49 protein-coding genes (2 of these 49 running past the window's edge) are annotated in these 57175 nt (G+C 61.0%); 30 read left to right on the top strand and 19 right to left on the bottom strand.

The features are described 5' to 3' along the window. The 7 genes in view from ACFQDI_RS09990 to ACFQDI_RS09960 are tightly spaced (at most 53 nt apart) and all read left to right on the top strand, a layout consistent with a single transcriptional unit that may run on beyond the window. A protein-coding gene (locus ACFQDI_RS09990) for a hypothetical protein (protein WP_377166019.1) crosses the window boundary here: on the top strand, positions 1-48 show its final stretch. 1296 nt of this gene lie to the left of the window's left edge; the window shows 48 of its 1344 coding nt (coding positions 1297-1344); its start codon lies beyond the left edge, outside the window; it ends in the stop codon at positions 46-48. A gap of 19 nt (positions 49-67) precedes the next feature. Then, on the top strand, positions 68-526 hold the full coding sequence (locus tag ACFQDI_RS09985) for a NanQ anomerase/TabA/YiaL family protein (protein WP_377166017.1): 459 nt from the start codon (positions 68-70) through the stop codon (positions 524-526). A 53-nt stretch (positions 527-579) separates the two neighbouring features. Then, positions 580-3192: a PSD1 and planctomycete cytochrome C domain-containing protein gene (locus ACFQDI_RS09980; protein WP_377166016.1), complete on the top strand. Its 2613-nt coding sequence runs from the start codon at positions 580-582 to the stop codon at positions 3190-3192. After that, a complete protein-coding gene (locus ACFQDI_RS09975; RefSeq protein WP_377166014.1) occupies positions 3192-4643 on the top strand; it encodes a DUF1501 domain-containing protein in 1452 nt (483 codons plus the stop codon). Before ACFQDI_RS09980 ends, ACFQDI_RS09975 begins: the two co-directional genes overlap by 1 nt. A gap of 23 nt (positions 4644-4666) precedes the next feature. Beyond that, positions 4667-5926 (top strand): MFS transporter, encoded by a 1260-nt coding sequence (locus ACFQDI_RS09970; RefSeq protein ID WP_377166012.1) that lies wholly within the window; start codon positions 4667-4669, stop codon positions 5924-5926. Beyond that, on the top strand, positions 5923-7179 hold the full coding sequence (locus ACFQDI_RS09965) for a hypothetical protein (RefSeq protein WP_377166010.1): 1257 nt from the start codon (positions 5923-5925) through the stop codon (positions 7177-7179). The genes ACFQDI_RS09970 and ACFQDI_RS09965 overlap by 4 nt, the downstream gene beginning before the upstream one ends. 48 nt (positions 7180-7227) lie before the next feature. Continuing rightward, positions 7228-8607: a PP2C family protein-serine/threonine phosphatase gene (locus tag ACFQDI_RS09960; RefSeq protein ID WP_377166008.1), complete on the top strand. Its 1380-nt coding sequence runs from the start codon at positions 7228-7230 to the stop codon at positions 8605-8607. Here ACFQDI_RS09960 and ACFQDI_RS09955 read toward each other — a convergent pair. The 5 genes from ACFQDI_RS09955 to ACFQDI_RS09935 are packed head-to-tail and all read right to left on the bottom strand — an operon-like array spanning position 8576 to position 14291. After that, complete coding sequence (locus ACFQDI_RS09955; protein WP_377166006.1) at positions 8576-9331, bottom strand: anti-sigma factor antagonist; 756 nt, start codon at positions 9329-9331, stop codon at positions 8576-8578. The two genes, ACFQDI_RS09960 and ACFQDI_RS09955, sit on opposite strands and share 32 nt — an antisense overlap. Positions 9332-9338: 7 nt before the next feature. Further along, positions 9339-10151 carry an ABC transporter ATP-binding protein gene (locus ACFQDI_RS09950; RefSeq protein ID WP_377166004.1) on the bottom strand — a complete coding sequence of 271 codons (813 nt, stop codon included), beginning with the start codon at positions 10149-10151 and terminating at the stop codon, positions 9339-9341. Between the two features lie 6 nt (positions 10152-10157). Continuing rightward, positions 10158-11087: an ABC transporter permease gene (locus ACFQDI_RS09945; RefSeq protein WP_377166002.1), complete on the bottom strand. Its 930-nt coding sequence runs from the start codon at positions 11085-11087 to the stop codon at positions 10158-10160. Positions 11088-11090: 3 nt separating this feature from the next. Beyond that, the gene (locus ACFQDI_RS09940; RefSeq protein ID WP_377166000.1) at positions 11091-12302 is read right to left on the bottom strand and encodes an STAS domain-containing protein; all 1212 of its coding nucleotides are present in this window, start codon (positions 12300-12302) and stop codon (positions 11091-11093) included. A gap of 3 nt (positions 12303-12305) precedes the next feature. After that, positions 12306-14291, bottom strand: a complete 1986-nt coding sequence (locus ACFQDI_RS09935; RefSeq protein WP_377165998.1) for an ABC transporter substrate-binding protein — start codon at positions 14289-14291, stop codon at positions 12306-12308. Positions 14292-14416: 125 nt separating this feature from the next. Here ACFQDI_RS09935 and ACFQDI_RS09930 point away from each other — a divergent pair, with 125 nt between their 5' ends. Together ACFQDI_RS09930 and ACFQDI_RS09925 are read left to right on the top strand one after the other, a co-directional pair. Further along, positions 14417-15586 (top strand): TolB-like translocation protein, encoded by a 1170-nt coding sequence (locus tag ACFQDI_RS09930; protein WP_377165996.1) that lies wholly within the window; start codon positions 14417-14419, stop codon positions 15584-15586. 29 nt (positions 15587-15615) lie between these two features. Further along, positions 15616-16701, top strand: coding sequence for a sialidase family protein (locus ACFQDI_RS09925; protein ID WP_377165994.1), 1086 nt, complete (start codon positions 15616-15618; stop codon positions 16699-16701). Between the two features lies 1 nt (position 16702). On the opposite strand, the gene ACFQDI_RS09920 is transcribed toward ACFQDI_RS09925, so the two are convergent. Next, the gene (locus ACFQDI_RS09920; protein ID WP_377165992.1) at positions 16703-17431 is read right to left on the bottom strand and encodes a hypothetical protein; all 729 of its coding nucleotides are present in this window, start codon (positions 17429-17431) and stop codon (positions 16703-16705) included. A gap of 233 nt (positions 17432-17664) precedes the next feature. Between ACFQDI_RS09920 and ACFQDI_RS09915 the strand changes: the two genes are divergently transcribed. The 5 genes from ACFQDI_RS09915 (at position 17665) to ACFQDI_RS09895 (ending at position 23483) form a co-directional block, all read left to right on the top strand. Next, the gene (locus tag ACFQDI_RS09915; protein ID WP_377165990.1) at positions 17665-18045 is read left to right on the top strand and encodes a BlaI/MecI/CopY family transcriptional regulator; all 381 of its coding nucleotides are present in this window, start codon (positions 17665-17667) and stop codon (positions 18043-18045) included. Between the two features lie 17 nt (positions 18046-18062). Continuing rightward, positions 18063-19004 (top strand): M56 family metallopeptidase, encoded by a 942-nt coding sequence (locus tag ACFQDI_RS09910; protein WP_377165988.1) that lies wholly within the window; start codon positions 18063-18065, stop codon positions 19002-19004. Positions 19005-19048: 44 nt separating this feature from the next. Continuing rightward, the gene (locus ACFQDI_RS09905; RefSeq protein WP_377165986.1) at positions 19049-20440 is read left to right on the top strand and encodes a sulfatase family protein; all 1392 of its coding nucleotides are present in this window, start codon (positions 19049-19051) and stop codon (positions 20438-20440) included. A gap of 248 nt (positions 20441-20688) precedes the next feature. Then, positions 20689-22767, top strand: a complete 2079-nt coding sequence (locus ACFQDI_RS09900; protein ID WP_377165984.1) for an autotransporter domain-containing protein — start codon at positions 20689-20691, stop codon at positions 22765-22767. Between the two features lie 77 nt (positions 22768-22844). Continuing rightward, positions 22845-23483, top strand: a complete 639-nt coding sequence (locus ACFQDI_RS09895) for a TVP38/TMEM64 family protein (protein WP_377165982.1) — start codon at positions 22845-22847, stop codon at positions 23481-23483. On the opposite strand, the gene ACFQDI_RS09890 is transcribed toward ACFQDI_RS09895, so the two are convergent. From ACFQDI_RS09890 to ACFQDI_RS09875, 4 genes are all read right to left on the bottom strand, one after another. Then, on the bottom strand, positions 23480-25993 hold the full coding sequence (locus tag ACFQDI_RS09890) for a glycosyltransferase (RefSeq protein ID WP_377165980.1): 2514 nt from the start codon (positions 25991-25993) through the stop codon (positions 23480-23482). The genes ACFQDI_RS09895 and ACFQDI_RS09890 overlap by 4 nt on opposite strands. Positions 25994-26063: 70 nt before the next feature. After that, positions 26064-26405 (bottom strand): hypothetical protein, encoded by a 342-nt coding sequence (locus tag ACFQDI_RS09885; protein ID WP_377165978.1) that lies wholly within the window; start codon positions 26403-26405, stop codon positions 26064-26066. 7 nt (positions 26406-26412) lie between these two features. Then, positions 26413-26997, bottom strand: coding sequence for a helix-turn-helix domain-containing protein (locus ACFQDI_RS09880; protein WP_377165976.1), 585 nt, complete (start codon positions 26995-26997; stop codon positions 26413-26415). 188 nt (positions 26998-27185) lie between these two features. Beyond that, complete coding sequence (locus ACFQDI_RS09875; RefSeq protein ID WP_377165974.1) at positions 27186-29519, bottom strand: hypothetical protein; 2334 nt, start codon at positions 29517-29519, stop codon at positions 27186-27188. Between the two features lie 89 nt (positions 29520-29608). On the opposite strand from ACFQDI_RS09875, the gene ACFQDI_RS09870 reads away from it, so the two are divergent. Both ACFQDI_RS09870 and ACFQDI_RS09865 read left to right on the top strand, forming a co-directional pair. Next, on the top strand, positions 29609-30481 hold the full coding sequence (locus ACFQDI_RS09870; RefSeq protein WP_377165972.1) for a helix-turn-helix domain-containing protein: 873 nt from the start codon (positions 29609-29611) through the stop codon (positions 30479-30481). A gap of 102 nt (positions 30482-30583) precedes the next feature. Further along, positions 30584-31573, top strand: coding sequence for a glycosyltransferase (locus tag ACFQDI_RS09865; protein WP_377165970.1), 990 nt, complete (start codon positions 30584-30586; stop codon positions 31571-31573). A gap of 20 nt (positions 31574-31593) precedes the next feature. On the opposite strand, the gene ACFQDI_RS09860 is transcribed toward ACFQDI_RS09865, so the two are convergent. Further along, on the bottom strand, positions 31594-33258 hold the full coding sequence (locus ACFQDI_RS09860; protein WP_377165968.1) for a sulfatase-like hydrolase/transferase: 1665 nt from the start codon (positions 33256-33258) through the stop codon (positions 31594-31596). Between the two features lie 83 nt (positions 33259-33341). Continuing rightward, complete coding sequence (locus tag ACFQDI_RS09855) at positions 33342-33665, bottom strand: ArsR/SmtB family transcription factor (protein ID WP_184341237.1); 324 nt, start codon at positions 33663-33665, stop codon at positions 33342-33344. A gap of 116 nt (positions 33666-33781) precedes the next feature. Here ACFQDI_RS09855 and ACFQDI_RS09850 point away from each other — a divergent pair, with 116 nt between their 5' ends. Continuing rightward, on the top strand, positions 33782-34990 hold the full coding sequence (locus ACFQDI_RS09850; protein WP_377165965.1) for a GTP-binding protein: 1209 nt from the start codon (positions 33782-33784) through the stop codon (positions 34988-34990). Positions 34991-35006: 16 nt separating this feature from the next. On the opposite strand, the gene ACFQDI_RS09845 is transcribed toward ACFQDI_RS09850, so the two are convergent. After that, complete coding sequence (locus tag ACFQDI_RS09845) at positions 35007-35558, bottom strand: tetratricopeptide repeat protein (RefSeq protein WP_377165963.1); 552 nt, start codon at positions 35556-35558, stop codon at positions 35007-35009. A 171-nt stretch (positions 35559-35729) separates the two neighbouring features. Between ACFQDI_RS09845 and ACFQDI_RS09840 the strand changes: the two genes are divergently transcribed. From ACFQDI_RS09840 to ACFQDI_RS09825, 4 genes are all read left to right on the top strand, one after another. Continuing rightward, entirely contained in the window at positions 35730-36368 is a 639-nt protein-coding gene (locus ACFQDI_RS09840; RefSeq protein WP_377165961.1) for a hypothetical protein, read from the top strand. 103 nt (positions 36369-36471) lie between these two features. Beyond that, positions 36472-37422 carry an inorganic phosphate transporter gene (locus tag ACFQDI_RS09835; RefSeq protein WP_377165959.1) on the top strand — a complete coding sequence of 317 codons (951 nt, stop codon included), beginning with the start codon at positions 36472-36474 and terminating at the stop codon, positions 37420-37422. Positions 37423-37453: 31 nt separating this feature from the next. Further along, positions 37454-38137: a hypothetical protein gene (locus ACFQDI_RS09830; protein ID WP_377165957.1), complete on the top strand. Its 684-nt coding sequence runs from the start codon at positions 37454-37456 to the stop codon at positions 38135-38137. A gap of 21 nt (positions 38138-38158) precedes the next feature. Further along, complete coding sequence (locus ACFQDI_RS09825; RefSeq protein WP_377165955.1) at positions 38159-39085, top strand: sulfurtransferase; 927 nt, start codon at positions 38159-38161, stop codon at positions 39083-39085. A gap of 54 nt (positions 39086-39139) precedes the next feature. Here ACFQDI_RS09825 and ACFQDI_RS09820 read toward each other — a convergent pair whose 3' ends face one another. The 3 genes from ACFQDI_RS09820 to ACFQDI_RS09810 all read right to left on the bottom strand — a co-directional run bounded on the left by ACFQDI_RS09820 (position 39140) and on the right by ACFQDI_RS09810 (position 42454). Next, positions 39140-39610 (bottom strand): molybdopterin-dependent oxidoreductase, encoded by a 471-nt coding sequence (locus tag ACFQDI_RS09820; RefSeq protein WP_377165953.1) that lies wholly within the window; start codon positions 39608-39610, stop codon positions 39140-39142. A 13-nt stretch (positions 39611-39623) separates the two neighbouring features. Further along, positions 39624-41618: a TonB-dependent receptor plug domain-containing protein gene (locus ACFQDI_RS09815; RefSeq protein ID WP_377165951.1), complete on the bottom strand. Its 1995-nt coding sequence runs from the start codon at positions 41616-41618 to the stop codon at positions 39624-39626. A 137-nt stretch (positions 41619-41755) separates the two neighbouring features. Then, on the bottom strand, positions 41756-42454 hold the full coding sequence (locus ACFQDI_RS09810; RefSeq protein WP_377165949.1) for a type 1 glutamine amidotransferase: 699 nt from the start codon (positions 42452-42454) through the stop codon (positions 41756-41758). 129 nt (positions 42455-42583) lie between these two features. Here ACFQDI_RS09810 and ACFQDI_RS09805 point away from each other — a divergent pair, with 129 nt between their 5' ends. Next, positions 42584-43645 carry a substrate-binding domain-containing protein gene (locus ACFQDI_RS09805; protein WP_377165947.1) on the top strand — a complete coding sequence of 354 codons (1062 nt, stop codon included), beginning with the start codon at positions 42584-42586 and terminating at the stop codon, positions 43643-43645. Here ACFQDI_RS09805 and ACFQDI_RS09800 read toward each other — a convergent pair. Beyond that, positions 43635-44567, bottom strand: coding sequence for a hypothetical protein (locus ACFQDI_RS09800; protein ID WP_377165945.1), 933 nt, complete (start codon positions 44565-44567; stop codon positions 43635-43637). The genes ACFQDI_RS09805 and ACFQDI_RS09800 overlap by 11 nt on opposite strands. A 204-nt stretch (positions 44568-44771) precedes the next feature. Here ACFQDI_RS09800 and ACFQDI_RS09795 point away from each other — a divergent pair, with 204 nt between their 5' ends. From ACFQDI_RS09795 to ACFQDI_RS09785, 3 genes are all read left to right on the top strand, one after another. Next, positions 44772-45119: a P-II family nitrogen regulator gene (locus tag ACFQDI_RS09795; RefSeq protein ID WP_294404234.1), complete on the top strand. Its 348-nt coding sequence runs from the start codon at positions 44772-44774 to the stop codon at positions 45117-45119. 187 nt (positions 45120-45306) lie between these two features. Continuing rightward, a complete protein-coding gene (locus tag ACFQDI_RS09790) occupies positions 45307-45936 on the top strand; it encodes a DUF47 domain-containing protein (protein WP_377165942.1) in 630 nt (209 codons plus the stop codon). Between the two features lie 13 nt (positions 45937-45949). Further along, on the top strand, positions 45950-47062 hold the full coding sequence (locus tag ACFQDI_RS09785; RefSeq protein WP_377165940.1) for an inorganic phosphate transporter: 1113 nt from the start codon (positions 45950-45952) through the stop codon (positions 47060-47062). 140 nt (positions 47063-47202) lie between these two features. Here the strand turns inward: ACFQDI_RS09785 and ACFQDI_RS09780 are convergent, their stop codons facing one another. Further along, positions 47203-48030 carry a transposase gene (locus ACFQDI_RS09780; protein ID WP_377165938.1) on the bottom strand — a complete coding sequence of 276 codons (828 nt, stop codon included), beginning with the start codon at positions 48028-48030 and terminating at the stop codon, positions 47203-47205. Between the two features lie 68 nt (positions 48031-48098). On the opposite strand from ACFQDI_RS09780, the gene ACFQDI_RS09775 reads away from it, so the two are divergent. Next, a complete protein-coding gene (locus tag ACFQDI_RS09775) occupies positions 48099-48833 on the top strand; it encodes a class I SAM-dependent methyltransferase (RefSeq protein ID WP_377165936.1) in 735 nt (244 codons plus the stop codon). Positions 48834-49070: 237 nt separating this feature from the next. Beyond that, positions 49071-49508 carry a hypothetical protein gene (locus ACFQDI_RS09770; RefSeq protein ID WP_377165934.1) on the top strand — a complete coding sequence of 146 codons (438 nt, stop codon included), beginning with the start codon at positions 49071-49073 and terminating at the stop codon, positions 49506-49508. A gap of 45 nt (positions 49509-49553) precedes the next feature. Here ACFQDI_RS09770 and bioA read toward each other — a convergent pair whose 3' ends face one another. Further along, positions 49554-50816 carry an adenosylmethionine--8-amino-7-oxononanoate transaminase gene (bioA, locus tag ACFQDI_RS09765; RefSeq protein WP_377165932.1) on the bottom strand — a complete coding sequence of 421 codons (1263 nt, stop codon included), beginning with the start codon at positions 50814-50816 and terminating at the stop codon, positions 49554-49556. A gap of 121 nt (positions 50817-50937) precedes the next feature. On the opposite strand from bioA, the gene ACFQDI_RS09760 reads away from it, so the two are divergent. The 3 genes from ACFQDI_RS09760 to ACFQDI_RS09750 form a co-directional block, all read left to right on the top strand. Further along, positions 50938-51699, top strand: coding sequence for an RNA polymerase sigma factor (locus ACFQDI_RS09760; protein ID WP_377165930.1), 762 nt, complete (start codon positions 50938-50940; stop codon positions 51697-51699). Positions 51700-51719: 20 nt separating this feature from the next. Continuing rightward, positions 51720-54296: a serine/threonine-protein kinase gene (locus tag ACFQDI_RS09755; RefSeq protein ID WP_377165928.1), complete on the top strand. Its 2577-nt coding sequence runs from the start codon at positions 51720-51722 to the stop codon at positions 54294-54296. 162 nt (positions 54297-54458) lie between these two features. Beyond that, positions 54459-57175: the 5' portion of a hypothetical protein gene (locus ACFQDI_RS09750; RefSeq protein ID WP_377165926.1), read on the top strand. 1645 nt of this gene lie beyond the right edge of the window; the window shows 2717 of its 4362 coding nt (coding positions 1-2717); its start codon is at positions 54459-54461; its stop codon lies off the right edge, out of view.

Here is a 57175-nt window from a genome sequence, read left to right as displayed (position 1 = left end):
GAAAAGGTGATGCGGGAGACGATTGTCGAGTTGCTCCGCGCAAAGTGACTCGGTATTTATCGGCCTCATGATCCTCGACACCCTCGACAACTCCGCCCGCTATGAGTCTCTGAATTCGCGTTTTGCGAAGGCCTTTGCCTATCTCCGCACGGTGGATGGCACGCAGCCGCTGGGGCGGTTTGACATCGACGGGGACCACTGTTTTGCGCTGGTGCAGACCTATGAGACCAAGACGCTGGACAAGGCGAAGTTTGAGGCGCACCGGAAGTACATCGACATCCAGTTCATCCACAGCGGGCGCGAGACCATCCTCTGGGCCCCGCTGGCGGCGATGAAGGAGGAGACGATGGCCTACAATGAGGAAAAGGAGGCTGCGCTGTGGAAGCTCATTCCTGATGTGACTCCGCTGCACATGAGCGGCGGCCATTTTGCCATCCTTTACCCACAGGACGCGCACGCCCCCTGCATCGAGTGGGAAAAGCCGGAGCAGGTGTTCAAAGTGGTGATCAAAGTGGCGGTGGAGTAAATCGCGGGCAAAAACGGGCTTCCTGAGGGCGTAGGTAAACCATTACCCCCTCAATGAAGCTGCCGTCTGCCGTTTTCCTCTGCTCGCTCGCCGTCACCGCCCGTGGCGCTGAGCGCCTGCTCACGTTTGAAAAAGACGTGCGTCCCATCGTCAAGGCGCACTGCACCCACTGCCATGGCGAGGAGGAGAAACCCGAAGGCGGCGTGGACCTGCGCCTGCGCCGCTTCATGGATCAGAAGCTGGATGGCGGCAGCCAGGTCGTCGTGGCGGGGCATCCGGAGCAGAGCGAGCTGGTGCGCCTGATCAAAAACGGCGAGATGCCCAAGAAAGGCAAGCAGCTCTCCGAGGCTGAGCTGGCGATTATTGAGCAATGGATCGCGCAGGGCGCTAAGACGGCGAAGCCGGAGCCGCTGGCGCTTGCGCCGGGGCCGATCATTTCAGACGATGACCGTGAATACTGGGCCTTTCAGCCGGTGAAGCGCCCCGCCGTGCCCAAGGACGTGGACAACCGCAAGGTGCGCACGCCGGTGGACGCCTTCCTGCTCAAGTCGATGACCAAGCAGGGCCTCAGCTTTGCGCCTGAGGCCGACCGCCGCACGCTGATCCGCCGTGTGACGCTGGACCTCACCGGCCTGCTGCCCACGCCGCAGGAGGTGGAGGCCTTTGTGAATGACAAATCCCCGCTGGCCTATGAGCAGCTGGTGGAGCGGCTGCTGGCCTCCAAAAACTACGGCGAGCGCTGGGCGCGCCACTGGCTGGACGTGGTGGGCTACGCCGACTCGAACGGCTACTCCGAGGCCGACTCGGTGCGCCCGCAGGCCTGGCGCTACCGCGACTACGTCATTCGGGCCATGAATGCGGACAAGCCCTGGGATGAATTCATCCAGGAGCAGCTGGCCGGAGATGAACTGGCAGGCGCCACGCATGCGGATTACCAGCAGGCCGTGCTGGACCCGCACCGCACCGACCAGCTCATCGCCACCGCTTTCCTGCGCATGGCGCCGGATGGCACGGGAGACGCGCCAGATGATGCCAAGCTGGCGAAGAACCAGGTCATTGCGGAACAGATGAAAGTCATGACCTCGTCGCTCATGGGCCTCACGGTTGCATGCGCCCAGTGCCACGATCACCGCTATGACCCCATCACCCAGGTGGACTACTACCGCCTGCGCGCCGTGCTGGATCCCGCCTACAACTGGGAGTCGTGGCGTGCGCCAGCGCAGCGCCTGTATTCGCTGTATTCCCCTCAGGAGCGCGCCAAGGCCGCCGAGATCGAGGTGAAGGCCAAGGAGATCGAGGCTGAAGCGCGCGCGATGAGCAAAAAATTCCTCGATGAGATCTTTGAGGTCGAGATCAAGAAGGTGCCCGAGGCCGAGCAGGCCGCCTTCCGCGTGGCCCGTGACACGCCTGTGGCCAAGCAGACGCCGGAGCAGAAGGCGCTGATCAAAAAATATCCCTCCGCGCTGGCCACCTATTCGCTGGATCTCTACGACAAGAAGAAGCAGGACATCGTGGATGCCAAGATGGCCGAGGCCAAAAAGCTGCGTGAGACGAAACCTGCGGAAGGCTTTGTGATGGCGCTGACGGAAGTGAAGGGGCAGGTGCCGGCGACCAAGCTTTTCAACCGTGGTGATCATGATCAGCCCAAGCAGGCGCTGACTCCGGGAGAGCTCAGCATCCTCGCCAGTCCGCAGATCGAGCCCTTCAAGCCGGTGCCTGTGAGCAGCGGCTCCAGCGGCCGACGGCTGGCCTACGCGCAGTGGCTCACCAGCGGCAAGCACCCGCTCACGGCACGTGTGCTGGTGAATCGTTTCTGGATGAACCACATGGGGCGCGGCATCGTGAACACACCGGGAGATTTTGGCCGCCAGGGCGAGCTGCCCACACATCCTGAACTGCTCGACTATCTGGCGGATGAGTTTGTGAAAAGCGGCTGGAAGCTCAAGCCTCTGCATCGCCTCATTCTCCTGAGCAGCGCGTATCGCCAGTCTTCGGTCAATCAGGCCTCGCTGCACGGCGATCTCGAAAACAGGTTCTACGCGCGTTTCAAGCTGCGCCGTCTCGATGCTGAGACGCTGCGGGACTCCATGCTGGCCGTCACCGGCACGCTGGTGCAGTCCAGCTATGGCCCGCCCAGCGGCATCGGCCGCGATGCCCAGGGTCGCGTCGTCACCGGCATCGACAAGAGCACCATCACCGTGAACAAGGTTGATCCCGGCGGTTCGGATGATTTCCGCCGCTCCATCTACGTGCAGGTGCGGCGCAGCAAGCCCGTCACCGTGCTCGACACCTTTGATGCGCCGATCATGACGCCCAACTGCGAGGTGCGTGCGCAGACCACCGTGGCCCCGCAGTCCCTGCTGCTCATGAATGACACCTTTGTGCTCGACAGCTCCCGCCGTCTGGCGGACCTCCTGCAGACCGAGGCTCCCGGCAACCGCGTGGAGCAGATCAAGCGCGTGTGGGAGCTGCTCTTTGGCAAGCCCGCTACGCAGTCCGATGTGGCCCGTGGCATTGCTTATCTGGATGAGCAGACCAAGGCGCTCACGCAGTATCATCACGACATCCAGCATCCGAAAGGTGTCGTGCCCAATCCGCCGCAGGAGGCCATGGCCAGCTTCTGCCAGATCCTTTGCAGCTCAAACCGCTTTCTCTACGTCGAATAATGAACCGCCCCCAGCTCTGCTCCCGCCGTCACTTCCTGCATGCCAATGGCTACAGCCTTGGTACGCTGGCGCTCGCCTCGCTGCTTGAGAAGGAAGGTCTGCTCGCCGCCCCTGTGAAGCCCGAGAGCGTCACGGGAGAGACGCGCTACGACCTCAAGCCGAAGAAGCCGCACTTTGAGCCGACGGCGAAGGCGATGATCTCGCTCTTCATGATGGGCGGGCCTTCACAGATGGATCTCTTTGATCCCAAGCCCATGCTCACCAAGTATCACGGGCAAAAGTTTCCCGGAGAGATCAAGTATGACAACCTCGCGCAAGCATCGGCGAAGTGCTTTGGCTCGCCGTGGAAGTTTGCCAAGCACGGCCAGTGCGGCATGGAGATCAGCGAGCTGCTGCCAAACCTGAGCAAAGTGGTGGATGAGATCACGCTCATCCGCTCGATGACCTCCGGTGTGAGCAATCATGCGCAGGGTCTCTATGCCATGAATGCGGGCCGCATCACCGCGGGCCGCCCTGCGCTGGGCTCCTGGCTCACCTACGGTCTGGGCAGCGAGACGGATGAACTGCCCTCCTACATGGTGCTGTCTCACCCCAACGGCCTGCCCACTTTTAGCGGCGAGCATTTCACCAATGGCTGGCTGCCCTCCCTGTTTCAGGGCACGCTGGTACGCGCCACAGAGCCGCGCATTTTGAATCTCGATCCGCCAGCATCGCTCGCCGGTGCGCCGCAGCAGCGTCAGCTGGACCTGCTCAAGGCCTTTAACGAAGATCATCTGGCCCTGCATCCGGGCGAGCTGGATCTGCAGGCGCGCATCTCCAGCTATGAACTTGCGGCGAAAATGCAGGTCGCTGCGAAAGAGGCGCTCGATATTTCCAAGGAGCCCGAGTACGTCCGGAAACTCTATGGGGTGGACAATCCGATCACCAAGGATTACGCCACGCGCTGCATCATCGCCCGCCGTCTGGTGGAGCGTGGCGTGCGTTATGTGCAGGTGCTCAATGCCGGTCAGTCCTGGGACCAGCATGGCTCGCTCATCACGGCGCTGCCGAAAAACTGCGAGGCCACCGACCAGCCCAGCGCGGCGCTGATTATCGATCTCAAACAGCGTGGCCTGCTGGACACCACCGTTGTCCACTGGGGCGGCGAGATGGGACGCCTGCCCGTGCTGCAAAACGACGCCGGGCGTGAGAAGTGGGGACGCGACCACAACACCTATGGCTTCAGCATGTGGATGGCCGGCGGCGGCTTCAAGAAAGGCTACGTGCACGGCGAGACTGATGAATTTGGCCACAAGGCCATCATTGATGAAGTGAAGCACTACGACTATCACGCCACGCTGCTGAAGACCTTTGGCCTGGACCACACCAAGCTCACCTACAAGCGCAACGGCCTCGCCGCCTCGCTCACGGACAACCAGGGTGCGAAGGTGGTGGATCAGCTGCTGGCCTAGTCTTTTACTTCTCATCATCCAGCATGACCGCCGCCGCCTCGAATCCATTGCATCGTTCGGCGGCGTGGAAGTGGACCATCTGCGGACTGCTGTTGCTTGCCTCGGCGATCAATTACATGGACCGCCAGACGCTGGCGAATGCGGCGGTGCGCATCAAACAGGAGTTTCATTTGTCGCGTGAACAGTATGGTCACATCGAGGCCGTCTTCGCCTACGCCTTTGCGGCGGGGTCCATCGTCTTTGGCTGGCTGGCGGATCGTTTCTCCGTGCGCTGGCTTTACGCCATCGTGCTGACGATGTGGTCGCTGGCCGGACTGGCCACGGGTTTTGTGCACAATGAACAGGAGCTTGTCTGGTGTCGCATGGCGCTCGGCTTTTTCGAAGCCGGTCACTGGCCCTGCGGCATCCGCACCACACGGGCGCTGCTGGACGCGCGTGAGCGCTCTTTTGGCAACAGCGTGCTGCAAAGCGGCACCTCGGTGGGGGCCATCATCACGCCGCTGATCATGGGGGTTCTTATGACGTCCGAGCTCAGCAGCTGGCGCACAGCGTTCCAGGTTGTCGGCATCACAGGATTTGGCTGGCTGGTGCTGTGGTTTGCGCTGGTGCGCAGTGCGGATCTGCCCGCGCCTGGGCGTGAAGAGAAGTCAGCGCAAGCAGAAGGTGCGGGTCTTTGGAGCCCGGTCTTTATCCGGCGCATGATCATTGTCTTTGTGGTCATCGCCTGCATCAACACCACCTGGCAGATCCTGCGCGCCTGGCTGCCCCAAATACTTCAGGAGGGGAATGGTTATTCGGAGGCGGAGACGCTGTGGTTTACCTCGGCGTGGTATCTTGCCACGGATGTTGGCTGCATAGGTGCGGGGGCTCTCGCAGTCTGGCTGGGGAGGGGGCGGATGTCCGTGCATGCCGCACGGGTCCTGGTCTTTGCCGTCTGCGGGCTGCTGTGCGCCACCTGCGCGCTGACTCCCTGGCTGGCGCATGGCTGGGGGCTGCTGGTGGTCTTTATGCTCGCGGGAGCCGGGGCGCTGGGGGTATTTCCTTTGTATCACGCCTTCACGCAGGATCTCTCAGGTCGCCATCAGGGCAAGATCACCGGCATTGCAGGAGTCGTCGCGTGGGTGCTGCCGGCGCAGGCGCAGCAGTTCTTCGGGAAGCTCGCGGATCGCACGCAGTCGTTTGATCAGGGGCTGATGCTGGCCTCCTGCCTGCCGCTCATCGCGGTGCTGCCGCTGTGGCTGTTTTGGGAAAGCAAATCCGACCGTCACACATCCTCCTCATGAGCACCCTATCCTGGACCCGTCGTTCCTTTCTCATGGCAGGCGCTGCAGCAGCGGCCACTGCCCATGCTGCTCCAGCAAGTGGCCGAAAAAAGATCGCGCTGATTGCCACGGTGATGTTCAAGAACTCGCACGCGATGCATTTCGTGGACCGCCTTGCCATGGGCTATGTCTGGGCCGGACAGTGGCTGCCGCCGCGCACGGATCTCGTCTCGCTCTACGTCGCACAATTCCCTGAGACTGACCTCGCGCGGGGCCGCTCGGAGCGCTATCACATCCCCATCTATTCCAGCATCGCCGATGCGCTGACGCTCGGCACCGGCAAGCTGGCTGTGGATGGAGTCGTCCTCATCGGTGAGCACGGTGACTACCCTGAAAACGAAAAGGGGCAGACGCTTTACCCGCGCTACGAGTTCTTCAAAGAGATCGTCAAAGTCTTTGAGGCCAGCGGTCGAAGCGTACCGGTCTTTAACGACAAGCATCTCTCCACTGAGTGGAGCAAATGCACCGAGATGGTGGCCGATGCGAAACGGCTCGGCTTTCCCTTCCTTGCGGGCTCTTCCTTGCCTGTCACACGCCGTCTGCCTGCAGTGGACATCCCGTGGGGGACGCCGCTGTCTGAGAGCGTGGCCGTCGGCTACGGCGGCATCGAAAAATACGACTATCACGGACTCGAAACCGCGCAGTGCATGTCCGAGCGACGCCGTGGTGGCGAGGCGGGAGTGAAAAGCGTGCTGGCCCTGCGCGGAGAAAAAATGTGGGAGCATGCGGCCACGCGCAAGAACACGCAGCGCCTGCTCGCCGCCGCGCTCTCCCGCAGCCACACCTGGCCGGTGGAGGGGTATCCGCTGGAGCCCGTCAGCTTCGGCTGGGCGCGCAAGGTTTTCCCGGATGCCTTTGCCTACTTCATCGAGCATCGCGACGGCTTCCATACGACGCTCTTCATGCTGCCGGTGCGTGACTTCAACTACGCCGGACTCAACAGCGAAACCGGGCAAATTACCTCCTGCCAGATGTTTCTGCCCATGCCGGGCTCCAGCTCGACCACGGCGGACTTCTTCAATCCGCTCATTCATCACATCGAGGACATGATTTTGGAGAATCGTGCGCCTTATCCCGTGGAGCGAACGCTGCTGACCTCAGGGGTGCTGATTGCTGCGGTGGAGTCTCTCTATCGCAAAGGCGAGGTCATCCAGACTCCGGAGCTGGATGTCAAATACACCGTGCCCAAGGAGTCGCTCTACTGGCGTGAATAGACCTGCATCCCAGTTGCAGCGGGGCCGGTGGCGTGAGAAAACAAGGGTGTGACTCCCGCCCTGTCTCCCACACTTGCCGCATCTTTGGCTGCGTTTGCGCCCGATGCCTCGGGGCAGAGTGTCTGGATGGAGTTCATGGACACTCTATCGCTAGCGCCTGGAGAGGTGCTGTTTCGCAAGGGCGATACTGCTGATGCGATGTTTCTCATCGAGTCAGGCACGCTGGCGGTGGTGCTGGAGGTGGAGGGTGCGGGGCGTGCCGAGCTGAGGCGACTGGGGCCGGGGCAGTTTTTGGGAGAGATGGCGCTGTATCGTTCCGAGCCGCGCACGGCCTCGGTGGAGGCAGTCAGTGCGGTCAAGCTGTGGCGCCTGACTGCGGCCCGGCTGCGAGAGGCGGAGAGGCTGCATCCGCAACTAGCGGTGGCGCTGCACCGGCATGTGGCCTCGCTCATCTCCGAGCGTGTGGTCTTCAGCAACATGGAGCTGAAGCAGCCGCTGGCCCGTCTCGCGCATGCACTGCGCGGTCTGGCCACCAGCGATTTTTCTTCCACGGGCTGGGACCGTGCAGGGGTGGTCAAAGAAGCGAGGAGGAGTGATGAGGTCGGGGCGGTGGCGCAGGCGATGGAGTTTCTGGCGGATCGACTGCAAGAGCACATCACCGCGCTGCAGCAGCAGACCGCCGCACGTGAGGCCATCGAGAGCGAGCTGCGCATTGCGGGTGAAATTCAGTCCAGTCTGCTGCCGCCGCCGCTCACCACCGCTGAACAGCAGCGTGTGGATTTTGCCTCTTTCATCAAACCGGCACGCGAGGCTGGCGGTGATCTTTATGATGGCTTCTTCCTGCCGGACGGACGTTTCTTCACACTCGTGGGCGATGTGTCAGGGAAGGGGGTGCCTGCCGCTGTCTTCATGGCCCTGGCGGCGATGGCGGTGCGCACTCTCGCGCGCGAGTTGCGCGATCCCGGAGAGCTGCTGGCGCATGTGAACCGACTGCTTTGCGAGCGCAATGAGACGATGCAGTTTGTCACAGCGTGCGCGGTGTTTTTTGATCCGGCCACCGGAGCGCTCTCCTGGGCCAATGCGGGGCACCCGCTCGCGGCTGTCATTTCAGATACGGGCAGCCTCGTCTGGCTGGATGGACCGCGTGCTGCGCCGCTGGGGGTGTTTGAAGAGACCGCGTATGCCACGCAGCACCACACCCTGGCGCCGCGTGAGACGCTGCTGGTGTACTCAGACGGCGTTTCGGAGGCGCAGGATCCGAAGGATGTGCTTTTTGGCAGCGCAGGCATCCAGCAGTGTCTTGCTGGAGGTGCTGTGTCTGGCAGTGCGCAGATCGTGCAGAGTGTCGTCTCGGCGGTGCTCACGCATCAGGCCGAGGCTCCGCAGGCGGATGACATCACGCTCGTGGCACTACGCCGAGTGCTGTGAGCAGTCCGGAGATGTGGAAGACCTCGTAAACGGCGGGCGTGAGATGCGTGAAACGTGCCTCTCCGCCGCCTGCCTTGAGCTTCTTGGCGGCGATGATGAAAACGCGCAGCCCTGCGCTGCTCACGTATTCAAGGCCGGACAGATCAAACGTGAGCGTCCGCACGCCTGAGGTGATCAGTGCGCTGACCTGCCGCTCCAGATCAGGACTGGAGAGACCATCCAGACGGCCGGTGAGAGTCAGGGTGGCGGATGCGGCCAGCCTGGAGGCCGCGATGCTCATGCTGGCAGCCGCGCCTGCGGCACGTCCCAGCTGGCGCTCGACGGTGAAGACATTGTGCCCCTCACGGCGCTCGTAGAGGCAGACATCCATCAGCTTTCTCACCAGATGCACACCCAGGCCGCCCACAGGTCGTGCTTCCAGAGGCAGGCTGGTGTTGACCTCGGGTCTGGCCAGTGGGTTGTAGGCTGTGGCTTCGTCCGTCACGGAGGCACGTATGCGGTCTGCTGCAATTGCTTCGATCTGCACGCTCAGTGTGCGCGTGGCGTCTCCCTGATAACCGTGGGTGATCACGTTGGTGACGATCTCTTCCAGCGCCAGATGCAGCGCGGAGACATCCGCCGCGCCGATGCTCATGCGGGTGCTGAAGTCATCGATCATCTGCATCACCCGCGCCAGCTCGGCGAGATTTGCGGCGATGGTGAGGCTCTGTGATTTCGCAGACACAGCGGTATCAAATGTAGAGCTCGTTGAGCATGGCGGCGGCGCTTTCATCCAGCAGCTCGCGACGGCGCACTTCATCAAAGCGGTCCAGCAGGTCTTCGGGGCGCAGGCGTTTCTTTTCGGCGCCACGGATGTCATGCAGCACCTGGCCGCGGTGCATCATGATGATGCGATCGCCCAGGCTCACGGCCTGCTGCATCGAGTGCGTGACCATCAGCGTGGTCAGCTTGTCGCGCTGGATCACCTCATCACTGAGCTGGATGACCTGGTCCGCGCTTTTGGGGTCGAGCGCTGCGGTGTGCTCATCCAGCAGCAGCAGTTCGGGCTTCAGCCAGGTGGCCATCAGCAGGGTCAGCGCCTGACGCTGGCCGCCAGAGAGGGAGCCGATGGCGTTGTCCAATCTATCTTCCAAACCCATCTTCAGTGTGGCGATGCGCTCGCGCAGCGGCTGCATGAGAGTGGGGGCCAGGGCCCAGCCCAGACCACGCGACTGCCCGCGCCTGCAGGCCAGCGCAAAGTTTTCTGCGATGGACATTGTGGGGGCGGTGCCGCTGAAGGGATTTTGAAACACGCGGCCGATCAGCCGGGCACGCTTATGCTCCGGCCATTTTGTGACGTCATGCCCCGCGAGCTCGATCCTGCCTTCATCGACAAAGAAGGAACCCGCCACTGCGTTGAGCAGCGTGGATTTGCCCGAGCCGTTCATACCGAGCACGATCACAAACGATCCGGGCTCGATGGTCAGATCCACACCCCGCAACGCGCTGACTTCATTGACCGTGCCGGGGTGGAAAGTTTTGCGGATGCCGGAAAGCGCGAGCATGGCGGGTCAGGTGGCGGAGGTGGGCCTGCGTTTGCAGCGTTCGATGAAGCCGGGCAGCACGAGCGCTGCAAAAACAAACAGCGCGGTGATGAGCTTGAGGTCGTTCGGATTCAAACCCCAGCGCAGCGCGATGGCGACGAGCAGGCGGAACAGCACCGAGCCCATGATCGCGCCGATGATGTTCATGCCGAGGCTGCGTGTGCCTGTCAGCGCCTCGCCGATGATCACGCTGGCCAGCCCCCACACCACCATGCCGATGCCCATCTGCGCGTCTGCAAAGCCCTGGTACTGCGCCAGCAGCGCGCCGGAGAGGGCCACAAAGCCGTTCGAGAGCGCCAGGCCGAGGATGATGTTGCCCTCCACATTGGCACCCAGCGCGCGGATCATCTGGGCGTTGTCGCCCGTGGCACGCATGGCGGTGCCGATCTGCGTGCGGAAGAAGGCGAACATCGCAGCCCCTGCGGCCGAGCTGAAAACGAGCGCCAGGAACAGCACCGCAGCATCTGCCGCAGCCACCGGCCAGCCCAGGATGTGGATGGTTTTCCCACCAGCGAGCCATTCGCCCAGCCTCTCGCCGTAGCTGGCCAGCGTGGTGGCCTGCATCAGCGGCACATTGCTGCGGCCCATGATGTGCAGGTTCACGGAATACAGCGCCGTCATCACCAGAATGCCGGAGAGCAGCGAGTTGATTTTAAACTTGGTGTGCAGCACGCCCGTGACAGCGCCCGCTGCCGCGCCGCCCAGTGCTCCCGCTGCGGTGGCCAACACCGGGTTCACGCCTTTCACAAGCAGCACCGCCGTAATGGACGCGCCGAGTGTGATGGAGCCGTCCGTGGTGATGTCCGGCATCGAGAAAATGCGGAACGACACCAGAACCCCCAGCGCCAGAAGCGCCAGGATGAGGCCGATGATCAATGCGCCAATGAGAAGGGTCATGCTCTAGGTGATGATGGGTGCGATCCAGACTGCGCCACGGTAGAACTCGCTCTCGCCCGCGCCGTTGAATCCGCGTGGATCGGAGATCAGGTGCAGAACGCTCTGAAGAGCCTGCCCGTCGAAGAGGCTCGTGACGGCGGGTTGAAGATCAATGAGGCCTTTGCGCAGCGGCCGGTAAGGAAACACGGCGGCGTGGATGTGCCCCAGCAGCTCGGTGCCGCGCGCCAGTGGGCGCAGCAGGGCATCGATGGCGGAGCCTGGTTTTGAGATCACGCCGACCATGAGCGAGGTGCTGTCGCGGAATGAGCGCTCGCTGGTGAAGGAGAGCCAGTCGCGGATCTGCGGAAATCCGAAGCGCTCATTTGCAGCACCTGCGTCAGATGCCGGAGACTGACGCAAAGAGGCGCCGACTAGGCCCGCCGTCTCTGTCACCGCCACGACCACCGCCGCACTAGCACCACTGGATTCGAGCGCTGTCTGCATCAGCTCCGTCAGGCCGATGCGCCGGTCTTCGTCGTTGGCTTCAAAGCGCAGCAGGGAACTGAAGGAACCCTGAGCGGACAGGCCGAGCACGAGCTGTCCCTCTGGAACGAGAGCACCTTCACTCAGCATGAAGTCAGGGCGGCTGGAGCCGTCCGCAGGCTGGAAGGCCGCCACACCTGCCACCGCCAGCAGTTCGCCACAGCGTGCGGCGTTTTCGGCGAAGCTGCCGCCCAGTGCGCCCATGCCCAGAGCTACCGTGGCTGAATCAAATCGTCTTGTGGCAGGGTGTGTGTCTGTGCAGCCACGGGCCAGCGTGGCGACCTCGCCCACGGTCTCGATTTTCATGCCGCCACCACCGAGCGGGAAGAGCTCATACGCCGCGCTTGAGGAGGCCAGTTTTTTACCGGCATCCTCGGTGGCTGCTGCGGCGGTCTCCGAGGTGATGAGCATCTGCAAGCCGGAAAGTTCCAGCACGGAGCGCACCGCCTCAGACGGGCGGATGACGCCAAAGAGGCCATTGATGGCGCGGAGCTGCTTGTGGCAGGCCAGAAGCACGCGGATGCCTGCGGAGCTGATGTAGCTGACCGCGCTCATGTCCAGATGCAGGCGGTGCTCGCCGTCGCGCACGGTGGCGGAGAGCGCGGATTCCACGTGGTTGCACCAGTTGGCATCCAGCCGCCCCGCGAGGCGCAGAATGATGAGATCACCGGATGTTTGGCGGGAGATTTCCATGGGTTACTGGTTCACTTTGTCAGCCTGCTTGAGCAGTTCCGGTGGCAGGGTCATGCCCACGGCGGCGGCATTGGCGGGGCTGGCGCTGAAAAACACACGCGGCGGGAGAATGAAGGGTATTTTGGACACATCCTCGCCGCGGATCACGCGCTCGATCATTTCCACGGTGACCTCGCCGGTGTTGTAGTAATCGCGGCCCATGGCAATCGCCGCGCCCAGCGGGACGGTGGTGCTGTTCAGGCTGATGAGCGGCTTCTGTGTTTGACGTGCGGCCTTGGTGATCGCGTTGAATCCGGTGCTGCTCAGGTTGTCGGAGATCTGCACCACCGCATCGATGGGTCGCGACACGAGCGAGAGCGCCGCATCGGCGAGGTCGCTGGAAGTGTTCACCGCCACGCATTCCAGCGTGAGGCCGTGGTCTTTGCAGAGCTTTTCAAAGGACTCCTTCAGATCGACGGAGTTTGCCTCGGCCGGACAGAAAAGGGTGCCGAGTCTTTTGTACTGCGGGAAGTTTTTCAGGATCATTGCCATGGCCTCCTCCACAGGAGCCAGCACGGAGACACCGGTGATGTTGGGAAGGTGGTCTGTGTAGCTTTTTCCTGCGCCTGCGACGATGGGATTGGCGATCAGCGAGAACACCACGGGTGTTTGCTTCACCTTTTGCACGGCTGTTTGCAGGGAGGGTGTCGAGAGCGGGACGATGATGTCCGCATTCTCTGTCAGCACCGCATCAAAGATGCCGCTCAGGGAGGCGATGTCTCCCTGCGCACAGCGGTAGCTGAGGGTGTAGTCCTTGCCCTCCACGAGCTTGCTGCGCTTCCACGCGGCCTTCATCCCGGAGGAGGTGTCTTCGGAGGGGCCGGACTCGATGTAGTTCACGATGGCAATCTTCCACTTCTTGCCGGTGGGATTCGGCACTTCTGCGGCTGCTGCCACATGCTCCACGCCGTTTGCATCGATGGCGATCTTTGCGCGCTTCTGCATTTCCTCGGGGATCTTCCAAGTGTCTTTCAGCCCTGCGGTTGCCTGCACATTCACCGTCAGCATTTCAGGCATCACATTGACGATCGGCACGCTGCCCGGCTTGCGGCCATTGAGCACTTCACCCGCGAGGCTGCCTGCGAGACGGCCCACTTCCAGATAGTCCGCGCCGAGATCAAACAGCGCGCCCTTTTTCACATTTGGGGGAATGACGGTAAAGGAAGGCACGCCGCCTTTTTTTGCGGTGGCGATCAGGCTCTCCGCTGCGGTCATCACCGTCACATCACCGCCCATCCACATGGCCTCCGCACCGCGTGCGACCAGCGCCGCCGCCGCCTCGGCCACGCCGGAGGAGTTGTCCACGGTGGATTCCATCAGCTCAATGCCCACATCTTTGCAAACCACACGCGCCAGCTTCACCTGCGCCTCGGAGTTGGCCTCCGCCGCATTCCACACGACGCCCACTTTTTTCAGGGCGGGGTTCATCTCGCGTGCGGCCTTAAACGCCTGCGCGATTGGCTGCATGGTGCCAAAGCCCGCGAGGTGCGCCGGGTGCTCCAGCGGATTCGTTTTGCTCACACCCACGCCTGCCACCGAGGGATCTGAGACCAGCGCAAACACATGCGGCGTGCCGCCTGCCTTGTTTGCGTTTGCCACCGCCTGCAGAGACACGGTGCTGATCGTCATCAGCAGATCATAGCCGCCACCGGCCATCTCTTTGGCGATGGTCTGGGAGACGGCATTGTCACCCTCGGCATTGTAGAGCTTGAGCTCCAGGTTTTTGTCCTGTTCCCAGCCCTGCTCCTTCAGGCCTCTGATCATCCCCTCGCGTCCCTGGTCCAGGATGGCCTGAGAGGCATGCTGCAGCAGCGCCACGCGCATGGTCCGGCCGGGCTTGGGTGCCGCCGTGCTTTTCACGCGTGACCCGAGGTCGGACAGCAGCAGCACGCTGGCGGCGGCCATGATCAGAAAGATGCCCAGCAGGAGGCGACGGAGAGTGTGAACCATCGGCCGCTATCAAGAGCAGGAAGCAGACGCAGTTCAACGCGATTTCCCTAAATCGGGTGTGCCGCCGTCCAGATTTTCTGAGCGGGGAGTGGCAAGTCTCCCGCCAGTCACGTCGTTCCACGCGTATGCCGTCTTTTCGCATCGCCATCCTTTGTTTGTTCTCCTGCCGTTTAGTCGCCGCCGCCGATCCCGTCGCGGCGTGGTCCAAGGACGTTGTCATCAAGCCGGTGTGCGCCGTGGAAGGCCGCCATACCACGCACAGTTACTACCTCACGAATCCCGAAAGTCCGGATGGCAGGCATGTGCTGTTTTTCACTTCGACCACTCTCAAGGGACAGCTGGGGGAGGTGCGCATGATCGAGCGTGCCACGGGCAAGGAGACGGTGCTGGCTGACAACATCCACACCGAGGACGCCCACCGTGTGGCCTGCCAGCAGTGGCTTTCCGGCGGCAAGCGCGTGGCGTTTCACGAAGTGATCGACAAAAAGTGGCGCGTGGTCGTGGTCGATGTGGAGACGTTGAAGAAAACAGTCGTTGCGGAAGATCATCAGGTAGGTTTTGGCAGGCCGGAAGGAAACCTGCTGCCCATGTATGGATGCCATTGGAATCCGGGGCCGTATCGAGATCTTGAGGTGTGGGATGCTGCCACCGGCAAGACCACCACGATGGCGAAGATCAGCGAGGTGGAGGCCAAGCATGGTGAGTGGCTGCAGAAGGAGTTTGCGGGCAAGCCCTGCTCCATCTTTTTTCCCGTGCTCAGTCCGGATCTGAAGAAGGCCTTTTTTAAAGTCGCTGCGGGCAACGGTGGAGACGACTACATGTCCAGCAGGGCAAGCCATCGCCAGGGCACGGTGGTCTATGACACTGAAAAAGGCGCGTGTGTCTGGCAGCGCAACCAGTGGGGCCACCCTGCCTGGACGCCGGACTCGCAGCACATTTTTGAAGCAGGCAACATCAGCTTCGACATCGCTGACAATCCGGCGCGATTCACCCGCCTGAAGGATGTGCCGAACCTCAGTGGCACTCATCCGTCTGTAAGTCCGGATGGCATGCTCATGGTCACCGATGGGATGAGCCGCAACGCGGGTGGCAAGGGTGATGAGTGGGGCGTCATGGTCGCCGACATGCGCGGGGGCAAGTGGGTGCTGCTGCACAGCTTTGCTCAAAACGGAGGGGCCAAATCCTGGCGTCGCAACCACCCTCATCCGATCTTCAGCGCAGATGGGAAACGTATCTACTACAATGTCAGCGACGGAGCCTTCACGCGGCTGATGGTGGCCGAGCGTCCGCAATGAACACCGCATTTGCGGCGTTTGAGGGAGGCATGAAACTTATCTTCACCGCCGCATGCCTGTTCACGTTTGCGTTTGCTTCCTCTGCTGCCGAGGAGGCGGAGCCTGCGGGTCTGCACCGAGTGGTGGCCGTCGAAAACGTCTGCGCCTGGCCAAACCTCACGCTGATGCCGGATGGCAGCCTCATCGCCATCCTTTTCAATCAGCCCGGACATGGCACGATGCAGGGAGATGTGGACTGCTATGCCAGTGGGGATGGTTTGAAATGGGAGAAGCGAAGCACTGTGACTCGTCATGAGCCGGACACGATCCGCATGAACCATGCGGCAGGGCTGGCGAAGAACGGAGACCTGCTCGTGCTCTGCTCCGGCTGGACGAATGTGAAGCAGCCCAGCAGGCCCAAGCAGGCCGCGTTTCGTGATGCCGTGCTGCGCAGCTGGATCATGCGCTCCAAAGACGGTGGCCGCACCTGGAGCAAGAGTGATGTCTTTCCTGCCTCCGAATCTGACGAATGGACCGAGCACATCCCCTTTGGCGACATCTGGACGGCGCAAGATGGCACACTGAGGACGTCATGCTATCAGGGCCAGATGGCAGATCCGGCGAAATCATCCAAGACCAAGGGCTGGCGTTCCTGGTGCTTTCGCAGCGATGATGATGGGGTGACGTGGAAGCCGCAGTCCATCATCGGGCCCACCCACAATGAAACCGACATCTTCCCGCTCGGTGGCAAAAGCTGGCTGGCCGCCGCCCGCACCATGCAGATGGAGCTCTTCCGCAGCGATGACGATGGTGCCACCTGGGGCCAGCCTCTGAAAGTCACGGAACGCAACGAGATCAACGGCCACCTCACCCGACTCGGCGACAAACGCCTTTTGCTGAGCTATGGAGTGCGCATTGCCGGGCGTCACGGAGTCTGCGCCAAATTCAGCAGCGATGAGGGCAAAACCTGGAGCGCTCCCATCCGTCTCGCGCGCAGCGAGGTGAGCGACTGTGGCTATCCTTCCAGCGTGCAGCTTGCGAATGGGAAGATCGTCACGGCTTACTACTCCAAAGCCGCACCCGAATGTGGTCATTACCACATGGGCGTGGCGGTTTGGGAGGCTCCTACACCGTGAGTCAGCGCGCGCCTGGGAAAGCGTTGGCGCCTTCGCGTGCCTGCTGCTCCTTCAGCAGCTCGGCTTTGACCCGTGCCTCGTCTTCTTCAAAAACTGCCAGCCCGATCACGCCCACGTTGCTGGCGCCACCACTGGCTGCGGCTTTGGCGCGGGCCACGCTGCCAAAGACGAATGAGCGAACGGTCGTGCTGTCTTTGCGGAAGCCGTCCACATTGTACGTTGCTTTGGGTTCCAGCACAAAGCCATGCTGGTTCGGACTCGCTGCCTTCCCCGTCAGGACGTTCAGGCCGTCCACACTCAGCACGACTTCGATGCGTTTTTTGGTCCTGTTCTCCAGCCTCACCACATAGTGGTCGCCGTTTTCGCCGATGACGATGCGTTTGTCGTTGACCTCGTAGTGAGGATAAGCGCTGCCATAGTGAAGCAGACCTGCCTTCAGCCGCTCCCCGGCCGTTGAAAAGAGGCCGCTGTGCTTGTTCATGCTTCCCCCCAGGACTTCCACCATGGTCTTTGCTCCCGTCTCGTCATTGTAGTGAAAGGAATCCACTGCGTCGGGTGTGTCCGACTTGCGGATCAGGCGCGTGGTTTCCAAAGCCGAGTAGCGCTCCTGGCCTGCGGAGGTGCCGAGGCCGGGCCGTTCCTGGATGCGAGCTGCAGCATGATCGGAATGGTAGGACCCGTACCCGGACTTATGCACCGGTGCTGGGGGCGGGGGCGGAGGGGCGGGCATTTCCGAAGCACACGAAGCCATCATGACGACGGCCATTGACACAGAGCAGCTAACAAACAGACGGCGGAGTTGGGCTGGGTTCATAAATGCAGAAATATCAGCATTTGAATTTCTGGCAAGACTAAATGCTGAAAAATATGCATTTCGGTGAACTGTGATTTTTTGATGGCTGCCAGCGGCTATACTCCTCAATACCCGCTTGCCATTCTGCTTAAATGCAGCATTTTCAGCACATGGCGGCCAAAGATGACCAACTCTCCAAACGCGAGCGGCAGGCGATGGACATCGTCTATCGGCTGGGCAAGGCCACGGCAGAGGAGATTCAAGAGGAGATGCCGGACCAGCCTTCCTATTCTGCTGTGCGCGCCCTTCTGAGCATCTTGGTGGACAAGAAGCTGCTCAAGCACACCCGCGAGTCGCGCCGGTATGTGTATGAGCCTGCCATCTCGCGTGAAAAGGCGCGTGATACGGCGCTGCGGAAGCTCATGCGCACGTTTTTTGACGGCTCTCCCGGCAAGCTGATGGCCTCGCTGCTGGATGCGAAAGACCGCAAGCTGCCGCCGGAGGAAGTCGCCGCGATCCGGAAACTGCTGGACGAGCAGTCGCGTTCCTGATCCAATTCCCATACGTTATGACTGCCTGCTGGATCGCCATCGCACTCAAAGCCACTTTGTGGGCTGGTTTGATGAGCGTGGCGGCGCTGGTGGTGCCGTCGCAGCATCCGCAGGTGAGGCGTGGTTTTGCCCTGCTGGGCATGTGGGGGCTGTGGGTGCTGCCGTGGCTGCCGCTGCCATGGTCAGATCTTCCGGCCATGGCCTTCACTGTTGCAGGAGGAAGCAGCACGGAGCCGGGCAGGCTGTGGCTGGTTCTCAAGACAGTCTGGGTCATGGGCAGTGTGATTTTTTTGCTGCGTGTGCTGAGCGACATCACAGGCATCGAGAGACTGGTGAGGCAGGCCCAAAAGTCCGCGCTGAGCGCAGATGGCATCTTTGAGGTGAGGTTCACTGAGGATGTCGCAGGTCCTTGCATGACGGGCTGGCTGCGGCCCTGCGTGCTTCTGCCTGTGGCCGCAGCCTCATGGCCTGAGGGGGCGCTGAACGCCGCCTTGCGTCATGAATGCCAGCATGCGCGGCAGATGGACGGGCTGCACCGATTCTGCGCCGCATTGGTGCGTGCATGTTTCTGGTGGAATCCTGCCATGCATGCGCTGTGCAGCATCTACGAGGCGGAATCCGAAGTCTGCTGCGACGAAGCGGCCACGAAGGCATGCAGCCGCCAGGAGTATGGCGAGATGCTGCTGGCCCATGCCACGCAGATGCCGATGCCGTCCTTTGCCCTGCCGTTTGCCCGGAGCTCCGGGCTGCGCGCCCGCATGCAGCGCTTGCTTGCCACGCGCCGGGGCTCACGCTGGCTGCTTTCCGCCCGCTGGCTTGTGGCATTGGCGCTATTCATCGGTGCGGCCGTGCTGGTGGCGTCCGTGCACGTGATTCCGTCCGTGGGAGCTCAGAAAATCGCGCTCAAAAGCGAGGCCCGGCTCCGTTTGAATGCAGATCCATTTCCATGGGCGCCGTAGTCAGAATGGCTTTGGCGGCATCGTTTTTTGCCATCCGCTTTTCCATGAAAATACTCTGCCTCCTTTTGCTGTGGTCCGTCAGCGCCATCGCGGCGAAGCCGAACATCATCGTCATTTTTGTCGACAACTTTGGGAACGGCGATCTGGGCTGCTTCGGTTCGAAGCTGCATCGCACGCCGAATGTGGACCGGCTGGCGGCGGAGGGGATGAAGTTCACGAGCTTCTATGTGGCGAGCGGGGTCTGCACGCCGAGTCGCGCGGCTTTGATGACGGGCTGCTACCCGCGCCGAGTAGGCATGCATGTCAGCGACACCGGAGGTGCGGTGCTGCAGCCGGTGGCGCGCAAGGGGCTCAACCCAAGCGAGGTCACGATGGCGGAGGTTTTGAAAAGCGCGGGCTATGCCACGATGTGCATCGGCAAATGGCACCTCGGGGATCAGCTGGCGTTTCTGCCGACGAAGCAGGGGTTTGATGACTTTTTCGGGATTCCCTACAGCGATGACATGACGAAGGATAAAAAGCCGGACGTGTGGCCGGAGCTGCCCCTGATGCGCGGAGAGAAGGTGATCGAGGCGCCTGCAGACCGTGATCACCTGGTGAAACGCTGCACGGAGGAGGCGGTGCGCTTCATCGAACAGCACAAGGCGGAGCCTTTCTTTCTCTACCTGCCGCACACGATGCCGGGATCAACCGCACATCCCTTTTCGAGCGAAAACTTTCGCGGCAAGAGTGCGAACGGTGAGTATGGCGACTCGGTGGAGGAGCTCGACTGGAGCACGGGGGAGATCATGGCGGCGCTGGAGCGGCTGAAACTGGCGGACAACACGCTGATCGTGTGGACTTCCGACAACGGAGCGGTGAAACGCACGCCGCCGCAGGGCAGCAATGCGCCCTATCGAGGCCATGGCTACGACACTTCTGAGGGGGCCATGCGCATGCCCTGTGTGATGCGCTGGCCGGGCAGGATAGCTGCCGCAACGGTGAATGACGCTCTGTGCTCGACGATGGACCTGCTGCCGACCTTTGCCCGCCTCGCCGGTGCCGGGCTGCCGCCGCAAAAGATAGATGGGCATGACATGACTGCGATGCTTGCGGATGCCGGAAACAAGGCATCGCCATGGGATGACGACGGCTTCTTTTATTACCGAATGGAGCAGCTGCAGGCGGTGCGAGCGGGAGACTGGAAGCTTTATCTGCCGCTCACAGGCAAGGCGAAAGGCATGGGCGGAAAGCAGGAGCCCACCAAGCTGGCCCTGTTTGACGTGAGGCACGACGTCAGTGAAACGCATGAAGTGTCTGCGGAGCATCCTGAGGTGGTGGCCCGGCTGACCGCCCTGGCAGGAAAGGCGCGTGATGATCTTGGTGATGCCAAGAGCCCTGGCGCGGGGCAGCGTGAGGCTGGCATGGTGGAGAATGCTGTGCCTCTCATGCGCTGAGGCTTGCTACCTGCAGAATTTCGGCGACTGGCTGTTTCGTTGTGTGAAACTGCGCAAAAACATGATTTTTTCAGTTGTGTGATTTTTGTTCTGTGATTTGGATGGGAAGCTTAAAGACGTTGATCTGCTAAATTGTTGATAATCGTGTATCCAATAGGCTAGATAATTGCTTATAGAATAAAGCAAAAGCTTATTGAGACAGATGTCGTTTGTTTAAGTGTATCGGCTCAAAAAACGCAAGAACTCCCATGAACTGTTTCCGTACCATTGCCTTAATCACCTTTGTTTCCGGCGCTGCGCTGCTGCGTGCCGACGCCCCTGAGGAGATACCCAGCCTGCAGCCGCTTGATTTTTCCCCTGTGAACATCAGCGGTGATGGCTCGGTGGTGATTGGCACGTCTTTCCGACGCGGCTCCGGCCGTATCTGGTTTGAAGGCGATGACTGCTCCGAGTCCCTCAAGTCCACGATCCAAAACGGGGTGGACGGGTGCCTGCACATTTCTTCGGTGCGTGCCTACGGCATCAGCCGCTTCACCTCTGGTTCGGGGTGGATAGCGGGTGAGATTGACCTCTGCGATGACTGCTATGACGGGCTGGCTTTCGTGTACGGCAACTCACTGTGCTCCGATATGGAGCTGAGGCTGTTGAAAAACTATGACTGCAACACTCAATGGGCGGCGGCCTATGACGTGACGGATGATGGCTCCATGGCGGTGGGTGAAGACTATTTCGAAACGGGGGACTCCAGGGGCTACAGGGCGCTGTGGTGGACAGACACCACGGACAGCGGGCTGAGGCCGACGGTGCTGCAGCCGCTGGCGGATGCCACAGGCGCGTGGGCAAATGCCATGGATGCCGCCGGCACACGTGCGGTGGGTGCGTCCTATGTGGCCAACGGCTGCAACGAGATCACCCAGGCGGTGTACTGGGATCTCAAGGGAGACTCGCCCATGGCGGTGTCCCTGGGTGCGCTGGTGACAGGAGGCCAGAGCGAAGCGAATGACATCAGCCGCAACGGAGCCTACATCGTGGGCTGGGCAGACACAGCCGATGGCTCTGCTCCTTTCATTTCATACCTGGGCGGGCCTATGAGCCAGATCATGGCTGCTGATTCGTCCTATTCACAGCATGGCGAAGCCCTCGGGGTGAGCAACAACGGCACCACGGTGGGGTATTTCGATGCCAACAGCGACCTGAGGCTGTGCTACGACAGCCTTGCTTTTGTGGCGTCGCCTGCGTGGGGAGTGAAGACCGTCAACCAGTGGCTGCAAGAAACGGGGGCCACGGTGTCTGAAGACCTGCATTATGACACGGCCACCGCAATCAGCGAAGACGGCAAGGTGATCGTGGGCATGGCTGAAGGTTCGGGCTACATCGCGCGTGCGGGGAGTGGTTCCATCGATGCGGCCGGGTTCTACAACACTCTTGGCGGCAGCGGGTCCGTGACCCAGCAGAGCTACAATGTGCTGAACATGACTTTGCACGGGGCACATCACATCCCGCTGCAGATGATGAAGGGTGTGAGCCGTCATTTCTGGTTCACGGGGGACGCGGGCCGCTGGGACCGCTACAATTCGAACTCCTACCTTTCTGAAGTGGGTGGTGCGGTGGACCTTTTTGACAAGCAGCTGCTGGTGGGGGTGGGCGTGGGCCAGAACTGGGTGAGCCAAACCCTGGCGCTGGGCGGCAAAACACTGCTGAACGGACAGTACTACCTGATGGAGCTGAGCTACAAGCCCACGAATCTGCCGCTGGTCTTCACACTGACCGGTGCCATGGGCAACTGGGACGCCAAGATCGACCGCAACTATTTCAACGCCGGCAACATCGACACCTCGACTGGCAGGCCGCACATCAACTCCAACACGCTCCGCTTCAGCGTCCACTGGCTGGACGTGGTCAAAGTGGCCGGCTTTGGCATCACGCCCAAGATCGAGTACACCGCCAACAACATGCAGATGGGCGGGTATGCAGAGCAGGGTGGTGGGTTCCCTGCCTACTTCAACCAGCAGAACCACACGGCCACGGAGCTGCGCTACGGCCTTTCCGCCGCCCGCCTGTTTTTCGCGGAGAAACTGCAGATTCGTCTGCGCTCGGAATGGGTGCACCGCTTTGACCAGACGGCAGTGACCACAAGCGGGCAGACCATCGGGCTTTTCAACTTCAATGTTCCCGGCCAGCGTATCAAGCAGGACTGGGTGCAGTTCGGTGGTGACATGGTTTATTCCATCAACGACCGCACGAACCTGACTGCGAGCGTGACCACGGCGACCGCCGGGCAGGATCCTGTGATCGGCGGCAGCGTGGGGGTGCAGGTGAAATTCTAGGCCGGTGCCAGTCTGTGAGTGAGCTGCCAGAGCGTGTGCGCTCTTGCCGTGGGGTCGATTGCCTGCTGTGTTAAGGTATGACCCGTGGCAGCCGCTCGCTCTTCATCCTCATCTTTGTCATCCTGACGGGGATCATCGTGCCGTTTCTGATCTGGGGTGAGAAGTTTGACCAAACGCTGAGCCTTGAAGGGGCGCGCCATTGGATGGAGGGTTATGGTGAGTGGGCTTGGGTTGCCGGCGTGGTGCTGCTGGTGGCTGACATCGCGCTGCCGGTGCCGTCCACGGTGGTGATGTCGGCACTGGGGTGGATGTATGGCTGGTGGGTTGGGGGGCTGGTTTGCACGGCCGGGTCGATGCTCTCCGGCATCATCGCGTATGCGGCGTGCCGCTGGCTGGGGCGTGGTGCGGCACGCAGGATTGCCGGGGAAGAAGGGCTGCGCCGTGGCGAGGAAATCTTTGAGCAACGGGGGGGCTGGCTGGTGGCGCTCTCCCGCTGGATGCCGGTGCTGCCGGAGGCGGTGGCCTGCCTGGCAGGACTTTCGAGCATGCGCTGGCGGGTGTTTTTGCCAGCGCTGGCCTGCGGCGCGGTGCCGACGGGTTTTGTCTTCGCCGCCATCGGCCACCTGGGGCAGAGCGAGCCCGCCTGGGCTTTTGCCCTGAGCGCGATCGTGCCAGTGCTGCTCTGGCTGTGCGCCGCGCGCATGCTGAAGCGCTAGCGCATTTCGGCCAGCCCGGCCTTGGAGGCCGCGGCGCGCACGAGGCGGCACATCTCCCGGCGGATGAACCACACAGCCAGCGGCAGCAGCAAGGTGATGGCAATGGCTGCCAGCAGTCCCATGACGAGCAGCGCATGGAGGCCCGCCACCATCAAAATCGAGGTGACGATTAGCCACAAAAGCAGATTCCACCCGAGGCTGCGGCGGATGCGCAGAAGCAGCCGCACCCGGGTGAGGCAACGTCCGTCGCCATGAAACTCAGTGACGCTCAAATAGGCGCGGGAAATTTCCGACCAAGGCCAGGCTTCGATGTCGAACCAGCGCCATCCGTCGTCTTCACGATAGATGATGTGGGAGGATCTGAGGAGCTTGCGCAGTTCCTGAAGCCAGGCTTCACGGGTGGTGCTGTCTTCACTCCAAAAGCGCAGCGTGCCGAGGCTGAAGGTGATTTTATGTGGTCGTACCGGCGGCATGATGTCCGGCAGCAGCGGATGACGACTGGGCCGTGCCCCCAGTGACAGCATGCCGCGCAGCCGAGCCCATTCGCGCACCACCGGCTGCAGGAAGCACAGCCACCAGAGCAGCAGCCGGTCCGGCAGGCGGCGGATGCCTGCCGAGGCGGCATTGCGCATGCTGACCTGCCAGGCGGACCAGCAGGCAAAACCCAGCAGCGCCAGAGCCAGCCATGGCTGCTGAAAAATGAGCGCGAGCAGCAGCAGGGCGGGCCAAAGCAGGCCGGTGAACCACTGCCACCAGCGGAAGCTGGTGGAGGAGTAGATCACCTGGAAGGCACCGAGTCCCATGGGGCCATGAAAGATGCTGCCCTCGACCGGATAATCTGCCAGATGCTGGTCTCCATAAATGCCACCGCGCCAGCGGGCCCCGCCGAGAATGCCGAAGCGCTCAGCATGCTTTTTCATCAAAAGGGCCTCCGCCTGGCCGTAGCCAAACTGCTGAGTCAAATAGGCGCGGATGCTGAAACGCCGATGGTGCCAGACCATCGCCCCGGGAACAAAGACCAGACGCCTGCCGGTCTCACGCAGGCGCCAGCAGATGTCCACATCATCACCGGCTGTTTTGAATTCGACCTGAAAACCGCCGATGAGAGTGAGGGCATCCTTTCGGATGGCAAGATTGCAACCCGGCAGGTGCTCGGCCTCGGTGTCATCCAGCAGCACATGTGCGGGAGCCCCCGGTGCTGCAGCCACCACGCGTTCGATGCGATTGCGCGGCGGGGGCGGGATATTGGGCCCACCGGCGGCAGCGACACTGCCGTCCTCAAAGGCATGGCTCAGGTGGAGCAACCAGTCTGGATGGGCGATGCAGTCGTCATCGGTGTAGGCTATGATGGAGCCGGTGGCGAGCCGGGCCCCGAGATTGCGTGCGGCGCTGAGCCCGGAATGCTCCTGGAACTGATAGCGGACCTGAGGATGATCTCCGGCGATCTCGGCAATGTGCTGGCGGGAGCCATCGTCGATCAAGAGGATCTCGAAATCGGGGTAGCGCTGGGCCGCCAGTGAGCTGAGGCACGGTCCGAGAGTAGAGGCTCCGTTGTGTGTGCATACCACAACAGAGATGCGTGGAGGCAAGGCGGGAGGCGGCCATGCGGGGGGGAGCTTTCGGATGAGGGTGCAGGCAGGGCGTTCATTGCGCCCGCTGTCCACCAGACCAAACTGCCAGCCTGTGATTTCTTTGCCACCCCGGTGCCACTCGTCGGTGTAGGCGAACCAGACGCCACCGGCACAGCCGCCGCGCAGCAGGCAGTCATGCTGCCAGCGCATGACCTCTGCCTGCCGCTCAGGTCCGTGAGTGGCGACGTCCAAGCCAAATTCAGTGATGATCAGGGGCTGATTGCCCGCCAGATTCTGCCACTGTGAGAGGCATGCGCTGAATGCAGCGGGTGACTCCAGATAGACGTTTACGGCGATGAAGTCTGCGTTGCGCGGGAGGAGATAGCCGGTGGAAGGATACGTGGCGTAGCTGACGAGCGTCTGCGGCGCACTGCGGCGGGCGGTCCCGATCAGTTTTTCGATGTATGCCCGCACCCTGCGGGGCTGCATCCAGCGCACCAGGGTTTTCTCGATTTCATTGCCGACGAGAAACGCGGTGATGCAGGAGTGCCCCTGCAACTGGCTGCAGATGGCGGAGATCCGGGCTTCGATCTCACGGCAGAGAGTGCGGCTGGCAAGGAAGTCGGTGTGCTCGCTCCAGGGGATGCCAACGATGAGGCGCAGGCCGAGGGCCTCGACTTCACTCAGCACGACGGCTGTCGGTGGCTCGTACAAACGCAGGGTGTTGAATCCCAGCGAAGCGATGTGGCGGAGATCGGCGGCCAGCTGGGCGTCTTCGGGGAAGGGCTCGCCACGGGAGTTGGGTTTGAAAGGGCCATAGGTGACACCCCGCAGGAAATGTGGGGTGCCATCGGCCAGCTGCAGAAACTTGCCGGCCGCCACTACGCGCAGCCCGTGGCCGGCTGGCAAAAGGGGGGCGGAAGGCGTGGCGGAAGTCATGCAGGCGGCAGGTTCACATTCGGCGGGTCCGAAGGGTGAAACAATGTACGTGCTGAAGGCCGGTCAGACTTCAGACCTCGGAAGCTTTCTCAGCAGGCGTTTGACTGATGCTGTGCTCTTTCGGTGCCGCTGTGTCTGTGATCTCCATTTCCACCCAGCCGTCGCCTTCACGCTCGACACGCCGGTTGTTGATGAACATGACGATGCAAAATCCGATGAAGGCGGTGCTGGCCTCCAGCACAAAAGGGGTGGAGAAGAAGGTGAAGAAGTAGGCCAGCCCCTGGGTCACGATCTCGCGTGCGGTCTCGTTGAGATAAGCAGCGGTGGCGACACCCGCAATGATGGCCGCCGACCCGATGAGGGATTCGAGCCACCAGACAGATTTTTTGGGAATGGTTTGAGGCGCAGACATTCGCAGATCAGTTAACCGGGACAGCTTTATGGGCGGTGACCGGAAAATCCACCTGTTTTGTTTTTACATTTGTCCCTCCAACCGTGGCTGGGGCAGGGGAGGCGGGCTCATCGTCCTCGACAGGCAGAGCTTTCAGGGCGGCGGGTTCTGTCTGGCTGTGCATGTAAGCCATGTGACTCCCCCACATGGCGACGCAGGCAAGAACGAACACAAAAACCCCGAGAGCTGCGGGGAGTGGTGATTTGATGGAGCGTACGCTTCCGGCAGGAGCGGCCGCAGGACTGGCAGTGTGAGCTGCAGGCTCGCGCAGCCAAGGCCCCTGAGACTGTGTGAGGTAACGATAGTCGCGCTCTCCGCCCAGGGCTCCCTCGGGAAGCCCCTCGAGGATGGAAGAGGAGTCCACACCAAGGAACTCGCTGTACTGGCGGATGAACGAACGTGCATACGTAAGGCTGCCAAAGGCCGCGATGTTGTCGGACTCCATGTAACGCAGGCGCTGTGCGGGTATGCGTGTCTCATGAGCTGCGTCGTCGATGGACAAACCGCGTTTTTCGCGCGCTTCAGTGAGCAACTGGCCGAATGTGGCTGGCATGGCTGTGGATACGCGGAATGTGACATCTGCCGGTCGTGTAAGCGATGAGTTTTTTACACAGTTGCTGCAGCAAACGCAGAAAAAACCACCGGGGTGCACCGCCGGCGTTCTTGTGGAGCGGGACGAAAAATATTAAAATGGCACGATACCCGGGCTGGATTCCCCCCCTTCCGGCGGGTGAAAAATGATCATTCATACCTGAGCTGTGCCGTTGCCGTGCATGCGGCATCCGCCGTCACGCGCAGCCAGCGTGCCTGCACAGCGGGTTCAAATTCCAGAGTCAGCTCCTTTTGCGCCGGCACCTGCACCTTCTGAAATGGCACCCACAAGCCAGTGCCCGTCAGGTCAAGCTCCACCTTCATGTTCACCGCCTGCGGTGCAGCATGGCTCAGCGTGAGCGTGCGTTTGTCATAGCCCCAGATGAGGTAGGGGTCGCTCTGCTGTCCTGATTTGACCTTTGTGTTCTTCCAGGGGCCGCCTTCCCCGCGTGGCCTGCCCAGTTTCCACAGGTCATCAATGGCCCCGGCCCACAGCGCCGCTTTGCCGTCATCGCTGCGGAGGATGTGCTCTCCGGCAGGTGCGTCTGGCCTGATGCCGCTCATGAGAAACAGGCCGCGGTAGCCGCCGAAGTCCGTCACTCGCAGATCGTGAGATGCGATGGGGCGGATTTTGGCGAAACCGTCGGCATTTTCGGCGGGCAGCTCAAAGAAGGTGCCGCAGGCGCTGAGCATGTCTCGTTCTGTCGCCACCTCGCGGCAGACACGCAGTTCGCCTGCTTTGGTGGCTGCATCCAGCGCCCGGGTGGCGCGTGGCAGCCGCCAGCGCCGCCCACGGTCATCGACCACCAGCACACTGGCTTCGTCCAGGGTGATGACATTTCGCGGAACCGCCACCTTGGTCTTAACAAACGCTTCTGTTTTTGCGTCTTCCACCCGCTTCAGCTTCAGATCCGCATCCAGTTCGTAGTAGCCCGCATCAGCCGCATAGCTCAGCGTACGCTTGTTTTCGCCGCGGGCCCGGAACACGCCCGTCTGCACTTTTTCATCTTCTGCCCTCGCCAGGCCATCAAACATGGCATGTGCCTCGGTGCCGCGTGGGTCCCCATCCGTGAGTGTGATGATCACACTGACATCCCTGCCATCCTGGCCGGCTTTCGCTTTCAGCCACTCATCGTCACCGCTGATGTCCTCGCGTCTCGCCGTGCCTGCCGTATGGTCGATCCACCAAATGCTGCGGTGTTTCCAGCCGGCCACGAGAAAGGGGTCTGCCACATCTCCCGCCTTCACGCTTTCGTGAAGCCATACGGCACCGCTGGCATGCGCGGGGCCCAGACTGCCGGGCGTTTCGGTGCTGGTGAACCACAGGTTTGACTGAGACTGGCCGACGCTGTCGATGCCGCCTTTGACCTTGCGCTTGTTGAGAAACTCCGACTTTGCCGAGTCGTCGCAGCCGAAGACGAGGCGGTCGTTCCAGCGGCAGAAGTCGCCGATGACCTTCATGTAAGCGCTGCGGACACGGATGCCGCCGGGGCTGGCGGCGGAAAAGCTGCGGGGAAAGCGCCAGAAGGCTCCATGCATCGTCATGAGGAGGTCGTCTTCGCCGATGTCCCGGATACGCGGCCATTCCGTGTTCCAGCCGTGGGCGCCGTCGTAGCTGTGGCTGACCTTGGGCAGGCGAAAGGACTGCCATTTGCCGCCGTCCAGCAGCATTAAAATAAGCGACTTGGCATCCCAGCCGATGCTCCATGCCGGCGCGTTTGCGGGGCTGCCCTGGATGCCGCCGGGGCCGGTGACTTCGGTGAATTGATTGCGGCGGACGAGCTGCCAGTCATCGCCGGGTTTGCGCCATTCTCCCAGCGCGCCGCTGGGTGTCGTGGGGTCTGTGAGCACACGCTTGTCGCGGTCGCCGTTGTTGGCATAAATCACGCGGCCCTGAGTGGAATAAAGGCCTTTGCCATGATAGCCAGGAAGCTGAGACTCCAGCTTGGTCAGCGGGGTGGTGACGGTGAAGCCTTTTTTCAGCGGATTGCCGTCCCGGATGAGCGAGGTGACGGCCAGTGATTTCACGTCCACCTCGTAGAGGCCCTCCTCCATCGTGGCGTAGTAGATCTTTCCGTCGGGATCGCTCAGGTGGCGCGCATTGCCAGTGAGGCGCCCGGGCATCTTGTTCGGTGGGATCACCCTCACCTTGCGGTCGGCACTGATCACATAAGGGCCGATGAAGAGCTGCTGTGACTCCGGATGGATCATCCGATTTGCGGGGGTGCCGCCCACGCTTTCCGGCCGTACAATCTGCCGCATGTCTGAGGTGATCTCGTAAAGTTTGTCGCTGGAGCCAAAGGGCAGGTGCGGGCCGTAAGTGACCACCCAGAGGCGATCAGCCCATGGAACCACAGCGCCAGTGCCGCATTCCCCTTCATTGTTGAACATGGCGAGGGCCGGGCAGATGCCGCTGATCTGACGAGGCTCCTGTGCGGTGAGAGCACCCGCGAATGCTGCGAGCAGCAGGAAGTTGGATTTCATATGCGGATCAAAGCCATGCAGGCGGTGCTGGCAACCAGGCTGAGTTATGCCGTATTGAAATCCCTTACATCCCGCAGCATAGCTGGGTGATGCCGAAACCGAAGGCCATCCCGCAGCTTCCTGCCGATGTCTGGCGCAGCCTGCGCCATGAGTGGCTGTGGGTTTACCGCAGTCCGGTGCCGCAGCCCGGGGTCTGGTCTGCGGAGATTCCGGTGCCTGCGGGAGTTTTTTTTGTGGAGCATGGTGAGGTGCGCATCCGCACGGACGGCAAAGAGACCCGCGTCCCACGCGGGCAGGCATTTTTTTCGTCGCCCCAGATGAGGCGGCACTGGTTTGCGCCGGATACGCGGCTGCTCTCCGTCGGTTTCCGCAGCCAGTGGCCGGATGGTACGTCGTTGTTCCGCAATGCGCTCAATTTCGCTGCGGAGGCGCCTGATTTGAGGAAAGCGACACAAAGGCTTTTCTCCAGCATTCATGGGGCTCAGAAAGCCGTGACCTATCGGCAGGCGATTGATGCACGTGTGTATTCCGCCAGCGAGTGGGTGGCGCGTGAGGCTGCCTATGCCGCGTGGTTTGCCGTGTGGATGGGGGCCGTGCAGGATTTGGGCGTTGAGCTGGAGGTCCGGCCGCGTTCAAGGCGCCGTGTGGACCAGATTGTCGCGTGGCTGCAAGCGCTGCCGCCTGACCAGACAACTCCTACTCTGCCGCCGGGTTTTCCGATCGGCAGCCGTCGCGCCGAGCAACTGATGCAGCAGCATTTCGGCATCGGGTTGCGAATGTTTATGGAGCGACGGCGGCTGGAGATCGCACGCGAGCGAATTGTGGCGGATGGTGCCACGTTTAAAGAAATCGCGTTCGCACTGGGGTTTCGCCATGCCTCTCACTTCACTGCCTGGTTTCGCCGTCACACAGGCGTATCGCCTACTGAATATAGGCTGAGAGGCGTCGGCCAGGCCGCGTGATCGTGAATTGTGCAGATGTCGTTTGAAGGAAGGGGGGGCTTGGCCTCCTATGAGCAGGGCGTTGGCAACCAACCAAAGTTTTCAACGACGCGCATTGAATTCATGCATCCCGACGTCTCGCTCATCATCCCAGTCTTTAACAACGAGCTCTTTTTGAACGAGTCTTTGGCCTCGGCGCGTGCCCAGGAGGGGCTGGCGCTGGAGATTATCATCATCGACGACGGCTCGAAGGACGCTTCACTGAGCCTGATCAAAGAGCATGCGAAGGCTGATCCCAGGATCATTGTGATTGAGCAGGAGAACCAGGGCGTCTCTGCGGCGCGGAATGCCGGCCTGGCCCGCGCATCTGGAAAATGGGTGGCTTTCCTGGATGGGGATGACTGGCTGGCTCCAGGAGCGCTGGCGGCCTGGCAAAGGAAGGCGGAGCAGGATGATCTGGATTTTCTGGTGTGCAACGGCTTCAGCTTCAGGACGGAGCCCAAGGCGCTGCTGGATTCTCAGCCGCCGGCCATTCTCAGCCACCAGCCATGGGATGAAGTGATGACAGGCGCCGACTGGATCGTGCAGTGTGTCCAACGGCGTGAATGGCCCCACTATGTGTGGCTGCAGTTTTGCCGGAGGAGCGTCATGGAAGAGGCCAAGATGCGGTTCAGGCAGGACATGATCCATGAAGACATCCCATGGACCGTGCAAATGGCGCTGGCCGCCAAACGAACGGGGTTTTCACAGCCGCCACGCTACGGCTACAGGAGCAACCCCGACTCACTGACGCAGTCACGCGATGCAGACAAAGTGCACCACCGCATCTCGAGCTATCTCAAGGTGGCTGCGTTTTTGAAGGAGTTCTCCCTGGAGCAGCCGCAAGCTGTGCGAAAGGCCCTGCAAAAGCAGCTCCTGCGTGAAATGGGGCATTTCCTTGGCAAGATGCGCAAGGGAAACGTCACACGCGCACACCGCAGCGAGTTTGCATCGGAGTTTCTGGCCGCGGGGATTGCGGGGACGATGCTGAAGAGCTGCTCGAACTACCGTGAGCTGGCGGCTGCCTTCAAGGCCTGGTATCTTTGCCAGATCTGGAAGAGGCAGATACCGTAGGGCCAGGTGGAAGAAAGGGGTTATTTCCTGCCGCCTTTGACAAACTCCTCCCGGCTCAGCGTGCCGCTGCCATCGGTGTCAAACTTGGTCCAGCGCTTGGGTGCCTCATCAGGATCAGGCTGATTGATGAGAAACTCCTCCTTCGTGAGCTGTCCGTCCTTGTCCTTGTCGCGCTGGTCAAACATTTTGCCGCGGTCCTGCACCGGCTTCTTCGCTGGCGCTGCTTTTGCCTCAGATTTGGCGGAGATCTGCGGCTTTGCCTCAGGGTGCTGCGCGAGCAGCTTTCGCAGGCCGGCCACCACTTCAGGCTGCGCCGCAGCCAGGTTTTTCGTTTCCGCAGGATCAGCCTCGTAGTCATACAGCTCCAGCACGGCATTCTCCGGTGCGTCTCCCGGCTTCTTCCACTCCACCAGACGGTGCCGCTGTGTGCGGATCGCACGCCCGATCAGCCCGCCACCTCGCGGATAAACATGGATCGCATGATCGCGCGTGCTGGTGGTCGGAGCGCGCAGCACGCTGGCAAAGCTGCGCCCGTCTCCCTGGGGTGGTGCGGGCAGCTGTGCCATCTCCGCCAGAGTGGGGTAGATGTCGCAGGACTCGATCAGCGCCTGCGTGCGGGCTGCTTTGATCCCTGGTGCCGAGACGATCACCGGGATGTGTCCGGCCTGTTCATAATTCGTATGCTTGCACCACATGCCGTGGTCGCCCAGATGCCAGCCATGGTCTCCCCAGAAGACAATGATCGTGTTGCCGGCCAGACCGCTCGCGTCCAGCGCATCCAGCACCTTGCCCAGCTGTGCGTCCATGTAGCTCGTTGCCGCATGGTAGCCGTGGATGAGGTGCAGGGCCTGTTTCTCCGTCAACGGGCCCTTTTCTGGCACGTCCATGTACTGCCGGAGCTCCCCCCAGGTAGTCGGGGCAAATTCAGGTGCGCCTTCCGGGGGCGTTTGCAGCGCAGGCAGTTTGAAGGAAGCTGGATCGTAGAGGTCCCAGTACTTCTTGGGTGCGACAAAGGGCAGGTGGGGCTTCAAAAAGCCCACCGCCAGGAAAAACGGCTCGTCGGGCTTCTGCTTCGCGGCCTGCAGGCGTTTGATCGCCTCGTCGGCGATCATGCCGTCCCCGTATTTGTTGTCGGCCACGTCCGCCGCTTCCGTGGCTGCTCCGCGCGGCAGCTTCCAGGCCTCCGTTTTGTTCTCAAAGAGAGCCTGCTCCCGGGTGGACTGCGGCAGGTCGTTTTGCTTCAGCGCGTAGCTGATCGTCTTGGGCGTGTAGTGCGGCACGCTCCATGAGTCCACGTCATTCACATTGCCATGTCCCACGTGGAAGATCTTTCCCAGCGCCTCGGCACGGTAGCCGTTTGCCTTGAAATGCTGCGGCAGCGTCACCGCATTCGGCGCGGCTTTGCGGAAATTCGTCGCCAGCTCATAGATTCCCAGTGCCTGGGGCCGCAGCCCCGTCAGCAGCGCATTGCGCGAAGGCGAGCACACGGCCTGGTTGCAGTAGGCCTTTTCAAACAAAACGCCCCGCGCGGCCAGCCGGTCGATGTTGGGCGACTTCACCACCTGGTCCCCATAGCATCCGAGCAGCGGCTTGAGGTCATCCACGCAGATGAGCAGCACATTGGGCTTGGCCGCGGCGAGAAGCGACGCGCTGGAAACAAACAGAAAGAGGAGGGGGCGAATCATGGCGGGAGAGAAAACAATCAGGCACTCAAGACGCCAGAACTGCGGCGTTCTGTCGAAAAGTGCGCCCGAATCGCCTTTGCTCCCTACTCCGGCAGCTTGTCGAAATGAAACTGGCAGCAGCCCAGGTCCAGCGTGTTGGCATTTCGCGCCAGCTTCTCGCTAAAAGCCTCCGCCAAGGCGTAAATCCGCTGCTGCCCCTGCTTTTCCACCTCCAGAAGCCCTGCTTCCTTGAGCACGCGCAGGTGCTTGGAGACATTGTAGGGCGTCACCTGCAGTGTCTCGCACAGCTCAGTCACCGCCTTGGGCCCGCTGATCAGGTGCCGCACCAGCCGCAGCCGAGTCGGCTCCCCCAGTGCGCGCATGGCGGTGAGGCAGTCAAAGGAGCGTGTCACGGTGCGTGATGGCATGTCTTGATCTTTAGCAGATCGGTTTCTTCTCGCAAGACCCCCGAAGAGCTGCCATGGCATAAAATAATAATTGCTAACCCGGGCAAATAACATAATGCGCCGCGTTATCGTTAGAGTTGTTGCAGCCTTTTGCACACGTCCTCCTTTCTTCCACACTCCCCATGTCCTCCAAAGCACGTTACATCATGATCGGCGGCTTCCTCGGCGCCGGAAAGACCACCACCGTCGGCCGCCTGGCCAGGCATCTCAGTGCCCAGGGGCTCAAGGTCGGCCTCATCACCAATGACCAGGCCGGAGGGCTGGTGGACACCAAGCTGCTACGCGGCCAGGGATACGCGACGGAGGAGATCGCCGGCGGCTGCTTCTGCTGCCGTTTTAACACGCTCGTCGATGCGGCGAGCAAGCTGGCGAATGAGGCGAAGCCGGACGTCTTCATCGCCGAGCCGGTGGGGAGCTGCACGGATCTCGTGGCGACCGTGACGTATCCGCTGCGTCGCATGTATGGGGATGCCTTCACCATCGCGCCGCTCAGCGTGCTGGTGGACCCGGTGCGGGCGCGGCGTGTCTTTGGCCTGGATCAAGGAGGCAGCTTTTCCACCAAGGTGGCGTACATCTTCAAGAAGCAGCTTGAGGAGGCGGACATCATCGTCATCAGCAAAAGCGATCTCATCGAGGAAGCCCAGCGCGAGGAGCTGAGGGAGGTGCTGGCCAGGGAGTTTCCTCTGGCGAAGATCGTCACCGCATCGCCGCGTCAGGAAACGGGGCTCGACGAGCTTTTTGCGAGCCTGATGACGAACGAGCAGGCGCGGAGGAACCCGATGGCCGTCGATTATGAAGTGTATGCCGATGGTGAGGCCCTGCTGGGCTGGCTGAATGCCACGGTGACGCTGAAGTCGGATGATGAGTTCGACGCCAATGCCTTTCTCAAGCAGCTCGCCTCCGCCGTGCAGGCACGCCTGTTGCGCGATGGTGCTGAGATCGCTCATTTTAAAATGACCTTCAGCCCCGACGACGGCATCGCAGGCGAGCTCGCCAGCATCAACCTCGTGCGCAGTGATTACGTGGCCGAGCTCGGCATGGAGCTCGACGAGCCCACCACTGGCGGCCAGCTCATCGCCAATCTCCGCGCTGAGGCCGATCCCGCCGCGCTCATGGAGGCGGTGAAAGAAGGCCTCGCTGAGACCACGCTCCAGTTCTTTGGCCTGAAGGCCACGCTGGACCACCACGAGCATTTCCGCCCTGGCAAGCCCACGCCCACCCACCGCGACGGCGAAGTCGTCATGGAAACCAAGGGCGGCTGCAAACCCGGCTCCGGCTGCTGCTGAGGCGGGGCGCCTCGCCTCACGGTTTCCACGTCTTGCTCCAGAGCACGTAGATTTCATGGATGGCACGCTGCTCCAGCGGAGTCCATTCCAGCGTGCGCTCCATCAGCGTCTTGTAGCTGCCAAAGCGCGGGTCTTTCTCTGAGGCTAGCTGGTAGTTCTCCAGAGCCTTCTGCGTGTCTCCCGTGCCCCAGTAGCCCAGGACCAGGGAGTAGTAGTCGTAATGGGCCTGATGGTCGCTCATCTTTGCCGCCAGTTCAAACTCACGCACACTGTCGGCGAAGTCGCCCATGTTGAAATACGCCCAGCCTGCGCGGTTGTGAGTCGGCGCTTTGTCACGCAGCTCCACGGATTTTTTCACATCGGCCCGCGCTTCCTCCTTCCGCCCCAGCAAAGCCAGCACGTAGCCGCGGTTGGAATAAGCCTGTGCGTCCTCCGCATTCTCTTTGATCTGGCGGTTCAGGATTTCCAGCTTGGGTGTGCTACTGACCACGCCGGGGGGGGCAGGTTCTGCGGCAGAGGCACAGAGGCTCAGGGTCAGCAGACAGCAGAAGAGGTGTGAAGAGGTCATGGGAAGTCAGAGAAGAGGTGGGCGGATCAAAGCCAGCGGGCTGGTGGCTTTGCATGCCAGCGACTCAAACGTCGCAAGATGCCTGGTACATTCTGCCGAACGAACCTGTCGCATGAAAACGTTGTTGCACCACCGCTATACACAAACCCTTCCCCCACTGCACTCCCTCTCATGAGCTGGTTTCAACTCGATCCCCACAGCATTGCTGATCGCGCCCGCACCGCCGGCGCCTGTGCGCCATCGCTCGCTGCATCCGTAACTCGCGGCGCTCTCGGATTCACCGCCGTCAGCGTCGCGGGCTTTGTCCCCTGGGCCGTCTTTGGACGCTGGTTCCACACGCATGGTGGAGAGCCTGTGATGTATGCCGCCTGCGCTGTCGTCTTCATCGCCCTTACTTCGCCGATTCTCCATCGCCTCATCATCGGTCCGGATTCCATCTCCCGTTTCTACAAGCTTTTTGGCATCTCCTTTGCCGCCTATTCCGCCGCGTGGATCGCGGGCTGGATGCAACTGCGTGGACATCCGGGAAGTCTGGCCGGCTTGTTTGGCGGCACGATGGTGATGGCCTGCATGCTGGTGGCCGCCTTTGATGCATTGCGCTCTGTGGTTAAAGTTTTTCTCTCGCTGTTCGTGTGCAACACGCTTGGCTACTTCATCGGTGGCGAGTCCGAGGCTGCGCTCATGAAAGTGCATAAAACCACCGCTATGCTCAGCTGGGGAGTCTTCTACGGCATCGGCATGGGTGCCGGACTGGGACTGGCCTTTTATTTTTGCCAGGAGCGAGCAAGAAAGATGCTGGCCACAAGCTGAGCCTTACATCCGTTCAGTTATTTGCCTCATCGAGAAAATTTCTTGAGAGAAGGAACCTTTTAATTGCTTATTTGCCATAATTAGCAAATAAGGCCGTTTCCGCATGCTTCTCCTCATCACCCTTGCCGTCATCGTTGTGGCTTATGCCAATGGGGCGAATGCCAACTTCAAAGGTGTGGCCTCCCTATTTGGCAGTGGCACGACGAGCTACAGAACGGCGGTGAACTGGGCCGCCGTCACCACCTTTGCCGGATGCGTGGCGGCCATGTTCGTGGCTGTCGGTCTTTTGAAAACCTTCACCGGCAAAGGTCTCGTACCGGAGGCCCTAATCACGCAGCCGCTTTTCCTCTTCTCCGTGGCGGCAGGTGCCGGTGTGGCGGGCTTTTTTGCCACGTGGCTCGGTTTTCCTGTCTCCACCACTCACATGCTCACCGGTGCCCTGCTCGGAGCAGGATGGATAGCCGGAGACGTGAATGTGGACAAGCTCTGGGAGGGCTTCATCAAGCCTCTCCTGGTCAGCCCCGTGCTGGCCGTGGCGGCAGGCATGCTCTTGTATGCGATTTTAAAACCCCTGCGTCTCGTGCCCGACCACCGCACCCGAACGCTGGACGCGCTGCATTTCCTCAGTGCCGGCGCCGTGTGCTTTGCTCGGGGTCTCAATGACACGCCTAAAATGGCGGCCCTGCTCCTCGGAGTGGGCTGGTTTCACGGCAGCACCGGCATGATCCTTGTGGCCGTGGCCATGGCCGCAGGGGGGCTGATCAGCGCCAGGCAGGTTGCCGAAACCCTCGCCCACAAAATCACCGGAATGAATCCCGGTCAGGGTTTTGCAGCCAATCTGGCAACTGCATTGCTCGTCACCACGGCCAGCATCCACGGTCTGCCGGTTTCCACCACGCACGTCTCTGTCGGTGCGCTGCTGGGCATCGGCATCACCACCCGGCAGGTGAAATGGCGCACCGTCATCCCGGTGATCGCCGCGTGGGTCATCACACTGCCGTGCTCGGCGTTGCTTGCGGCCCTCATCTTCGCTCTGGGCCGCCGCTTCTTCTGATTTTCCCCTGAAGAGAACGCCCGCACATAACATGAAAGATAAAACCCGCCTCCTCACTCTTGCTGCTTTTGCAGCGGTCACCTCCGTGTTCGGTACTCCGACCGGTCTCAACAACATCCCCACGGCAGAAACCATCGACCATCGCACAGTCGCGGCTCAGTTCTTCACCAGCTTTGGCGGGTCCAACCAGTTCGCCACCAGCGGACCTGGCAAAAGCACGCAGTGGGCTGGCTTCAAGACCGGCTGGGACTTCAAGCCTCTCCACCTCGAATGGGGGCTCGACAGCGCGCTCGGCACCGGCTACTCCGGTCCTCTTCTCTTCCAGACCAAGGCACGCATCCAGCCCTGGCAGGACGGCATGATCGCCGTCGGTGTCGCAGGTGTGGCGCTCACGGACTCCCGTCGTGCGGGCGATCCTTTCACCTACGCCATGATGCACCATGACTTCCACGTGGTGCGTGTACATGCGGGGTATGGCCTGCAGACAAACGGCAACAGCTACCTCTTTGGCGTGGACCGCACCTGGAAGCTTTTCGAGCGTAATTTCAATCTCAACGCCGACCTCGTGCAGTCGCGCGACCAGCAGGGGCACATCGCCGCTGTCGGCGCCAAGTACTTCGTCAACAAGCACATCGTGCTCGAGACCTGGGCCAACTTTCCCGACAAGGACCGGGCCAGCTGGATCGCCAAGATCAACTACGTCTTCACCTTCTAATTTTCTCACAAACACCAACCCATGAAATCCATCCTCTCATTCGTCATCGTCGCCCTGCTGAGCTCAGCGGCCCAGGCCGAGATCGGCCTCATCACCTGCGCCGAAGCCAAGGCCCTCATCGAAAACCCGGACGCTTCCAAACGCCCTATCGTTCTCGACACCCGTGGCGGCTACAAAGACTACTTCCGCGGTCACCTGCCCACCGCCCACCACATCAATTTCGACACTCTGCGTGGCACCAACGAAGCTGTGCCCGTGCAGTACCTGCCGGATGACCTGACGCAGGCGCTGCTCATTCGAGCCGGGGTGGACAAAGACCGTCTCCATCTCGTCTATGCCACAGGAGATGTGCTGCCGAATGATGAAATTCTCAGCAGCAGCATGGTTGTCTACGTGCTGGAAAAATTCGGCGTGCAGAACATCAAGATCGTTGATGGGGGGCTCGCCGAATGGAAGAAGCAGGGCTTTGTGGCGGTGCAGGACTACTTTGGCAATCCCAAAGGCACCCTGCCGGAGAAAGGCATCACTACCATCACCGCCAGCATCAGTGACGTGCAGGCCCACATCGGCAAGCCCGGCAACATTCTTGTCGACGCCCGCCCCATGAACGAGTTTCGTGGTGAGGACGATGTCTGGCTCCGCAAAGGCCACATCCCCGGTGCCATCAGCTTCCACTGGGCCCGCCTCATGGAGAAGGACAACACCCACAAGTTCAAGCCCTTCGCCGAAGTGAAGGACGAGCTCGAAAAAGCCGGCATCACCTCCGACAAAAACATCATCGCCTATTGCGGCACGTCCCGCGAAGGCAGCCTGCTGCAGTTCTATCTCAAGCATGTGGCAGGCTACCCCAACGTCCGCCTCTACGAAGGTGCCTGGAAGGAATACGTCTGGCTCAATGGCAAATCACTGCCTGCCGAGACGGGCGGTGATCCAGCGGGAACAAAGTAACTTTTATTAACCAGGCTGGAAGCCGCGTCGCCGCCTGAGGTCGGCGGCGCTGTTTTATGGTTTGGCGGCACGGCGCACGTCAATCTTGATGACCTGCCGAATCCAGCGTGCGTGGCGTTTTTCTTTGGGAATGACCACGCGCAGCGGGCCGGTTGCAGCATCCAGAGGCTGGCCGTTTTTTTGGTCTGCCAGGATGACCGGGCCTTCGTTCGCCAGCGGATCAAGCTCTGGCAGGGCATACACGGCCTGGTAGCCGTCTGCCGCGATGACCACGATGTAGAGCGACAAAGCCGGTCCGCGCATCTGCTCGCCCATCGGCACTCCGGCGCTTTTGAGAATCTGGTACAAGGGCACGCCGGTGAACTTTGCTTTTTCCCCTGAATGCTCTGTCGCATCCACTGTCAGATGCGGGAGGAGTTCGAGATCCGTGGCGGACAGCTTGAGCGGTTTTTCCACCTCGCCGGAGACTTCCAGTGTTTGCGCGGAGATCTGGGTGGCCAGGAGAAGTAGAAGCAGCAGTCTCATGTTCATTTTGGGATTAAAATTTGACCTGCACGTTTGCATACAGCGTCCGTCCGGCGAGGTAATAGCCTTCGGTGATGGCGTAGTTGCGGTCGCAGAGGTTGTTGGCTCCGAAGCTCAGTGTGGTTTGGCCGGGCAGGCGGATGGCGATCTTGAGATTGAGCAGGGCGTAAGCCCCGACGCCAGCTCCGGTGGAGAGAGAAAAACGGGAACTGTTGTACTCGGCGCTGGGAATGATGCTGAGCCATTCCACCGGGCGTATGTCCGCCCAGGTAAAAAGGGCGTGCTTGGGCGTATCGACCAGCTTCACATTCGGCTGGCTGATGTTCTTGCGGTCGAGATAGGTGTAGTTCGTGCCAAGCTCAATCGCGCTGCAGGGTTTGCAGGTGAAACCAAGCTCGGTGCCGAGGTTCTGTGATTTGCCCACGTTTTGAAACTGAAACACGCCGGGGGTGACGTTGGCCACGGTCTGGATGGTGTTGTCCACCATGGCGGCAAAGAGGCTGGCATGGATGGACAGCTTTTTGGTGAGATCTCCATCATAGCCGATGTCGTAATGAACCGCGTGCTCCGGCTGCAGGTCGGGGTTGGGGATGGCGGCACCGAGCCGGTAGGAGTAGCGGTCCTTGATGGTGGGGAAGCGGCTCTTGCGTGCCACGGTGAAGTGGAAGGTGCCATGCTCCCGGAGCTTGTAGAAGAAGCCGATCTGAGGATTGAGTGCCGAAAAGGTCTTGCCGCCAAGGGACTTGCCTGTGTTGGTGTCCACCGCCTTGATCACGCTACGGCGGTCATAGCTGGCGCCGGCGGTGACACTGAAACGGCTGGTGAACTGGTGGGTGTCTTCCAGGCCGAGGGAATAAGTGGCGTCTTCGAAGGTGTAGTATGGTGCTCCGGCATTGTGCTCCTTGTGGCGGTCATACTTGCCGTGCAGCGCGGCCTTCAGGGTGTTTTTTTCCGTCAGTTTGGTTCCAAACTCCAGGCTGCCTCCCAGCGTGTAGTCATCGTAGTAGCTTTGGAAACCCGAGGGCGGGTTCTGCGTGTTGTAGTTGCCGTTGTTGTAGGCAAACAGCGAGTTGATGAACCGGTCGAAGTAGAGGCGCTCTTTGATGTAGCTGTTCTTGCTGATCTGCGTGTGGCCGATGAAATAAATCGTCTGCTTGTCCCACTCCGGCCACTGCCAGTACCGCCGGGGCTGCTGTGCTGCCGGCAGGGTGCCAGCATACACGGGGTTTCCTTTTTCCCCGCGCTGAAGAATGTAGCCCAGTGCGTATTCGTCGGTCTTGTTTGGCATGTAGCCGATTTTGGCGCTGACCCGCCAGTCCTGACGGTAGGCGTTGTCACGGTTGCCGCCGTTCTCGTTGGGTGTCGGGGCAAAGCTCTTCGACATGGGGTAGCTGTGCTGGGACACAAAGGAGCCGCCAAGCTGAAGGTACCAGTGCTCGCTGCGGAAGCCGGTGTTCAGCGCGGACTGATAGCCGCCCTGCTGCATCCAGCCGCCGAGCAAGTCTCCCTCAAAGGCCTTCTGCGGCTTGCGCGTGACGATGTTGATCGCGCCGCCGAGGGTGTTGGCCCCGTAGGTGGCTGAGCTGAAACCTTTGGAAACCTTGATGTCCGCCACGTCGGCCGTGGTAAAGCGCTGCAGGTCCACATAGCCGTCATACGGCACGTAAACTGGAATGCCGTCGATGAAGATCGGTGTCTGCCGCAGATCAAAGCCCCGGACATAGGCCCCGGCTTCGTTGCGGGGGCCGTTGTTGTTGGTGACTACACCGGGGCTGAGCCGCAGCGCCTCGGAAAGATCCTTGCGCTCAAATTTGCGGATGCTGTCTGCACTGATGCGGCTGGTCATCGCGTCCGCCCCCGTTTCCGCGTCTGCGGTGATCACAATTTCTCCCAGTTCAAACGGCTGAGGCTCCGCAGCCTGGAGTGAAGGCGAAAAGATGGCTGGCAGAAGCAGTAAAAAAGCAATGCGTGAAGACATGAGGGCGGTCGGCAGTTTGGCTTGTGACATTATCATGTCATAAGAAGACATGATAGTGCCACAAGTCAAAAAGCACCTGCGGTAGCTCCGAGAAGCCCGTCTGTTTCACGCACGGCATCCGTCCGCAGGCATGGCCGGGAGTGCGGTTTGGAAGCAGCTACCGGCTTTCAAGGGGGGAGAGCTGTGCCGGCGAGGTAGTCCAGCACACGAGCCATCAGGACATTGACATGCTCGTAGGCCGCCAGGGGCAGGGAGCGCAGGGTGGCTTCAGATTGCACGTAGGCGTCTTCCACCAGTTCGTCCCGGCAATGTGTGATGATGTCAGCCGCGCTTTCAGGGGTGGTCTCCAGATGGAACTGCAAACCGATGACATGGGAGCCGATCTGAAACGCCTGATGCTCGCAGGCGGCGCTGCGGGCGAGGTGGACCGCGCCGGCTGGCAGGTCAAAAGTTTCGCCGTGCCAGTGAAAGACCTTGGTGGTTTTGGGAAAGGCAAAAGTGCTGCAGACATGAGGCATGGCCTCGATGTCAAACCAGCCGATCTCGCGCTGCCTGCCTGGGTAGACACGTGCGCCGAGAGCACTGGCGATCAGCTGAGCGCCCAGGCAGATCCCCAGCAGCGGGACGCCGTGATGGATGGCGGTGCGGATGAACTGCTTTTCAGCGACCAGCCAGGGCAGTTCGGCCTCGTCGTTCACGCTCATGGGCCCGCCCATGGCGATGATGAGGTCCAGGCTGCTGACCTCAGGCAGCGTCCAGGGCTCAAAAAAACGCGTGCTGGTGATGTCAGCCGACCGCCCCCGCAGCCAGGGCTCCATGCTGCCGATTCCTTCAAAAGGGACATGCTGAAGAATGTGGACTTTCATGAGGGTGTGACCTTTTAAGCGAGGTCTGTGCGGCTGCAAAACAGAGTGTGGTGGTTTCTGCGCGGAGTCTAAAAGCCGTCCGGCCACTGGATTGACTCTGCTGCGATCCGGCCACATCATGACAGCATCATGTCACGAGCCCATTCACAGCAGCATCCCGTCGCGGCAAGGCGCAGGGCGCTAGGCTGGTCGCAGGACGAGCTCTCGAGCAAGGCGGGGATTCCGCGCAGTTCTGTGAGCGCCATTGAGGCCGGGCGGCTCACGCCATCTGTCACGGCGGCGCTGGCGGTGGCGCAGGCGCTCGAGTGCAGTGTGGAGGAAATGTTTGGCTCCGGAGGAGAAAAGGCGGTCCAAGGTGTGACCTGGGCCTGGGGGCAGGAGCCGGTGGCGGGCCGCTACTGGGAGGCCGAGGTCGGGGGAAGAAAGTGGCTGTACCCTGTGGAAACGCTGCCCGGCAGCGCATGGGCACATGACGGCCTTTGCCGTGAAAAAGTGCTGCATGAACGCGGCGACTGGGATGCCACGCAGACGCTGGTGCTCGCGGGGTGTGACCCGGCTGCGGGCCTGCTGGCGGCGGAATATGCGGCGGCGTCAGGCTTCCGGCTGCTGGCTTTTCCGCGTGGCGGGGCGGCTGCTCTGGAGCTTTTGAGGCAGGGTGTGGTGCATGTGGCTGCGCTGCACCGCTCCACGGCGGAGCAGCCGGGGCGGAATGCTGAGACGGTGCGTGAGAAGCTTGGCGGCGGCTACCGACTGCTGCGCAGTGCAGAGTGGCAGGAGGGCATCGCTCTGCCTGCGCAGGATCATACCCGCAGCGTCGCGGCTTGTGCCCGGCAAGTGCGCCGCTGGGCCATGCGTGAGCCGGGCTCTGCTGCGCGGGAGTGCCTGGATGAACTTCTTGGAAAACCACACGTCTCAAAGCGCATCATGATGAGCCACCAGGCGGTGGTGGAGGCCGTGCGTGGCGGCTGGGCTGAGGCAGGTGTGTGCGTGCGGCTCTGCGCCGAGGATGCCGGGCTGCGCTTTCTGCCGGTGCGCGATGAGTCGCTAGATCTGTGTTTTTCAGCCGCCATGGAGCGGGATCCGCGCATGCAGGCGCTCATTCGACTGCTGCGCAGCCGATCGCATCGGCGGCTGATTGACGAACTGCCGGGGTATGACGCGAGCCACACCGGGGAGTTGATCACGGTTTGACCGTTTCGGGAGCCGCCGTCACCGGCTTCATGGAGATCAGCCGTGTCGTGACCTGCTGATGCACCGGCATCGGCTTGCCTTCCACCTTGAGCTGAATGGCCGCGGAGAACACAGCCAGAGAGATGGTTTTGCGTTCCAGGTCAAAGAAGACGTGGCCGTTGACCTTGGAGTTTTCGCCGAAGGTCACGGGACGCTCGGTTTCGAGATCGCGGCCGGTGCTGTCCTTGTCGGGCTTGGATTTCATGGTGCCTTCAAAGGCGATCTGGGCCTGGCGGTGGCCTTCGCGGTCCACAATGCCGTCGAACTTGGCATTCAGCTTTACCTGGACCGTGCCGGCCTGGGGGAAGGGGACTATTTCGTCAGAGATCCATTTGTCTCCGGGGCTGACGGGTATTTTAGGCAGCCCCATTTCCAAAGAGCGGCGGTAGAGCGTGGCGAGCTGGCGGGCGGTGGCAATCGAGGTCAGGTCGGGTTCGACATCTCCAGTGACCATGGAACCGATGTCCTTGGCATCGACAAAATTGCCCTTGGCATCATAGACAAGGGTGAACCCTTTGCCTGCAGAGCCACCGAAAGCCTGCTGCAGCTGAGGACTGGAGGAGGCTGGGTTTCTGGAATCGAAAACATAATTTTTTCCCTCAAAGGACATTTCACCGAGCAGGGCGGTGATCAGGACCTTGGCCTCGGTCATTTCTGCGGAGGTCTTGCTGACGGTGATGGAGGTGGTCTGGTGCAGACGAAGCTTCTGGTCTGTGGCTTTGCCCAGGGAGGTCAGGAAGTTGGTCGTTTCGGTGTCAGATTCCTGGAGGTAAGCCATGCCGGGCTCCCAGTGCAGTTTCAGCTCCACCGGGGAGTCCTGGGAGGTGCCGGTGACGGGGAGGCAGAAAAGGAAAAGGGCCAGAGGCGCGGCGGTGCGGAGCATGGTCCGAGGTAAGCGAAAGCCAGTGGGTTTGCAATACGGCTCTCCTCTAAGAAGTGATGGTTTTCAGAGGGGTTGGGAAATCGGCATTCAAGTTGGCACGCTTCCGGCTTAGACTCATATTCGCAAAAGATTGGGCCAGGAAAATCGTCTTCCCACGGTTCTGATCGTTGCAATTCGTGAACCACACTACTAATTGCCGTAACCATGAAAAAAGTCGAAGCGATCATCAAACCGTTCAAGCTGGAGGATGTCAAAGAAGCCCTTTCCGAAGTCGGAGTCGAAGGCATGACTGTTGTGGAGGTCAAAGGATTTGGCCGCCAGAAGGGCCATACTGAGATCTACCGTGGCAGTGAATACACCGTCGATTTCCTCCCGAAGGTGAAGATTGAGGTCGTCGTGGACGACAGCCGTTCTGACGCAGTGGTTGATGCCATCGTCAAAGCAGCAAACACCGGCAAAATCGGCGACGGCAAGGTTTTCGTGAGCGCCGTGCTCGATGCCATTCGCATCCGAACCGGCGAGCGTGGTGCCGACGCGGTTTCCAGCAGCTAGTTTTCCTTCCGCAGAGCTGCAAATCTGCAATGAACCCATCTGCGGCAAGCCGCTGATGGGTTTTTTGTTGTCATGGTCAAAAACATCAAATGTGACTTTTTCGTCACATTAGGCGAATGGGGTGGTCTTGACAGCCCCCCTGGCGCTCGCTCTAACTGGCGGCCCGCCCACCTGCGGGTAATCCCACATGATTTCCTTCCAAAAACTTTTCGGCAAATCGGATGTTTTTTATGATTTGTTAGAATCCAGTGCAAGCCACGCCCGGCAGAGCGTTCAGTCCCTTCATAACCTGCTCTCCAACCCTACTGCGCCTCAAAGCCTGGATGCCTTCACGGCCACGCGCCGGGAAGACAAGAAAATCACCCAGCAGATCGACGAGGCCCTGTGCAAGACGTTCGTGACGGAGCTGGAGCGGGAAGACATCGAAGCACTGGCGAACGCGCTGTACAAGATTCCGAAGACGGTGGAGAAGATCGCGGAGCGGCTGCTGATCTGCCGGGAGCGTCTGGCTGGCGCGGATTTTTCCCGGCAGGTGAAGCTGATGGATGCTGCGGCGGAAGTCGTGCTGACGATGGTGGTGGAACTGCGCAAGAAGCTGCACCTGGAGCGTGTGAAGGTGCTGAACGAGAAGATCCAGCAGGTGGAGGGAGAGGCTGACAAGCTCATGATCGACTGCCTGCGGGCGCTGTACACGACGGAGAAGGATGCTGTGATGGTGGTGATCCTGAAAGACCTCTACGACCTGATGGAAAAGGTGGTGGACCGCTGCCGTGACGCCGGAAACGTGGTGGCCCATATTGTTTTGAAGAACTCCTGACCGCCCGCCGCGCATGACCCTTGTCCTTTCCGTGGTTCTGGTGGCGTTGATTTTTGAGTACATCAACGGCTTCCATGACACCGCCAACTCCATCGCGACGGTGGTCTCCACGAAAGTGCTGACGCCGCGCATGGCGATCGTTGTGGCCGCTTTGACTAACCTGGTGGGGGCACTGTTTGGCACGGCGGTGGCGAAGACGATTTCATCCGGGCTGGTGGATTCCGCCTACGTGACGCCACAGACGATCATCTGCGCGTTGCTGGGGGGGATCATCTGGAACCTGATCACGTGGTGGTTTGGGCTGCCATCGAGCTCCAGCCACGCGCTTGTGGGCGGGCTGACCGGTGCGACGCTGGCTACTGCGAGCGGCAAGTGGTCGGTGCTTATTTGGTCCAAGGCTCCCGAAGCCGGGAAGCACTGGTATGAAGGCAGCGGAATTCTCTACAAGGTGGTGGTGCCGATGGTGAGCTCCCCGCTGGCGGGCCTGTTGCTGGGTTTTGCGATTATGTCGCTGCTGTACCTGCTGATCTCGGGCCTGAATGCGCTTTTTGGCTGGCTGAAACCGCGCATGGTGGCGGCGGTGTTTGGCAAGCTGCAGATCCTGAGCGCGGGCTACATGGGCTTCAGCCACGGGATGAATGACGCACAGAAGACGATGGGCATCATCGCACTGGCGCTGGTGGCGGGAACAAAGGCGGGCGACCTTTCCCAGGTGCCTGAGTGGCTGAGCTTTCTGAGGATCGAGTCCCTCGGGGCGAAGAGTGACCAGATCCCGGTGTGGATCAAGGTGACGTGCGCTCTCGTCATGGCGGCCGGAACGGCGGCCGGGGGCTGGCGCATTATCAAGACGCTGGGGCACAAGCTGGTGAAACTGCAGCCGGTGCATGGTTTTGCGGCAGAGACGACTGCGGCGACGGTGCTTTCTGTGGCGGCGGTTTATGGCATGCCAGTTTCGACGACGCATGCAATCACGACGAGCATCATGGGGGTGGGGGCGGCGAAGCGGCTGAACGCAATCAAATGGGGAGTGGTGTCGCGTATCATTTGGGCTTGGGTGCTGACGATCCCGGTCACGGGTCTGCTGGGTTATGTGCTGTTCTGGATGTTTGGTACGCCATTGAAGTGAGGCTGGAGAGGCTGTTGATGGCTTTTTGCGGCATTATTGCCGTAGCTGCGGTCGTTGAGTAACAACCGCAGCGGGAACCGTGGTGGCGGGCCTGTGCGCGTGATGGTGTCGGGTGCGTCGTATTTGACTGTCCAAGCGCCTCAATCGAGCGGGCTCAATCTCAAGCTGCGCAAGGTGTAGAAGGGGGATGCGGCTTCTTTCAAGCGTCTGGCACCCCGTCTTTTCTTTGGGCCGGAGAGCTCGCGCTGCGCCTCGAAGATGCTTTCCACAAACTCTTTGCTGCCCAGTGCGAGGCCATCGGTGAAGTAGCGCACCCGCAGGCGCACCAGCTCGGCGGTGCTGAGTTTGCCTTTCGCAGCCAGCACGGCACGGGCGGTGTCTGCGCTGACACCGGAGCGCACGACGTGTTCGTTCCGGACGTCTTTGATTTCGCGGCCGTCGGCATGCAGCAAGCAGCGGTAGGCTTCGGCGGCAGCGGTGCTTTTCCAGCCGTCCACCGGTTTGCCCAGGGCTTTGCAGAGGCCGCGCTGGGCCCGGCGGCTGCCGCTGAGGGCTTCGGCGTAGCCGCACCAGCGGTAGTCTTTCGGGTCTTTCGCCAGACCAGCACGCACGGGGTTGAGGTCGATGTAGGCGGCCATGGTGCGCAGGGGCTCGCCTTTGCCTTCGACGAGGACGCTTTTGAAGCGGTCCATCCAGAGGGTGCCGCGCCGGCCTCGGCGCTTGTTGAACCAGCGGCTGAAACGCTCTTTGATTTCTTTGACGAAGAGGGAGAGATCGCAGAAGCGCTTTTTGAGAGCCTCGATTTTCTGGTCGGCCAGGAGGGCCATGCCACGCTGGCGGAGGTCGGTGAGTTCGTCGCGAAGCAAACCGAGGTAAGTCTTGCTGTAGAGGATGCTGAGGTGCTGGAAGAGCTTGTGTTCGCCACTGGGGCCGTCGAAGCGTTGGAGCCAGGTGGGGCGATGGGGCACTTCGGCAGCTAATCCGCAGATTATGTGTTGCTCTAAGCTGGCTGTGCGGCTTTTCTGGCTGCATTAACATGAGGAAGTTGCTGAAATCTATCAAGGCCTGGCGAAAAAAACGCAGGAGCGAAGCGGTCAAAAGCGCATTTGGCGAGAAGCTTGAAGTTCTCGCCGGGCCTTTTGCCGGGATGAAATATCATTTTGAGTCCCATGGCTCCTCCATTGTGCCTAAGCTGGTAGGGGTGTATGAGGAGCCTATTGCTGGCTGGGTGGCTGAGATTCCGCAAAAGCAATATGACCGGATTGTAGATGTGGGCGCTGCTGAAGGCTACTACACGGTCGGCTTTGCTTATAAAAACATGGCCAGAGTGGTGCATGGCTTTGACATCTCCGAAGAGGCCCGGAAAATGCTGGAACGTCTGGCGGCTTTAAACAACGTGAGGGACAAAGTCACCGTCAACGGTCTCTGTGATGCCGGGAAGCTGCAGGAACTGGCAGGGAAGGGGGCTCTGGTTTTTTGTGATGCAGAAGGGGCGGAGCTGGAGCTTTTGAACCCTGCTGTCGTGCCCAGCCTGCTGCAGACGGACATGATTGTGGAGACGCATGACTTCTTAAAGCCTGGCATCACCAACACATTGATTGAACGCTTCCGCCTCACACACCGCATTGAAGTGATGTCGGACAGTGAGCGACAGTGGGCAAAGTATTCCTGGCCGGCAATGTTTAACGACAGGATGAAGCGCGGATGGTCGAATGAAGGACGGCCGAAAGGCATGCTGTGGCTGAGAATGCTGGCCATTCACTCCGCCTGAACCACGACATCTAGAAGGACTGCTTTTTCCTTCAGTTTTGGGTGGAAATGCGGAGTGCTTCGGCAGCGCGAGGGATCCAGATGACTGGCTCTTGCAGAATGCCTATGCGTGCACCGTGGCTTCTGCATGGCATGAGGTTTTGATGGGGTGATCCGGCAGAGGGGCTGCAAAAATCGGGATGACAAGAGCGTTTGCGGTGGAGCGGGCGAGGTCGGACTATCCGGGATTTTTCTGCGCATGAAATGCATTTTGACGGTCTTGCTGATGATGACGGCCTGTGCTGAGGCTGAGGAGATGAGGTATGTGCCGGGCTGGGGAAAAGCGGTGCAGAGGCGAACGATCAAGCGTGCGGAGACGGGCAAGGATGCGCTGAAGGGGGCGGTGGCGGCTCTGCAGCCGGGGGACAGGTTCGTGATCGCGGCGGGTGTTTACAGTTTTGAGCGGATGTGGGACATCGGAGTGTGTGGTACGGAGGAGTCGCCGATCTGGATTGTGGCGGAGGAAGGGGTGCGGGTGGTGCTGACACGGCCGGATGCGAAGCAGAATGTGATGAACATGGGACAGGGGCGCTCTGACGATGAGGGGGGAGCGGCTGATGCGATGTGTGAAAGGGAAGGCGGCTCCTGTTTTGGCAAAGGGATGAGCTTGGCTGGACTGTCGATCCTTCAGGAGTAGGCAGAGCTGTTTTAATTGGAGATCCAATCTTTCGAGAGCACCAGACTAGGTGTGAGCCCCGAGATCGGCAAGGGCGGCGCGGAGGGCGGTGACCATGCGGTCGATTTCCTCCAAGGTGACGCAGAGAGGTGGCATGAGGACGATGGTATTGCCGATAGGGCGGGTGAGGAGGCCGTGGGCACGGGCGGCGATGCAGATGCGTGCGCCGAGGCTGGTGTCCGGAGAGTCGAGGGTGATGGCGGAGATCATGCCACACTGGCGGTAGCCGGGGAGGTCGGCCATGAGCTGGCGGAAACGGTCGATCTTGGCGGGGAGGTGTTCGAGGATGCGCTCGTCGCGGAAGAGCTGGAGGCTGGCGAGAGCGGCGGCGCAGCCGAGCTGGCTGCCAGCGTAGCTGTGGCCGTAGAAGAAGGTGCGGCCTTCAGCGGGGTCGCCTAGAAAGCCTTCAAAAACGCGCTCGGTGGTGAGGGTGGCTGCGAGGGGGAGGTAACCGCCGGTGAGACCTTTGGCGAGGCAGAGGAAGTCGGGGGTGACACCTTCCTGCTGGCAGGCAAACATGGTGCCGGTGCGTCCGAAGCCGGTCATGACTTCGTCGAGGATGAGGAAGATGTCGTGCTGATGGCACCAAGCTTCGAGCTGGCCGAGCATGCCCTGGGGCCAGAGGCGCATGCCGGCGGCTCCTTGGATAAGGGGCTCAATGATGACGGCGGCGGTGCGGCTGAGATCGTCGGCGGATAAGGAGGCGAGGGCGTCGAGGCTGGGGACGGTGATGACTCGGTAGCCGAAGTCGTTGCCGCTGCCTTTGAAGAGGGGAATGCCGCCGAGGCTGGCGGCGCCAAGGGTGTCGCCATGGTAGGCGCGGTCGAAGGCTATGAGGGTATCGCGCTGCGGGCCGCCGTTTTGCTTCCAGTACTGGAGGGCCATGCGGACGGCGGATTCGATGGCGGTGGAGCCGTTGTCTGTGAAGAAGGCGCGGGTGATTTTGCCGCCGGGGAGCAGGTCAATGAGCTCTTTGGCGAGTCGGATGGCGGGCTCGTTGGTGAAGCCGAGGAAGGAGGTGTGGGCGACTTTGCCGAGCTGCTGGATGATGGCAGCATTGATGACGGGGTGGGCGTGGCCGTGGACGTTGGTCCAGATGGAGGCGTTGCCGTCGAGGTATTCTTTGCCGAACTGGTCGCGGAGGGTGCAGCGGTGGCCCTCGACGAGCATGAGCGGGACATGGTCCGGGGCGCACCACTGGCGCATGGGGGTGAAGGGGTGCCAGAGGTGTTGCTTGTCGAGGGCGGCGAGGTCTGTGAAAGAGGGCATTGTTTGCTTTCTTTTTACATTAGCATCCTTTTTTGATTGGCTGCTGCTGTTTAAGTTTTTACTACATTTAGGTTATCAAATTCCGAGACAGTTAAATCATCCGAGGCTGATGGGTCCGCACGTGTCCAACATAGATCTTTCCAGTCCCACTCAAAATCTGCAGTCGGGCAACAGCGCTCTTTTTCCTGCAACGCTGTGGTCGATGATCCAGGAGGCGAAGCGGGATGAGGATGTGCTGACGGGGCTGGAGAGGCTGGCGCGTGCGTATTGGCGGCCGCTTTATGTGTTTGTGAGGCAGAGAGGATCGCGGCATGATGCGGCGTGTGACGAGGTGCAGGGATTCTTTGAGCACCTGATCTCGAGCGACATGCTGAGAAATGTGCAGCGCGGGGAGGTAAGGTTCCGGAGCTTTCTGCTGAGGTGCTTCACGAACTGGCTGAGCAATCAGCGTGAGCGGCAGCTGGCTGTGAAGCGGGGCGGAGGGGCGGTGCTGCTGCCGCTGGAGGTGATGAGCGTGCGGGAAGATGAGCCGAGACTGATCGAGGGACAGACGCCTGACAAGGCCTTTGACCACGGGTGGGCGCGTGCGTTGGTGGACCAGGCGATGAAGCGTCTGGTGGAGGAGCTGGAGCAGCGTCAGAGGAGTGCTTTTTTGCTGGAGCTTCGGCAGAAGACCTTTGCGAACGGTGCCGAGGGACCGGACTGGGAGGAGATGGCGAGCCGACATGGGATGGCCCATGGGGCGGTGCGGAAGGCTGCCTCCGACCTGCGCAAGAGGTTTGGGATTTTGCTGCGAGCGGAGGTGAGGAACATTGTTTCCAGGGAGGAAGAGGTGGACGACGAGCTGCGCTATCTGGTGAGCCTGCTGTCGGTGTCGGCATGATGTGCGTGTGAACCCTTTCAATGAGCAACGTCCTCCCTGAACCACCTCAGTGCCCTGTGTGCTCCGGAAAGCTGGAGAGGGACGGTGTGTGTCTGGTGTGCCTGCTGCAGGAGGGACTGGAGGCGGCGAGTGGGCTGGCGAAAGCGCCGCCGGAGCGTGCGCTGACGCTGCCGTGTGAGTTTGCCGGCTACCGTCTGGTGAGGGAGATCGCGAGCGGGGGAATGGGGATTGTGTACGAGGCGGAGGATTTGAGGCTGAAGCGGGCGGTGGCGATGAAGGTGGTGCGCAATGCGCATTTTGCGACACGGGAGGAGGCGGCGAGGTTCCGTGCGGAGACACAGGCGGTGGCGCAGCTGGACCACCCAGACATCGTGCCGATCTATGAGAGCGGTGAGGAGGATGGGATGCCATATTTTACGATGAAGCTGGCTGATCGGGGGTCTCTGGCGGAGAGGCTCAAAAAGCGTGGAGTGATGCCTGAGCGCGAGGCGGCGAAGTTCATGGTGCGCATTGCGAGGGCGGTGCAGTATGCGCATGAGCGTGGGGTGCTGCACCGTGACCTGAAGCCGGCGAACATTCTGCTGGATGTGGGGGGCAGGCCGATGCTGTCTGACTTTGGGCTGGCGAAACTGCTGGATGCTGAGTTTCAACTGACGCGCAGCAACGCCTATGTGGGGACACCCCACTACATGAGCCCGGAGCAGGCGGCGGGGAAAGCGAAGGAAGTGACGACGGCGAGCGATGTGTGGGCGCTGGGGGTGATGCTGTTCCAGATGCTGACGAACAAGCTGCCCTTTACGGGAGGGAGTGCGGTGGAGGTGATGAGGCGGATCACGCAGGAAGAGCCTGAGATCAGCTCATCAGGGAAGCTGACGGTGAGGAAGAAACCGAAGGAGGCGAAGGGAAGCCCTGAGAATTTGTCGGCTGCATCCCTGCAACGGGTGCAGCCTGATCTGGCCACACTGATCTTGCGCTGCCTTGAGAAGCTGCCTGCAAGAAGACTCCCGAGTGCTGGATTTCTGGCGGACGAACTGGACCGGTTTCTCCAAGGTGAGCCGATTCAGTCGAGAGCGGTCGGCGCGCGAGAGCGGCTGTGGAAGCTGGCGCAGCGCAACAAGGCGACGACGCTCGGCATAGTCGGCATCGCGGCGTCGCTGATCGTGGGCGCAGGGGTGTCAGTCCATCTGGCGGTTAAGGCGCGCGCAGCGGAACGCGTGGCGCTGCAGCAAAAGAAGGAGTCGGACGAGATTGCCTCCATCATCCTGGAGACGGTGCATGGCATGGATGAGTATTTGGTGGGACGGGAAGTGGATCCAGAGCAAATGCTGCGGGAGCTGCTGCGGCGGGTGAGTGAATTTCAAGGTGACCCAAGACGCAAAGCATCCATGCTGGAGGAGCTGTCCACGCTGCTGAACAAACCGGCAGACCTGAAGTTGTACCGCGAAGTGCTGGCTGAGGTGGAACCGCAGCTGGACCCGAATGATCCTCTGCTCTGGAGCATGCGCTACCGGGTGGTGCTGAAGGAGATGCACTTTTCTTCCGCGACCGGAAGGAAGGGCGGTGAAATACGCGATGAGCTGCGCAGGATCATGATCTGGCAGGCGGCGAACCTGCCAGCCGGGGACATGCAGATCTTCAAGACCAAATATGCGCTGGCAGAAGAGCTGGTCCAGGAAGTGAAGGGAAGGCAGGCTTTGAACGAGGCCGAGATGCTGCTGCGGTCCTGCCTGGCTCACTACGAGAAGAAGGCGGACAAATTTGACATCATCGTGGGCCGCATTGAACTGATGACGGCGATCTTTGGTCTGGGCAGGAAGGAGGAAGCCCTGAAGCTGGGGCGCGAGACCTGCGACTATGCCATGGAGGGTTTTGGAGAAAGGCATTCGATCACCGGCCGTGCCTATGGCCGGCTGGCGAAGCACTGCCGCGAGGCGGGGCTGGCTGAAGAGTCGATCCGGTACGGTCACAGGGCGCTGGACATCTACTGGCACACGGTGGGGCCGGATTATTTGAAGGCAAAGTCCACACTCAAAGCCCTGAGCCAGATTTTGGTGAAGCGTGGAGATCTTGCCGAAAATCTGGAGTTGCTGCGCAATGAGCTGAAGGTGTGCGACCAGCAGCTGGGACCGGCACATGCCTACACACTGTACAGGGCTGAGTCATTGATTGCCACGCTGCGTGAGATGAATCTGCCAGGAGAGGCGCGTGAACTCGGCGGCACTTGGCTGGAGCGGGTGCGTTTGATTGATGGGCTGCTGCCTGCGGATGCGGCCGGGCTGCTGGTGCAGCATTCGCTCACGCTCCTAAAACTGGGCCGAGGAGAAGATGCCGCCCCCCTGCTGCGGCAGCTGCCTGAGTTGCTGAACCGCACAGCTGGCGAACTTGCACTTTTTTCCCGGTTTCTGCCGCTGGCAGACGAGCTTTTGCAGAATGACCGGCCTCAGGAGGCCGGGGCAATCTTGCGAAGGATCGTCGCTGCCTGCGAAGAGCGGCAAGTGGATGAGCCAAAATCTGCGGAGCAGGTACTGCTCAAGGCAAAACAACGGCTGCTGCAGGTGGAAAAGGGCCTTTCGGCAGCAGCAGAACCCGGAAGGTGAAATTTTTTTTTGGCTGTGAGGTAACACGGGGGCCGGGAAGCTGTGGATGCCGGATGCACAAAACTGTGCATACCCATGAAAACACAACATCCCATATACCGAAAAGTATTCCGAAAGGCGCCGCGAGCGGCGCTGGTGGCAATCACGTCCCTGTCACTGTTTATGAAACCTGCCTACGCAGTGGAAGCCACCTATGGCAACATCATGAACGGTGGAGCAGGTGTAAACTACTCCTACGACGGAGCAGGTACCATCATCAATGGCAGCGGCAGCAACGGCTATTTCCTGCAGTCAGGAACTCTGAACCTAAGCAACGTCACTTTGCAAAACTTCGCCGTTAAAGGCGGTGATGGCAGTGGCGGCGGTGCGGGCATGGGCGGCGCGTTGTTCATTAACTCGGGTACAAACGTCGAGCTTAACAACGTGAACTTTCTCTCCAACAATGCGGCTGGCGGCAACGGCGGGGTGGGAACGACCGGCGGCTCGCTGAACAATCTGTTCAGCAACACCACCAAGGCTGCAAGCGGCTCGGATGGTCGTGAGTTTCTGGACACCTTTCTCGGCGTCCGCATTTTCATGAATGACGGCAATGGCGGCAACGGCTTCCATGCCTCGAACGGGGCCAATGGTGCTCCCCTGGTGGCTGGTGGCAATGGTGGCAATGGCGGCGCTGGCGGTGATGGATGGGATATCGATCCGATCAACACGGCGCTGGCGGCCTTTTATACGGCCAGGGCGGTGATTGAAGCCTTGGGATCCGCCAACCCTGTGACTGAACCTGCTGGCGCCACGAAATCGGGCGCGGAGGCGGCTTCGAGCAGTGCCCAGGCGGTGACATATGGATTGCAGGCGGCGGCTTACATCGCCATGAACCAAGCGGGCTATGTCGGTTTTGGTGGTGACGGTGGCAATGGCGGGGTCGGTGGCAACGGCGGCGAATTTAATGGAGGCGGCCGGGGCGGTGACGGCGGTAGCGGCGGTGATGGAGCCGGCGGTGCTTCAGGAGGAGGTGGCGGTGATGGCGGGCCTGGTGGCATCGGTGGCTTTGGCGCAGGAGGTGGCCAAGGTGGCAACGGTGGGGCCGGCGGAGCCCCGGGCAGCTCTTTTGCCGGTCTTGCCGGTGGTGGCGGCCAGGGCGGAGCAGGTGGTGGTGGCAGTGGCGGCTTCGGCGGCGGCATGGGGGCCAGCGGTCTCGACAATCTCACACCCCAGGCTGGCGGAGAGGGGGGCAATGGCTTTGGCGGCGCGATTTTCATCCGCACCGGCGGCTCGCTCACCATCACGGGCAACACTTTGTTTGATGGCAACGGCATCCGCAGCGGCAACGGCCAGCCACGCTCGGATGGTGCCACCCTAGGCCAGAGTGGCATTGGGGCAGGTTCCGACTTGTTCTTGATGAAGGGTGCCACTCTCATTCTTGACGCCGACAAATACAGCAGCGGCAACGTGATCACCTTCAACGGTGACCCGTACGGGACCGGCATTGCCGATGACTCCGCTGCTTCCATCATTCCTTCCGGCGGCCCCTCCGACACCCCTTCCGGCAGCGGAGCGGACGTGATCATCCGCAGCGGTCTCGTCCAGTTTGTGGGTGCGAACCTGTATTCCGGCCAGACGAAGATCGAAGGTGGCACGCTTCAGGCCAATGATAGCGAGGGCATCTACTGGGACAGCAATATCAACTTCGGCGGCAGCCTGACCTCCAACGCAGTGCTGATGTCCGACGGGACTGTTGCTGACTTCACCCGCTACGTTGGCCCCCAGAGCAATCGTGTGCAGTGGACCGGGAGCGGCGGTTTTGCAGCTGTTGGTGGAGATCTCACGGTGAACCTCAGCAACAACCAGACCCTGAAGTGGGGAGTCAATGGCTTTGTATCGAGCGGCAATGCGCTGGTCTTTGGCGCTGATCAGGCGACCAACAATGTCATCTTCCAGAACAACATGGATCTCAAAGGCAGCAACGCGACAGTCCTGTCGACGACCTCCAGCGCGGCTTCTGGCACGAATGCCGACGGCACTCCCACCGGATCCACGGTCTATCTGAGCGGCAAGATCTCGGATACGGCGGGTGGAGCCGCCTTGGACATCAACGATGCCAATCATGACGGTGCCGTGGTTCTTGATGGCGCCAGCACCTACACCGGCACCACCAACATCAATGCCGGAACAGTGGTGCTGAACGGCAGCCTGGCCAGCAGCAGTGTCAATGTGTCTTCGACCGCCACACTGAACAGCATCAATGGTGGTCTGGCGGGTGTTTCCACCGTGACCAACGCGGGTACGCTGAATCTGGGGTCCACCAACGACACGATCACCACGCTGAACAACACCGGCCACATCACAGGCACGGCAACGCTGACGGCAACGACCTACAATCTGAACAACGGCAGTGTTCTTGATGCCAAGCTGGGCACGGGCACCATCGTCGTTAATGGGACAGTCGCGCTGAACCAGTCTGCGGAAGCGAGCCTGGTGACGGTGAACAGCGGTGGCACATTGAACCTCGGCGGAGCCGACTTGCTCTCCCACACGGCGGCAGTCACTGTCAATGGCACTCTGAATCTCAACGGTGGCGGGGTAACCTTTCAGACACTGTCGGGCTCAGGCACCATCCACACCAATGGCAATGCGCTGGTCGTGGCCGATGGCGGCAGCTTCACAGGCACCCTGGACGCCCCCGGCTCCTCTCTCACGACAGGTGGCGGCAGTGGCGGTGGCGGTGGTGGTGGCGGCTTGACTCTGAACGGTGGCACCACAACCACTGACAGCACCAACATTGACAGTGGTCTCACCATCGGCAGCGGCGCGACGCTCAACAGCGGTACGATCACCATTGCCAACGGCAGCACGCTGGATCTCAGCGGCGGTGGCACGATCAT

Origin of the sequence: Prosthecobacter fluviatilis (assembly GCF_042655725.1) — a bacterium.
Lineage (GTDB): Bacteria > Verrucomicrobiota > Verrucomicrobiia > Verrucomicrobiales > Verrucomicrobiaceae > Prosthecobacter > Prosthecobacter fluviatilis.
This window is presented reverse-complemented; position numbering and strand designations above follow the sequence as displayed.

Bases quoted from the DNA above. Each gene is read 5' to 3' on its own strand.
- ACFQDI_RS09985 (WP_377166017.1), top strand. From the start codon at position 68: ATGATCCTCGACACCCTCGACAACTCCGCCCGCTATGAGTCTCTGAAT.
- ACFQDI_RS09980 (WP_377166016.1), top strand. From the start codon at position 580: ATGAAGCTGCCGTCTGCCGTTTTCCTCTGCTCGCTCGCCGTCACCGCC.
- ACFQDI_RS09975 (WP_377166014.1), top strand. From the start codon at position 3,192: ATGAACCGCCCCCAGCTCTGCTCCCGCCGTCACTTCCTGCATGCCAAT.
- ACFQDI_RS09970 (WP_377166012.1), top strand. From the start codon at position 4,667: ATGACCGCCGCCGCCTCGAATCCATTGCATCGTTCGGCGGCGTGGAAG.
- ACFQDI_RS09965 (WP_377166010.1), top strand. From the start codon at position 5,923: ATGAGCACCCTATCCTGGACCCGTCGTTCCTTTCTCATGGCAGGCGCT.
- ACFQDI_RS09950 (WP_377166004.1), bottom strand. From the start codon at position 10,151: ATGCTCGCGCTTTCCGGCATCCGCAAAACTTTCCACCCCGGCACGGTC.
- ACFQDI_RS09945 (WP_377166002.1), bottom strand. From the start codon at position 11,087: ATGACCCTTCTCATTGGCGCATTGATCATCGGCCTCATCCTGGCGCTT.
- ACFQDI_RS09940 (WP_377166000.1), bottom strand. From the start codon at position 12,302: ATGGAAATCTCCCGCCAAACATCCGGTGATCTCATCATTCTGCGCCTC.
- ACFQDI_RS09935 (WP_377165998.1), bottom strand. From the start codon at position 14,291: ATGGTTCACACTCTCCGTCGCCTCCTGCTGGGCATCTTTCTGATCATG.
- ACFQDI_RS09930 (WP_377165996.1), top strand. From the start codon at position 14,417: ATGCCGTCTTTTCGCATCGCCATCCTTTGTTTGTTCTCCTGCCGTTTA.
- ACFQDI_RS09925 (WP_377165994.1), top strand. From the start codon at position 15,616: ATGAAACTTATCTTCACCGCCGCATGCCTGTTCACGTTTGCGTTTGCT.
- ACFQDI_RS09920 (WP_377165992.1), bottom strand. From the start codon at position 17,431: ATGCCCGCCCCTCCGCCCCCGCCCCCAGCACCGGTGCATAAGTCCGGG.
- ACFQDI_RS09915 (WP_377165990.1), top strand. From the start codon at position 17,665: ATGGCGGCCAAAGATGACCAACTCTCCAAACGCGAGCGGCAGGCGATG.
- ACFQDI_RS09910 (WP_377165988.1), top strand. From the start codon at position 18,063: ATGACTGCCTGCTGGATCGCCATCGCACTCAAAGCCACTTTGTGGGCT.
- ACFQDI_RS09905 (WP_377165986.1), top strand. From the start codon at position 19,049: ATGAAAATACTCTGCCTCCTTTTGCTGTGGTCCGTCAGCGCCATCGCG.
- ACFQDI_RS09900 (WP_377165984.1), top strand. From the start codon at position 20,689: ATGAACTGTTTCCGTACCATTGCCTTAATCACCTTTGTTTCCGGCGCT.
- ACFQDI_RS09895 (WP_377165982.1), top strand. From the start codon at position 22,845: ATGACCCGTGGCAGCCGCTCGCTCTTCATCCTCATCTTTGTCATCCTG.
- ACFQDI_RS09890 (WP_377165980.1), bottom strand. From the start codon at position 25,993: ATGACTTCCGCCACGCCTTCCGCCCCCCTTTTGCCAGCCGGCCACGGG.
- ACFQDI_RS09885 (WP_377165978.1), bottom strand. From the start codon at position 26,405: ATGTCTGCGCCTCAAACCATTCCCAAAAAATCTGTCTGGTGGCTCGAA.
- ACFQDI_RS09880 (WP_377165976.1), bottom strand. From the start codon at position 26,997: ATGCCAGCCACATTCGGCCAGTTGCTCACTGAAGCGCGCGAAAAACGC.
- ACFQDI_RS09875 (WP_377165974.1), bottom strand. From the start codon at position 29,519: ATGAAATCCAACTTCCTGCTGCTCGCAGCATTCGCGGGTGCTCTCACC.
- ACFQDI_RS09870 (WP_377165972.1), top strand. From the start codon at position 29,609: ATGCCGAAACCGAAGGCCATCCCGCAGCTTCCTGCCGATGTCTGGCGC.
- ACFQDI_RS09865 (WP_377165970.1), top strand. From the start codon at position 30,584: ATGCATCCCGACGTCTCGCTCATCATCCCAGTCTTTAACAACGAGCTC.
- ACFQDI_RS09860 (WP_377165968.1), bottom strand. From the start codon at position 33,258: ATGATTCGCCCCCTCCTCTTTCTGTTTGTTTCCAGCGCGTCGCTTCTC.
- ACFQDI_RS09855 (WP_184341237.1), bottom strand. From the start codon at position 33,665: ATGCCATCACGCACCGTGACACGCTCCTTTGACTGCCTCACCGCCATG.
- ACFQDI_RS09845 (WP_377165963.1), bottom strand. From the start codon at position 35,558: ATGACCTCTTCACACCTCTTCTGCTGTCTGCTGACCCTGAGCCTCTGT.
- ACFQDI_RS09840 (WP_377165961.1), top strand. From the start codon at position 35,730: ATGAGCTGGTTTCAACTCGATCCCCACAGCATTGCTGATCGCGCCCGC.
- ACFQDI_RS09835 (WP_377165959.1), top strand. From the start codon at position 36,472: ATGCTTCTCCTCATCACCCTTGCCGTCATCGTTGTGGCTTATGCCAAT.
- ACFQDI_RS09830 (WP_377165957.1), top strand. From the start codon at position 37,454: ATGAAAGATAAAACCCGCCTCCTCACTCTTGCTGCTTTTGCAGCGGTC.
- ACFQDI_RS09825 (WP_377165955.1), top strand. From the start codon at position 38,159: ATGAAATCCATCCTCTCATTCGTCATCGTCGCCCTGCTGAGCTCAGCG.
- ACFQDI_RS09820 (WP_377165953.1), bottom strand. From the start codon at position 39,610: ATGAGACTGCTGCTTCTACTTCTCCTGGCCACCCAGATCTCCGCGCAA.
- ACFQDI_RS09815 (WP_377165951.1), bottom strand. From the start codon at position 41,618: ATGTCACAAGCCAAACTGCCGACCGCCCTCATGTCTTCACGCATTGCT.
- ACFQDI_RS09810 (WP_377165949.1), bottom strand. From the start codon at position 42,454: ATGAAAGTCCACATTCTTCAGCATGTCCCTTTTGAAGGAATCGGCAGC.
- ACFQDI_RS09805 (WP_377165947.1), top strand. From the start codon at position 42,584: ATGTCACGAGCCCATTCACAGCAGCATCCCGTCGCGGCAAGGCGCAGG.
- ACFQDI_RS09800 (WP_377165945.1), bottom strand. From the start codon at position 44,567: ATGCTCCGCACCGCCGCGCCTCTGGCCCTTTTCCTTTTCTGCCTCCCC.
- ACFQDI_RS09795 (WP_294404234.1), top strand. From the start codon at position 44,772: ATGAAAAAAGTCGAAGCGATCATCAAACCGTTCAAGCTGGAGGATGTC.
- ACFQDI_RS09790 (WP_377165942.1), top strand. From the start codon at position 45,307: ATGATTTCCTTCCAAAAACTTTTCGGCAAATCGGATGTTTTTTATGAT.
- ACFQDI_RS09785 (WP_377165940.1), top strand. From the start codon at position 45,950: ATGACCCTTGTCCTTTCCGTGGTTCTGGTGGCGTTGATTTTTGAGTAC.
- ACFQDI_RS09775 (WP_377165936.1), top strand. From the start codon at position 48,099: ATGAGGAAGTTGCTGAAATCTATCAAGGCCTGGCGAAAAAAACGCAGG.
- ACFQDI_RS09770 (WP_377165934.1), top strand. From the start codon at position 49,071: ATGAAATGCATTTTGACGGTCTTGCTGATGATGACGGCCTGTGCTGAG.
- bioA (WP_377165932.1), bottom strand. From the start codon at position 50,816: ATGCCCTCTTTCACAGACCTCGCCGCCCTCGACAAGCAACACCTCTGG.
- ACFQDI_RS09755 (WP_377165928.1), top strand. From the start codon at position 51,720: ATGAGCAACGTCCTCCCTGAACCACCTCAGTGCCCTGTGTGCTCCGGA.